Source organism: Flavobacterium sp., assembly GCF_046296355.1.
GTDB lineage: Bacteria > Bacteroidota > Bacteroidia > Flavobacteriales > Flavobacteriaceae > Flavobacterium.
The window spans coordinates 1-57,671 of the sequence record NZ_JBKBLM010000013.1; the positions used below are offsets into that span (position 1 = coordinate 1).

Here is a 57,671-nt window from a genome sequence, read left to right on the forward strand (position 1 = left end):
AGGATGATAGAACCGGCAGCACCATAACCCGAACCGGGATTGGCCTGACCAAAATACAAACCAAGAGCAGATTTGCCTAGTTCAAACAATAAAGCGGTTACCAATGAGCCCACCCAAACGTGTTTCCATTTTATTTTAGCATCGGGAAAGAATTTGAACATTACGGCAAATAACAAGGCCAATACGCCAAGTGATACTAAGAAATTAAAGAGTTGAAGTACTATCAAGAATAGGGTAGAGAAGTAATGGGTGATAAAGTTACTAAATGCTGCAAGTGCCGCAGAGATTACCAGGGATATGATAAGGATAAAAGCCATGGCGATGATAACACCAAAGGAGAACAGTCTTGTTTTGAGGAAACTGAGTATTCCTGATTTGGATACATCGGCTTGAACGTTCCAAATGTTGTTTAAAGATTTTTGAAATTCAACAAAAACACCGGTGGCTCCGACTAAAATAGTAATGATGCCAAGGGTTGTTGCGCCAACAGAGTTTCGGGATTGGGTGGCTTTAGCAATGATGTCTTGAATTTGCAGGGCTGTGTCAGCACCCATAACAGCAGTGAATTGCCCTGTTATTTGTCCGTTTACTGCTTCTTGTCCGAAAAAATAGCCTGCCAGTGTTATGATTACCACTAGTAATCCGGGCAAGGCAAAGATGGCATAATAGGCTATAACGGCACTTTCTTTAAACGGATCTCTGTCCCACCATTGTATTGAAGTGGTTTTGAGAATGGCAAAGAATTTTTTGAAACGAGTGGTCATTTCTTTTTTTAATTGGTGTTGTTTCTTTTTCTGTTAAGGAAGTTTTTAAGCAAATTGCCTGCTAAGATTGAAAAACCACCGGTGTATTTAGAAACCACATTGGCTACCGCAAATTGAACCACGGTTCCCATAATATTTCTAACAGGGTTGTGTGAGTTGCCCATAACGAGTTTCTTAGACAGTATGCCCGTGCTAATGCCAATACTATTGCTTATCATATTGTCTTTGATATCGGGTGCGGTGGTGATATCGTGGAATATTTTTTTAACGATATTGACAGGTTTCAAACTCTCATAAGCTACTTGAAATTGCGTTTTGAGTTGTGCTAATTCGTAATTGTTTTGTGCTTTGACCTCAATGATTAGTTGGTTTAATTCTTCGGTTTCGTTGTTGGTTTTCATAGCATTTTTTCTTTCATCATTTTTTTAACAATCGAATTGCTGATAGGATGTTTTATCCATTGGTAACGATAAAGATGAAGCATTAAAGCCATAAAGGCATAAAACCCACCAATGATTAAAAATCCGTAGAAGGTTTCGCCAAGCATTTTGCCTATCCAGATGGATATTCCGATATTAATAATTACGACCGACAACACAACTGTCATAATAACGGCCAGCCGAGCTAAGAGCGAAGAAACAATATCTGCCGACTTGTCTATGGCATTAAGCTTAAACAACTTGATGGTAGATTTACTGTAATCTTGTGCTCGCTCAAAAAGCGTTTCTATGGGTGTTGCGTCGTCAATCATAATAGTTTTATTTATGATTTATAATTGGATATCGCATTAGCGGCATCTTTTTTTATTTCATCATATTTGGCTTTTCCATTTTCTGCCAATCCTTGTGCTTCTTGTTTGGCACTTTGGAACTTCTCAGAAACTGAATCTGCAAAGTCTTTGTATTTTGACTTAAAATCATCTGCATAGTCATTTCCTTTGTCCATGATTTGCTTGCGTGTCACTGAACCTTTTTCAGGGGCAAACAAAATTCCTAAAATCCCACCAACGGCTACACCAGCCAATACTCCTAATACTACTTTTCCTTTACTCATAACTGTTTTTATTTATATTAATTATTTTTAAAATTTAACTGCATTGTCCCAGAAGGAAATAAATCGCAATAAAGACAACAATGGTACCTATGATTCCGCCACCTATTTTATAGGCACCAAATCCTGCTATTATTGTTTTGAAAAAACTATTCATAGTGTTTGATTTACTTTGTTGTTTTCAAAAACTCTAAATAAGAGTTATTGCTTGACAATGTTATTGTGCAAAGTTCAACTAGTTTGACTATGAATTTGTTACATTTCTCTTGGATAAACTTTTAAGATTCACACCTTTGCATAATGATTTAGGGCAAAAATGTGTTCTATGATTATTTGAGCTCTTCCGAAGCAGCTTCAATATTTACAGCACCAATGGCTACAGCAGAGAGTTTTTCATCTGAAGCTTTCTCTTCCTGAAGTGTTGCGGCCAATAAGACAACTGCTCTGGTTAAATTTAGTGTTTGTCCAAATTGGCGTAGCGTTCCGTAGGTTGCCATTTCGTAATGCTCTACTTTTTGAGCCGCTGCAATTATGCCTGCATCTCGCATTGGACCTTCCTCACATGATTTCATGATGTCGGTTGCTTCCTCTATTAAGCCTAGCATGGCTTTACAGGTTTTGGCTTCCGGTTTTGTACCAATGAGTTCAAATACTTGTCTCAAACGTTCCACATGGTTGTGGGTTTCTTCGAGATGGTTGGTTAATGCTTCAATCAATTCTAAAGAGGAGGCATTTTGAATCATCGTCGGGATGGCTTTGGTAAGCGCTTTTTCTGCCCAATAGATGTCTTTTAATTCATCTATAAACAATTCCATCAGTTGAGATGCTTTCATCGTTCGATTCGTTTGCTTTTCCTTTGTAGTGCTTAAACTGTTTTTCATATTTACTATTGTTTTTACGGTTTTGCTTTTACGGTCTGATTTTTATTTTCAACATCATTTTTCTTAGGATTTTGATGGGCGTCTTTTGCCGATACATTTTTGTTTAAATCCATGTTTGTTCTCCCTTTTGACTGGCTATCGCTTTTTGGATTGCTAGTGTTTTTTTGATTTTTTTCCATCTTAGTTTAAATTTATTTACAACTTATTTGTTGTAGTGTAAAATTGAACATATTAGAAATGAAAGGGTTGTAAAATTTTTATTTAAAATTTTGAAATTCACATGTTTCGCTGAAATGTCTGGTAAATGCCCATGAAAAAACCCTAACAGTCATTACAACCATTGGGGTTTAAATCCTTAGAACCTTAGTGTCTTAGTGCCTCATTCCACCATCTCATTTTGATTCCTAAACACCAACTGACCATCAAAACTATCCAACAAAATAATACTATCCGTTTTGACTTTACCTGCTAAGATTTCCTTAGACAATTGGTTTAAGACTTCGCGTTGGATAACACGTTTTACCGGTCGGGCGCCAAATTGCGGGTCATAACCCTTTTCGGCCAAGTAAGCAATGGCTTCGGGTGTGGCATCCATAGTGATGTTTTGGTGTGCGAGCATTTTGGTTACACTTTGTAACTGTAGCCCAACGATTTGTTTAATGTTGGCTGCTGTCAATGGTGTAAACATCACAATTTCATCGATACGATTGATAAACTCCGGACGAACCGTTTGTTTTAGTAAACCGAGTACTTCATTTTTGGCCGCTTCGGTTGCAGCTTCGATACCGCCTTTTAGGTTCTCAAACTTCTCTTGTATAATAGCGCTTCCCATATTGGAAGTCATGATGATAATGGTGTTTTTAAAGTCGGCCAAACGTCCTTTGTTATCTGTTAATCGACCTTCATCTAATACTTGTAACAAGATATTGAACGTATCAGGATGCGCTTTTTCGATTTCGTCCAATAAGATAACCGAATACGGTTTTCTTCGTACGGCTTCGGTCAATTGTCCGCCTTCGTCATAACCTACGTATCCCGGAGGCGCACCAACTAGTCGGCTCACACTGTGGCGTTCTTGGTACTCACTCATGTCAATACGGGTCATGGCGTTTTCATCATCGAATAAATATTCGGCTAAAGCTTTCGCCAATTCGGTTTTACCGACACCGGTTGTTCCCAGGAATAGGAAAGTCCCAATGGGTTTCTTCATGTCTTGCAATCCGGCACGACTTCTGCGAACAGCATCGCTTATCGCCTCAATCGCTTCTTCTTGACCTACAACTCTGTGGTGCAGTTCATCTTCCAAACGCAAGAGTTTTTCTCTTTCACCTTGGAGCATTTTGGTCACGGGAACGCCGGTCCATTTCGCCACCACCTCGGCTATGTCTTCGCGCGTCACTTCTTCTTTGATTAAGGAAGTTCCGGCTTGGTTTTCGGCCAATTGGGTTTGTAAAGCATCTAAACGTTCTTGCGCATCTTTGATTTTTCCGTAACGGATTTCGGCGACTTTACCATAATCACCGTCGCGCTCGGCACGTTCGGCTTCGAGTTTGAAGTCTTCAATTTCTTGTTTGACGCTTTGAATATTATCCACGACATCTTTCTCCGATTTCCATCGGGTAAAGATTTCGTTGCGTTCTTCTTTTAGGTTGGCCAAGTCTAAGCCAAGACCTTTGAGTTTGGTTTCGTCATTCTCTCTTTTTATCGCTTCAATCTCAATCTCCAACTGCATGATCTTTCTGTCCAATACATCGAGTTCTTCGGGTTTGGAGTTGATTTCCATACGAAGTTTTGAAGCTGACTCGTCCATTAAGTCGATTGCTTTATCGGGCAGAAAACGGTTGGTAATATAGCGTTGGGATAATTCTACCGCCGCAATAATCGCATCGTCTTTGATGCGCACTTTGTGGTGAGTTTCGTATTTCTCTTTGATACCGCGAAGGATGGAAATGGCGCTTTCAGTATCCGGTTCATCAACCATTACTTTTTGGAAACGTCTTTCTAAGGCTTTGTCTTTCTCAAAGTATTTTTGGTACTCATCCAAAGTCGTGGCCCCAATGGCTCTCAGTTCACCACGAGCCAACGCCGGTTTTAAAATATTAGCGGCATCCATTGCACCTTCTCCACCGCCGGCACCAACCAACGTGTGAATTTCGTCAATAAACAAGACAATATCACCTTCGGCTGAGGTTACTTCTTTTACTACGGATTTTAAACGCTCTTCGAATTCACCTTTATATTTGGCACCGGCAATCAGCGCACCCATATCGAGCGAATAAACGATTTTGTCTTTTAGGTTTTCGGGTACGTCGCCATCAACGATTCTATGAGCTAAACCCTCAGCAATAGCGGTTTTTCCAACGCCGGGTTCACCCACAAGCATTGGGTTGTTTTTAGTTCGACGCGTCAAGATTTGCAATACTCTTCGAATCTCTTCATCGCGACCAATTACGGGATCAAGCTTACCGTTTCGGGCGAGTTCGTTGAGGTTTTTAGCGTATTTGTTGAGGGTATTATACGTTTCTTCCGCAGAAGCAGAAGTGACGCGTTCGCCTTTTCTGATTTCGGCTATGGCTGCTTCCAATCCTTTTTCGGTTACGCCTTGGTCTTTTAGGATTTGGGCCACTTTGATCTTCGACTTAAAAATAGCCAATAACAAATGTTCAATAGAAACGTATTCGTCGTTCATTTTCTTGGCAATGATATTCGCCTCAGTCAAAGCGGTATTGGCTTGACGCGACAGCATAATATCGCCACCGGAAACTTTCGGAAAGCTTTGCAAAGTGCTGTCGAGTATCTTTTTGAATAAGTCGACATTGACGTTGAGTTTCTTTAAGATGAAAGGTGTCACATTCTCATCGACTTCGAGGATTCCTTTGATAAGGTGCTCGTTTTCGATTTGCTGGTGACCGAAGCTTTGGGCGATTTGTTGCGCCTGTTGGATAGCTTCTTGGGATTTAATGGTAAAATTGTTTGTGTTCATAATGTAGTGTTCTCCTTTGTGTTGTTGTTTGGGATAAAAGTTTTGAAAACTTCACTTTATTGGCGTCAATTTACATTCCAATAAGTTTAAGCCGACAAAATGGCTGATTTTTTAGTTATCTTTGTGATTGTGGTAGACAGTTTGACGTTATTGATGACGTTATGTCTTGAAGATGAGGGAAAAGGGATAAGAGATAAGTTAAAAGGGATAAATTTATGAGTTTATTTAAGGATATTTTTGGTGGCTCTGAAGAGTCTAAGGCCGAATCCAAAATGGCTTGGCGCGAATTAACCGATTTAGGTCAGCTAAACGAAATTGTAAATGAGTCGACTGAAACTCTGGTAGTGATTTTCAAGCACAGTACCCGTTGTAGTATCAGCCGAATGGCGTTGCGTCAGTTTGAGCAAGAGTTTGATTTAGAGGGAAAAGTGATTCCGTATTACTTAGACTTGTTAGAACATAGGGATATTTCAAACGAGATTGCCAACCGTTTCGGTGTTTACCACCAATCGCCCCAACTGATTGTAATTAAAGATGGTAAAGCCATTTATGATCGTTCACATGAAAGTATTGAGGCCAAGAAGTTAGCTGATTTAGTTTAACTTAACTCAGATTTAAAATAAAAAAGCCGTCTGTAATTTACGGCTTTTTGTTTATCTCCTGAATCGGTTTCGGGTAATGATGTCTTTTAGTTTGGCTTTCAAATCATTCCCTGTATCGTAAACCATTTGCTCATTTGACGGAAACGGCACTGCTCTTCGGTCAAAGTATTGGTAGTAATCTTGCTCACAAGCGCGTTTGTCGCCACGGTATTTGGCGTACATATAACTGAAAGTGAATTCGCTTGCCAAAGGAAAAGTTTGTAATAACTGATTGTTATTAAAATCAATATAATCCACTTTGGCGGTTACTTGACAAGCTTTGAATTGGGAAAACTCATAAATGGTTGCGCGTACGGTTCGCATGTCGTCTATTTTAATAGGATTGCCCAAACTGTCTTTTACAACTTGACCATTGGCATCCAATAGGTTTTTGAGCCCCACTTTAATCAGTTTTTCTTTTTGCAGTTCTTTCTCTTTGATTTGTTCCGGTGAGATGTTGATTTGGCGGAAGTTCACCACTAAGCCATAATCATAAGTTACGCCTTTGATGCGGTTACTGTGGTAAACGGTCCATTTGTCATTTAGTCCCAACGTGCTAAAGTCGAGCAAATCGTTTTCCAAACGTATCGGAATAACCATATTGGTTTCGTTCTTGGTATAAACACTTACGAAATCTGTGCCTTTGGTACGCGCTTCTTCAATGAGTTTGTCGGTGTCTTTGAAACCCGGACTCAAATTTTGCAAATACACCAAGTCATCGTAGGCGCGGCGTACGACCATTTTGTCTTTGTTGGCCAAAAGCGCTTTGGAGTTGTTGTATAAATATTTGGCCAAAGCATTTTTACTGCTTACAATTTGATCAGAGTAATCTTCGAAAGGAAAAATAGCTTCCCGACCTTCTTTTAACAAACGAACCGGCAATAAAGGGCGAATGCGTTCCTGACGCGCATTGAGTTGGACATAAGTTTCATAAATCTTCTCTAAGTTCTGCGGATTGGCGTCTTTAAACCAAGTATCAATGTTGCGCAAATCACGTTCTTTGGCTTTGGCAAAAGCTTCTTCGAGCATGTAAACGTAATCTTGCTTGCCTTTGGCATTTTTGTTTCCGCGCAAACCTTCAACCGCATTTTGAATCGCACCGTCATAATCGCCTGAAGTCAACATGTCTCGGGTTTGTCTAACGCCGCAAGCGGAAACAATCAGGAATAAGGCTAATAAAGAAGTAATTTTTTTCATAGAATGGATTTTGAACGAATACAAATATAAGAGAAATCACTTTGTTTTGAAAGTTGATTTAAGCCCTAAAAGGAATTTACGACAAAGGTTTGATTCGGATGTATTGCCATTGGTCATTCAAACTGCCATCGGGTTTCCAAAAATTATTTGTGGCTACCACCGGCAAATAGAAGTAGCCGTCGTTGCTCCAAAACATATCGGTATTTTCTCCGGCCGGCATCCAATTTTTGAAACCGGCGTTCATTTTTTGGACTATCTTTTTGTTATCGATTATATAGAAATCAAAATCTGCAGTATTTTCATAAATGTTTGCGCCAAGGCAAATAATCTTTTTTTTATCGGCAGAAATATTAGGAAAGTCAACAAAGGTTGAAGTTCTCTCGCCACTTGTTTTGTCGATTAAAGTAAAGTCATAATCTTCCCAATACATGCCGAAAACCACGAAAGCATTAAGCCAATTGATTTGCCCGATGTATTCATAAATACGATGGGTTTCATCTTCTGAGGGAAGATCAGTAAAGGTTACAGTCTTCTTTTGACATGGCAATGTAATGATGCCTTTGGTCTTTTTATGGGCTAAAGTATCCGCTGTGAGAAAAGAAACTGCCTTTTTCTTTTTGTCTTTATAAAGTTTTTGGTCAATCAATTCAATGCTGAAATACTTAGTTAACGATTCATCCTCATTGAAATAAGTGGTACTGTCGTTTTCTGTAAGATAAGTGATGATAGTCAAATCCGACTCTACCAATGCCTTTATGCTATCGTTTTGTGCCTTTGAGCCAAAGCTTAAAAACAAGACGAATAGGAGTAGGTAAGCTTTTGAGTTCATCTTAATAATTTATTGTAGAAAGGCTTTCAAATCTTCATAAGTCTTAATCTTAGTCGATACTTTCTCTTTACCCAATACACTTTCAATTTGGGTTGGAATCGGCAATTTCAAGTCCAATAAAGGTTCAACGACATCCAAGAATTTAATTGGATGAGCAGTTTCCAAAAATACGCCGATGCTTTCCGGTTGTTTTGTCATTTCCTTTTTTAGACCCAAATAACCAACGGCACCGTGAGGTTCGGCGATGTATTGTGTTCGGTTATAAATATCTTTAAGAGCGATTTCCGTTTCGGCATCAGTAAATGAATAAGAAGAGAAGTCTTTTTCGAATTCATTTAAATCATAACGATACAACTCCTGTATGCGAATAAAGTTACTCGGATTCCCCACATCCATTGCATTAGAAATTGTAGCGATAGAAGGTTTTGGTTCGTAGTTTCCGGCTTCTAAAAATCTCGGCACCGTATCATTAGCATTCGTTGAAGCTACAAAGTGGGCGATAGGCAGGCCTAATCTTTTGGCCATAATCCCGGCGCAAATATTCCCAAAGTTACCACTCGGACACGAAAGAATAATCGGTTTGTCGTACTTCTTTAATTGTTTGTAAGCAAAGAAAATATAAAACATTTGCGGCAACCACCTGGCAATGTTAATCGAGTTAGCCGAAGTTAAATTTTTATGGTTTAAAGTATGGTCTAAAAAGGCTTGCTTTACCATATCTTGACAATCGTCAAATACACCATCTACTTCTAAGGCTTTTATGTTTTTTCCAAGTGTAGTCAACTGACGTTCTTGTATTTCACTCACTTTACCGGAAGGATAAAGTATAATAACTTCTACGCCTTTTACTCCTAAAAAACCACTGGCTACAGCACCGCCTGTATCGCCTGAAGTAGCAACTAAGACGGTCACTTTTTTATCATCATTGCGGTTAAAATAACCCAAACATCTCGACATGAATCGGGCACCAACATCCTTAAACGCCATCGTCGGTCCGTGAAATAGCTCCAAAGAAAAAATATCGTTTTCCACCGGAACACAAGGAAAATCAAAGCACAATGTTTCGGCTATGATGCGTTTGAGTTCGGCTTCCGGAATTTCGTCGCCAACGAATTGCTCGATGGCTTCAAAAGCGATTTCTTCTTGCGTAAGGTTTTCTATATTTTGGAAGAAAGAGTGGGGAAGCGGCGTTATGCTTTCCGGAAAGTATAAACCCCTGTCGGGCGCCAAACCAAGCACTACAGCTTGTTCGAAACTAACTCTTGGCGCATTTTTATTTAAACTGAAATACTGCATAATTCGTAATTGCTAATTCCTAATTCATAATTATTTTCACTCCTTTATCATTTACTTTTGAAATGTGAATATCAAAAGCAATTCCGGTATCAAGATAACTATTGCTCATGGCGTAAGCTACTTTCTCGGCAATTTCTTGTCCTTTGCACAAAGCGAATATCGAAGGTCCGGCACCTGAAATTCCGGAACCTAAAGCGCCGTTTTGCAAGGCCGCATTTTTGACCAAATCAAAATTAGGAATTAATTGTTTCCGCGCCGGTTCAATAATCACATCTTGCAAAGAACGACCAATCAGCTCGTAATCTTTGGTATACAATCCGGCAATTAATCCGCCAACGTTTCCCCATTGGGTAATGGCGTCTTTTAGTAAAACGGTCGGAGAAAGCACCGCTCTTGAATCGGAAGTCTTTACTTCGATATGCGGATGCAAGACAACAGCATAAATTTCACTCGGACTTTCAATTTTAATAACATCTAACGGATTGTAACCACGAACTAAAGTAAAGCCACCAAGTACACAAGGTGCTACATTATCGGCATGCTCGCAACCGCTGGCTAAAGCTTCACCTTTCATGGCAAAGTCAACCAATTCGTGACGGGTAAAGGGTTTGCCTAATAATTCATTAATACCGAAAACCGCTCCGGCCGCACTGGCAGAAGAACTTCCAATGCCACTTCCGGCTTTTATCTTTTTGTGAATTTCGATTTCGAAACCAAAGTCCGGATTAGTTGCATTTACAATAGCAAGCGCAGCGACACCGGCCACATTTTTTTCGGTTTCTAAAGGTAAATCGGCACCGGTTATTTTGGTGATGCGAATGCCTTTTTCGGCGGCCTTTCGGATAATCATTTCGTCGCCAATGCCTTCAAGACAAAGTCCTAACACGTCAAATCCGCAATTCAGATTGGCGATGGTGGCAGGGCAGAATATTTTAATTTCGTTCATTTTTTTGAGTTGCTGAGTTAATGAGTAGCTAAGTTTCTGAGTTTTTTTCTTAGTTACTCAGGCACTCAGTTACTCAGTAACTTAGTTAAACATTTCCAATCCTAACCACATCCGCAAAAATCCCCGAGGCCGTAACTGCTGCTCCGGCACCAGCGCCTTTGATTAGTAAAGGTTGGTCGATGTAGCGATCGGTGTAAAATTGGACGATATTGTCTTTTCCTTCGAGGTTGTAAAACGGACTGTCAGAAGGAATAAATTGTAAACCAACGCTGGCTTTTCCGTTTTCGAAAGAGGCTACAAATTTTAAGCGGCTGTCTTTGGCTTTCGCTTCTGCCAAAAGGTTATCAAAGTGGCTTGCATGTTTGGTTAACGATTTAAAAAAGTCTTCGTTATTGGTAGTTTCCATGCATTCTTTTGGTAGAAACGAATTGTTGGTAATGTCTTCCATTTCCATTTCGTAACCGCTTTCGCGAATGAGGATTAATATCTTTCTGGCTACGTCAACACCACTTAAATCAATTTTAGGGTCAGGTTCTGTAAATCCTTGAACGCCTGCTTCTTTCACTACGTCATGAAAGTTATAAGTATCGCTGAAATTATTGAAAATAAAGTTCAAACTTCCGGATAAAACGGCATTGATTCTATTTACTTTATCACCCGAAGCAATCAAGTGTTTTAGGGTGTCAATGATGGGTAAACCGGCACCAACATTCGTTTCAAACAAGAACGGTGCATTGTATTTTCGCGATAGGTTTTTAAGGTTTTTATAATTGTTGTATCCTGAAGAACACGCGATTTTGTTACAAGTAACTACGGCTATATTTTGCCCTAAGAATTGATCATAAATGTTCGCAATATCATAATTGGCTGTAATGTCTACGAAAATACTGTTGCGTAAATTCAATTGTTTAGTACGAGAAATGAAGTCGTTTGGATTGGCAGTTTCGCCCTGACTTAAAGTTTCTTTCCAATCTTTTAAATTGATGCCTTCTTCATCAAAAACCATTTTTCTGGAATTGGATAAAGCAATGACGCGCACATTTATTTTCAAGTTTTCTTTTAGGAATTTCTTTTGTTGGCTGATTTGGTCGATGAACTTTTCGCCTACGTTTCCAACACCCATAACAAACAAATTCAACTGCTTGGTATTGTCTTCAAAGAAGCGTTCGTGTAAAGTATTTAAAGCTTTTTTGACATCTTTTTCATTGATGACTACTGAAATATTTCTTTCGGAAGCACCTTGCGCAATCGCACGAATATTGACATTGTTTTTGCCTAAAGTGCTAAACATTTTGCCGCTGATGCCTTGGTGATTTTTCATGCTTTCACCTACAAGTGCTACTATGCACAAGTCTTTTTCAACAATACACGGATCCACTTTGCCTTGCGCGATTTCCATTTCAAATGCTTTGTCGATGGCGGTTTTGGCTTTATCGGCATCGGCATTTAAAATTCCGACGCAAATAGAGTGTTCCGAAGAAGCTTGGGTAATAAAAATCACATTGATATTTTCGTTAGACAAGACTTCGAATAAACGTTTGGACGAACCTGCAACACCTACCATTCCTGATCCTTCTAATGTCAGCAACGCAATATTGTCAATATGGGTAATTCCTTTAATTGGGTTACTAGACGCTTCCGGAGTGTTAGAAATCAACGTTCCGTAGGCTTCGGGTTCGAAAGTGTTTTTGATAAAAATCGGAATGCTGTCTTTCAACACCGGTTGAATCGTTGGCGGATACAAAACTTTGGCCCCAAAATGCGACAATTCCATTGCCTCTTGATAGGAAATAGTTTCTATCGGTTGGGCTTGCTTAACGCTTTTCGGATTTGCTGTGAACATCCCGTTTACGTCGGTCCAGATTTCTAAAATATCGGCTTTTACTGCTGCTGCAATAATCGCTGCCGTATAATCGGAACCACCGCGACCAAGCGTTGTTGTATTTCCGTCTAATGACGAAGCAATAAAACCGGGAAATAAAGTGACTTGAGTAGTATTGTTTGAGAAATAATCTGCGATTAATTCATTGGTTACCTCAAAATCAACCGCAGCTTTTCCGAAGTTGGAATTGGTTTTAATTACTTCTCGGCTGTCTTTAAAAGCGGAGTTACTGACTTTTTGTTTTAGCGCTACGGCAATAATCTGAGAAGACAACAATTCGCCAAAACCAGCTACGATATCAGCCGTTCTGCTCGATAATTCACCCAAAAGGTAACAACCATCCAATAAAGTTTTTAAATGGTTGATATCATGGTTAATCGTTTCAATAATCTCGCTTTGTTCACTGAGCGAAACCAATTCATCGATGGCGTCTTTGTGTTTTTTCTCGATTTGACTAACGATGTCTTTATAGCCTTTGTCTTTGGCACCGGCAGTTTTTCCGGCTAAAATTAGTAAATCGGTTACGCCGCTAAAGGCCGAAACGACTACGGCAAGCTGGTTTTCTTTGCTTTTGTTGGCGACTATCGCTATGGTTTTCGAAATATTTTCAGCATTGGCTACTGAGGTACCGCCAAATTTTAATACTATCATGACTTTTTAGTTATGAATTATGAATGATGAGTGATTTGCTTTCTTGCGAAAGTACATGTCAAGTGGATTATATGTGAAAATTATACCCCAAACGGGGTTGTAGTTGTTGATGTTGTTGTAGCCAAAGACGCAACCAAAGTTTTGGTTGTAAGAGAGAATTGATATTTGGCTAAGCTTGACATCATGTTTTCCAAATGTATAACTTTTTGAGAATTAAAAAAGGATTCCTTAAATTTTTAAGAATATCGCAATAATTCTTTGTAACCAATAGCTTTTTATTTATATCACTATTCGAAAGCTGATTTTTTTAATAAATTCTCAAAAAATACTCGGCTAAATTGTTGCTTTTTAACAATCGTTTGTGGAATTTTGGGCTTTTAATCCTCACCAAAAATGGAGCATTCGCATTACATCAGTACGGAAGTATTGACTTTAGAGACTTTGCAAGAAATTATTGCCGAACATAAAACGCTAGCCTTATCGGAAGAAGCCAAAATCAACATTCAACAATGTCGTGATTATTTGGACCAAAAAATGGCAGCCAATGAAACCCCCATTTACGGAATCAATACCGGCTTTGGTTCGTTATGTAATGTGAAAATTTCGAATGAGAATTTGTCTCAGCTTCAGGAAAACTTGGTCAAATCGCATGCTTGTGGAACGGGTGAAGAAGTACCTCAGGAAATTGTAAAGATAATGCTGTTGCTTAAAATTCAGAGTTTAAGCTATGGCCATTCGGGTGTGCAATTACAAACTGTAGAGCGTTTGGTAGATTTTTATAATAACGATATTTTACCTGTGATTTATACCCAAGGTTCGCTTGGTGCGAGTGGTGATTTGGCACCATTGGCACATTTGTCTTTACCATTATTAGGCGAAGGCGAAGTGAATTTTGAAGGCCAGAAAGTACACACGTCAGAAGTATTAAAAAAGTTCAATTGGCAACCCATCGTATTGCAATCTAAAGAAGGTTTGGCTTTATTAAACGGCACGCAATTCATGAGCGCTTACGGCAGTTATATCTTATTTAAAGCGATGAAATATTCGTATTTGGCGGATGTGATTTCGGCCATTTCTTTAGAAGGATTTGATGGTCGAATTGAACCGTTTGATGAACTGATTCATTATGTTCGTCCGCACAAAGGGCAAATCGTAACCGCTAAGCGCATGAGAGAACTGTTGGAAGACAGTCAAATCATTACCCAGCCAAAAGCACACGTTCAAGATCCGTATTCTTTCCGTTGTATTCCTCAAGTGCATGGTGCTTCGAAAGACACGATTGATTATGTAAAGAAAGTTTTTAAGACCGAAATCAATTCGGTTACCGATAACCCCAATATTTTTAAAAACGAAGATGTAATTATTTCCGGAGGGAATTTTCACGGACAACCATTGGCTTTGGCTTTAGACTTTTTAGGCTTGGCTTTGGCCGAATTGGGAAGCATTTCAGAAAGAAGAACTTACCAATTGATTTCAGGATTGAGAGGTTTGCCGGCATTTTTGGTGGACAATCCGGGATTGAATTCAGGCTTTATGATTCCGCAATATACTGCGGCGAGTATTGCCAGTCAGAACAAACAATTGGCGACGCCGGCGAGTGTGGATAGTATTGTTTCTTCCAACGGACAAGAAGACCATGTAAGTATGGGTGCCAATGCAGCGACTAAAACGCTTCGCATTATGGATAACTTGGAACGCATTTTGGCGATTGAGTTGATGAATGCTTCTCAGGCGATTGCCTTCAGACAACCATTAAAATCAAGTGAGTTTATTGAAATGTTTTTGAAATCTTACCGCTCAGAAGTGCCTTTGGTAAAAGAAGACAGAATTTTGCATTACGACATTGAAAACTCAGTGGCGTTTTTGAATAGTTTTATGATTGATTTGGAGGATTAAGGCTAGAAGTAACAGTTCGTTTAGGAACTTTTAGCTGCTGTAGTCTTTCTTTTGGGGCTATGTTTTATGATAGTGGTTATCATTTTGAATTCGTTATTAGCTTTAAAACAATGTGCAGTGTTCACCGGGATAATCATGCTTTCTCCCAAATGCAGTTTGCAATGTTTATTGCCGATGGTTACTTCTGCTTCTCCATCGATGATTTGAACATAAGTGTCATATTGGGTTGTTTTTTCACAAAATTTTTCCCCTTCATCAAAAGCAACGGCTGATAATTTTCCGCCAACATTTTTTATAATTGTTTTGCAAACAATAGTGTCGGGGACATACTCTACGACTTCAAGGATGATGTGCGCTTGTGATTTGTGCAATCCTTTGTCATTATTTTCTTTGCAAATTTTGGTGTTTTTTGATGGCATTTTATCTTTTAATCAAAGTTCATTCAATCCTGTAGATTAATGCTTATAACTAAAACGAAATGATTTCTATAATTCCTAGGTGAACGATAGAGTAGTTTTTAAAGAACAGAGTATTTAAACTTCTGTGGTTTTTAAAATAGTTTTCAGATTTGGTTAAAAGAGTAAACTCAATAATCCCAAAATTGCAGGCATCGCTTGTACAAAGAAAATCCTTTTAGAAGCGGTTAGTGCGCCGTAGATTCCGGCCACGAGAACACAACCTAAGAAAAATAACGCTACGTTTTGACTCCAAACAACATCAGTAATTATTAATGACCAAATCAAACCTACAGCCAAAAAGCCGTTGTATAAACCTTGATTGGCCGCCATGACTTTGGTCTTTTCAAATTGGTCTGCCGGAATGGTTTTAAACACTTTTCTTCCGCGAGTTGTCCAAGCAAACATTTCGAGCCAAAGAATGTATATGTGCAGTACTGCAATAAATCCTATGATAATTTTAGAGAGTAAGTTCATACTATTCGTTTTCGTTTAAGATTTTTTCAATCCTTTTATCGGGAACCAACCACATTAGCGCTACTAAAATATAGATAGCACCCGAAACTTCGATGGAATATTTGGTGGCAAAAACAGCAATTACGTATAAAATCACCGATACTTTTCCTTTAAAATCTTTGCCAACCGCTTTGGAAAGAATAGAATCTTTACCGTGGTGTTTTAAAATAACCGTTTGCAATATAAAATAGGCAATCGCATTCATCAACAAAATAATACCATACAACATCATCGGAAAAGGAGCAAAGTGATGCTCGCCAATCCAAGCCGTGGCGAACGGAATTAATGACAGCCAAAACAACAAATGCAAATTGGCCCAAAGGATATTTCCGTTAACATGCTTTACCGTATGCATCATGTGGTGGTGGTTGTTCCAATAAATTCCAACGTAGATAAAACTCAAGATGTAACTCAAAAACTTGTGAAATAAAGGAATCACCGCTTCAAAAGTGGTCTCCGTCGGGACTTTAAACTCCAATACCATAATGGTAATGATGATTGCTAAAACACCATCGCTAAAGGCTTCGAGTCGGTTTTTGTTCATAGTTTGTTTTATTCTTCTGAAATTTCGGAAACATTGTGAATATTAACTTGTTTTTTACTAATGCCTAATGCCTTTTCACTATTGACTTCACCCTTACTTTTAAAATTCTTCTCAATCGCTTTTATCATTTCTCCGGCAATATCTTTATTAGTTGCGCCTTCAATACCTTCAAGTCCCGGAGACGAGTTTACTTCTAATAATAACGGACCTTTAGACGAACGGATAATATCTACACCGGCGACTTTTAAATCCATGGCTTTAGCCGCTTTGATGGCGATTTTCTTTTCTTCCGGTGTGGGTTTAATTACCGAAGCTGTTCCGCCCATGTGAATGTTGGCTCTGAATTCTCCCGGTGCTGCTTCGCGTTGGATGGCTGCAACGACTTTTCCGTCTACCACGAACAAACGCAAGTCTTTACCATCGGCTTCTTTGATGAATTCTTGCACCAAAATATTTGCGTTCAAACTTTTAAACGCATTGATTACGGATTCTGCTGCTTTTTTAGTTTCAGCCAAAACGACTCCTTTTCCTTGTGTTCCTTCGAGCAATTTTACAATTAACGGTGAACCGCCAACCATTTTAATCAAATCATCGGTATCCAAAGGAGAATTCGCAAATCCGGTAGTTGGAATATCAACGCCGTGGTGTAATAATAATTGTAGTGAAAATAATTTGTCTCGCGATTGGGTTATCGCTGCTGCGGAATTTAAACAAAAGACTTTCATCGCTTCAAACTGACGCGTCAAAGCACAACCGTAAAAAGTAATACTCGGCCGAATTCTCGGAATCACTGCGTCGAAATTGTCCAGTACTTTTCCGCCACGATAATGAATTTCGGGATTGTGGGCATCGAGCTTCATATAACATTCCTTGATGTTCAAAAAATGCATTTCGTGACCACGCATCTCGCCGGCTTCCATGATGCGTTTGTTGCTGTACAACTCGGGATTACTGGCCAAAACACCAATGCGCAAACCTGATTTGACCGCAATTGAATTTTGGTATAAATCTTTTAAGTTTTCGGTGGAGGTTTGTCCTAATAAATATTTTTGTTCCGGGTCAACCAATATTCTGCCACTCATCGCTTCACGGCCTAACAACATTCGGAAACCCATGGAATCTCGGTTGGTTAAGGTCATTTCAATTTCCCAAGTATCGGTACCGATGCACAAATTGGTTTTAATCACGTAACGTTGTTCTCGAAAACCACTCGAACTTTTAACAATACGTTTGTCTACCAATCTGGCTTCACAATGAATTACAGTTTTGAGGTTGTTTTGAATAGGGTTAATGTCAAATTTCACCCAGTTTTCTGCATCTTTTACAAATGGAGCGATGTTGATGGCATGAAGCGCCGAAGTTTTAGCACCAGAATCTACACGAGCTTTAATAGCCGGAATTTCCAGTTCGGGAAACGAACACCATTCTTCTGAACCTAATATGATTTTGTTTATTGGCATTTTATAAAAATTTTAAGCCACAAATAACACAAATTCTCACTAATTAGTTGGCGTGAATCTGTGTTATTTGTGGCTTATTATAATTTAACTAACTTATTTTGTTGGCTTTTCGGCTTTTTGAATCGTAACGGTTAACTCTTGAGCTGTTTCGTCTAAATCCATAAAAATCTCATCGCCTGACGCTATTTTCGAAGTGATAATCTCTTCGGCTAAAGCATCTTCTACATATTTTTGAATCGCTCTTTTTAATGGTCGAGCACCAAACTGTTTGTCGAAACCTTTTTCAGCGATAAACGCTTTTGCCGGTGCGGAAAGATTCAGTTTATAACCTAATTCTTCTACGCGAGCAAACAATTTTTTCAATTCGATTTCGATAATCAAATCGATGTCGTGTTTTTCTAACGGGTTGAATACGATTACGTCGTCAATTCTGTTTAAGAATTCAGGCGCAAAAGTTTTTTTCAACGCGTTTTCAATTACACTTTTCGAGTTGTCATCGGCTTGCGCAATTTTGGCAGCGGTTCCGAAACCAACCCCTTGACCGAAGTCTTTCAACTGACGCGCTCCAACATTCGAAGTCATAATGATAATCGTGTTTTTGAAATCGATTTTTCGACCTAAACTATCGGTCAAATAGCCGTCATCCAATACTTGTAACATCATATTGAACACATCAGGATGCGCTTTTTCTATTTCGTCTAAAAGCACTACACAATATGGTTTTCTTCTAACTTTTTCTGTCAATTGCCCGCCTTCTTCATAACCAACGTAGCCCGGAGGCGCACCGATTAATCTGGAAATCGCAAATTTTTCCATGTATTCACTCATGTCGATACGGATTAAAGCATCTTCAGAGTCGAATAATTCTTTGGCCAAAACTTTCGCCAATTGCGTTTTACCAACACCCGTTTGTCCCAAGAAAATAAACGAACCAATCGGACGATTCGGATCTTTTAATCCGGCACGATTACGTTGGATAGAACGGGAGATTTTTAGAACAGCTTCGTTTTGCCCAATTACTTTTCCTTGAATCAATTCAGGTAAATGAGCTAATTTGTTGCTCTCGGTTTGGGCAATACGATTCACAGGAATTCCGGTCATCATAGAAACCACATCGGCTACATTATCCTCAGTCACGCGAATTCTGTTGTTTTTAGAATCTTCTTCCCATTGTTCTTGGGCTATACCTAAGTCTTTTTCTAAGCGTTTTTCGTCATCGCGTAATTTTGCAGCTTCTTCGTATTTCTGTTTTTTAACGACAGAGTTTTTCAAGTCACGCACTTCTTCTAATTGGCGTTCCAAATCCAAAATCTGTTTTGGCACATCAATGTTGGTGATGTGAACACGAGAACCTGCTTCGTCTAAAGCATCAATCGCTTTGTCCGGAAGGAAACGCTCCGACATGTATCGGTTAGTCAATTTAACACAAGCTTCAATCGCTTCGTCGGTGTAAATTACGTTGTGATGGTCTTCGTATTTGTTTTTGATGTTGTTCAAAATGGTAATTGTTTCTTCAACCGAAGTTGGTTCTACGATTACTTTTTGGAAACGTCTTTCTAACGCGCCATCTTTCTCTATATACTGACGGTATTCGTCGAGCGTTGTAGCACCGATACATTGTATTTCGCCACGCGCTAACGCCGGTTTAAACATATTTGACGCATCTAACGAACCTGTAGCACCACCGGCTCCAACAATCGTGTGGATTTCATCAATGAATAAAATGATGTCGTCGTTTTTCTCCAATTCGTTCATTACGGCTTTCATTCTTTCTTCGAATTGTCCGCGGTATTTGGTACCGGCAACAAGCGAAGCCAAATCAAGCGTTACGACTCTTTTATTGAAAAGAATACGCGATACTTTCTTTTGAATGATGCGCAAGGCTAAACCTTCGGCAATGGCAGATTTACCAACACCAGGTTCACCGATAAGTAGCGGATTGTTTTTCTTTCTTCGGCTTAGAATTTGAGACACACGCTCAATTTCTTTTTCGCGACCTACTACAGGATCGAGTTTGCCTTCTTCTGCCAATTCGGTTAAATCACGACCAAAGTTATCCAAAACCGGAGTTTTCGATTTCTTATTGGTCTTGTTCGCCGGATTATTGAAACTACCTTCTTTCAAACTGTCATCTTGTCCTGAATCATCATTGTATGACTCATTTCTTGGCAAGTTGTCTGTAAAATCTTCTTCGTTTGGTGTCATATTCAAATACTGTTCTTTAACTACGTTATAGTCTATTTTAAGACGGTGTAGTAGTTTGGTTGTTGGGTCATTTTCATTTCTTAGGATACACAAAAGCAAATGGGCTGTACTTATTGAAGTGGCCTGAAATACCTTGGCTTCTAAGAAAGTTGTTTTTAGGGCGCGTTCCGCTTGACGGGTCAAGTGTAAGTTCTTTTTTTCGTTGCTGATTTCTACATTAGGGTTGGCCGGACTTAAGATTTCGACCTTTTTTCTCAAATGATCTAAATCTATAGACAGGTTATTTAAAATAGCTATCGCTTTACCATTTCCATCTCTCAGGATACCAAGCATCAAATGTTCTGTACCAATAAAATCATGGCCTAAGCGCAATGCTTCTTCCTTGCTGTAGGTAATCACATCTTTGACTCTTGGTGAAAAATTATCATCCATATAAATATATTATTGGTATTGTAAATTTAGTTATAATGAATGGTTCTAACAAAAATCATTCCGCCTAAAAGTACTGTCAGCTAATTGACAAAAAAAAAGCCAATAATAAAAGCGGTCGTGCTACTATTTTATTAACCAAAAAAAGCGGCTATTTTGTTAATAAAATGTGTTGATTATTATTTTTTAAAACCACAATGTTTTTAGTAAAGACATTTTTTTCTTACTTAATTGTTTTTTTATATCTTAGTTTGATAAAACTAATAGTACAGGAACAAACCGAACCTTTAATCTGTTTTTTTTTGAAAATGTACACTAAAAGTAGACTAGTAGTATTTTTTAATTTTATAATTTTGAAAGAATAATTTTAATAATTAATTTAATTTTTAAAAAAAATGGTAAAAATTAATTGCTTAGTAATTTTAGTATTGTCTATTTCAACGGGTTTGTTTGCACAGGAAAAAGACAGCATTATAAATCCAAAAGGCAAAGTATATTTTGGAATTGAAGTTGGGAATAATATTATTGGTTCTTTTGAGTTTAATGAACCAAAAACATCTTTTCAAGGAGGTTTTTTAGCAGAATATTATTTTGCCAGACATTGGAGTGTTTCCGGTAGACTAAAATATTACAAAATAGGTGCTTCATTTTCAGATGATGTATCTTTCATTGATTTTGCCGGCAAGACTACCTACAATGCTGGAAGATTCAAGGGTGAAGCCATTGCCATACCATTAGATGTAAAATGGGAGGTTAGACTCTATAAAAATTTTGCGGGATTTCTCAAATTAGGATATGCTTTGAGCATAGAAACTAAAAGTGAATACAGTGATTATTCACCAGCTATTACTGAAAACTTCTCTAATTATAATCATAATTTATTTACCGGTTATGGATTGAATTATTTTATCAATGACAAAGATGCCGTGTTTTTTAGTGTTGAATATTTTGTTGATGGCAACAAAGGAAATCAAAACGGATTGCATATTTTTAATGATGGGGGAAAATATTTAACTAATACGCATGTAAATGTTGGTTATAAGAGATGTTTTTTTAGTGAGAGTGAGAAAAACAAACCATTCTTTTAGCAACCATTTCTTGTGAGAACTTATGAATATTTAAAAATTAATAATTAACAAAAAACATTATGGAATGAAGAAAACAATATTAATATTTATGACAACAATACTGCTCATTGCCTGCAGTGACGACAGCAATCCGGGAGATGGTTTACCACCGGAAACGCAAACAGGAGCTAACACTTTTGGGTGTTTGATTGATGGGAAACTTTTAGTGCCACGTAGTGGAAATAATAACATTGTAAATCCGCTTTGGGGTGCGGCATTATGGGGAAGTGGAATGGTAAATCCAAATGCCTATTTTGAACTTGAAATAATAGATTATAAAAGCCAATATACCGCTAGTTTTTTATTACACATGGAAGACGTTTATTTAAATGGTATTGGGGATTATGTTATCGATGAATCAAATGGGATGAATAGTAGTGATGGGCTTGATCATAATTATCTACATTGTATAATTTTTGATAAAAACACTAATTCCTTTCAGAAATATGTGTCGTATGAAAATTCAGGAGCATTTAAAATAAATTATTTAAGTATTAACGAAAACAGGACAATTATTTCGGGCAATTTTAATTGTAAGGTACGAAATATTCAAAATCCAAATGATGAAATAGAAATAACTAGCGGGAGATTTGATATAAATAGTCTCACTATAAGTCAAACCTATTTTCCATAAAAAAAATAAGGTTGCCTCGGCAAAGGCAACCCTATTCAATGATTAACAAAAAATTATTAACCAAAAGCAATCAAATTTATGAAAAAATTATTTTTTCTGGCTTTATGTATGACACTTTCTTTTCATACAAAAGCTCAAGACGACGACGCTGCTGCGCCAAAACAATTAGATTCACTTTTAGTGGATATAGATAAATCGCTTGTTACCAGTGGTATTATCTATGAACGAACTACTCCATTTGCTGACCTTTACAATTTTAACAGTAAAGATTCTTCTAACACTGCTGATTACAGTTATTTCCGACAAAGCATGCTTGAAATGTACCGCGCCAGCAATGGTCAAAAATTCATTTCATTAGATTCACTTACTGTCAACTTAAAAAATGGTTTGTTAACTAATAACGTAGTTGATGTTGGGATATTGAACACTCAGTTCAATATTATAAACTATCATGAAGACAACCCAGCTAATGGGGGATTGTTACTCGATAGTATAGCACGAAAGTTTGTTCAAATCCCGAATCAAGTTCCGTTTTATATGATGCACAATACAGTAGTTTCTCCACTAAAAGATGCTGTTTCGGGTAGTGAAATTGTGTATAGATTTAACAAAAGCTTTTTCTATACCAACGGTTCAAAAGAAATTAAAAACTTAACTGTAGATTTTGGCGAAGGCACAATAAAAAATATTGTTACAAATGGGGTGTTTATTGACCAAGAAATTACTACTGCCTATGCAACTAATGGCACTAAAACTATAAAATGTACTATTCTATACAGCGATGGAACAACGATGGTAACTCGAGGAGAAATTTATTTTAGAAATACCAATTTAAGTCCAAGTGAAACCCTAAGTTGTGGTGCTATTGGTCCGACTGATTACAGACAGGATTTTAACAATCAACTTGCTGCAATTGACAGACAAGGTTATAATGCCTCCGATCCACGCATAAGAGCACAAATGAATTATAGGGTATTTTATAGTGATGGGAATTCAGCAAGATTGATCAAAAAACCACTTATCATCATCGATGGCTTTGATCCCGGTGATACCCGCAGAATTGAAGATTGCGATTGTGAAATGGATGAGTCTTGTGCAAGTAAAAATGAAACCGCCGGTGTTTTTGACCCAATTAAGCATAAATCAATAACAGATATGATGGTTTATTATGATAATGGGGTTCAAAATCCATTGTTAAAAGAACTTCGAGACCTCGGTTACGATGTCATTATTGTAAACTTTCCTAACTATCAAGCCACTAATTTGAACAATGGTCAAAGCGTGGATATAGATGGAGGTGCTTACTATATTGAGACCAATGCCATGGCAATTGTAAAACTAATACAGGACGTAAAAACCCAAGTAGCGAATAATGGCAGTACCAATCAAATAGCGATTATTGCACCAAGTATGGCAGGGCAAATCTCACGCTATGCGTTGAGTTTTATGGAGAAAAAGTTTGAAGAAACTGCCTTGCCGGTGTGGCAGCATAATGTCTATTTATGGGTAAGTGTTGATAGCCCGCATCTTGGGGCTAATATTCCATTGGGTGACCAAGCAGTGTTGGGTCTAGTAAAGTCTAGTAATGCAGCCGCTGAAAATTTTTATAATAAACAGCTTAACTCACCAGCGGCAAAACAACAGTTAATAGAATTTCATGGTAGAAGAGCTATCCCAAATCCTTCTATGAATCCACCATTTTTATATGATTATCACGTTGCTGAACCAAGTCTTCTTAATGCACAAACTACATCACAAGGTATGTCATCTGATAGAGGGAATAATTATTTTAAAATGCATTATGACAATCAAAATGGTAATGGTGTAACAGGTTCAAGTGGATGGCCAATGAGTTTAAGAAAAATTTCAGTTGTAAACGGTTCTTTATCAGGTTCTAAAGAAGTAAATGGATTAAATGGTCAACCAATAATTGGTTCTAATGGTGATGAAATAAAGTTTGCACAAGATGGTGAAAGAGTACTTAATATTAGAGGATTTCAAAGGGTTAGAATTAATTTAGGATTAGGTTCAATCACTTGGTATATACATATTGCTTCTTTAGAAAGTCAATTTATGCCTTCAACAGGTTCAACAGGTAGAGTTTGTAGATTTAAAAAACTGTTAGATGATAAAACTACTATTGCAACAAATTTAAATCCCCGTGGTGTTATGGATAATGTACCCGGTGGATTTTATGGAGCCCAACAACTAATTGCTGATCCAACTCTAGCAACAAATCCTGTTCCTGGTACATCTATTATGAATGATATAAGCATAACAAATTTTTTATTTTCATTAAGTCAAGTGTTAGGAGGAAGTAAATGGTCTTTACGCGAATTCAACCCAATCCATTCCTTTATACCTACTTTTTCTGCCTTAGCACATCTTAACCCAAATCAAAGCTGGGCAAATCCTTTGGAGTATAATCTGGTATGCGCAAATGAAACCCCTTTTGATAGTTATTTTGGTGGTTCAAAAAATACACAGCATACCTCTTTTACTAAAGAAAGTGTAGATTGGTTGCTTGAAGAACTTGCCGGTAATCCTCAATTGCCGGTGTATCCAATTTCGTTAGATGATGTTATTATTGGTTCCGATGAATTATGCATTGGACAAACAAAAACTTATTCTCTAGATAATGGAGATGATTTATGCAGATTACCATCGGGTGCTACCTGGACTACAAGTAATGTTATTGTCAATTCTCAAAACCCTAATAATATCACTGTAACAGGTGTTAGCGATGATGAAGCATCAATAACAGCCACTTTTGGAAATGGTATTCAATCAACAATATACCTTCATGCAGGTGGACCAAGTTTAAATCATTTTACCTGTAATACCGTAGGCGGTCTTGATTTTTGTTCAGGGCAAGTTTATGCTAACGTACCACGAAATAACGTTGACGATAGAATAACTGCTCATTTTGATGGAATGTCAAGCACAGAGGCAGCAGATCAAAGTAATTGGCAATGGGAAGTAATCAACTCAAAAGTTGAAATACGTCACCCAAGTATTCGCAATAATTGTATTTTAAAATTATTAAATTATGGTCCAACCGGCGTAAGAGTTAGAGCTCGAAATAGTGGCTGTGGTTGGGGAAGATGGGAATATTTAACATTTAACATTAGCCCGTCGGCAGAAAGACAAGCAATGTATAAGGTGTTTCCTAATCCATCATCAGACATAGTAACTGTTGATTTAGAAAACCCTGGAGTTATTCCAAACTCAACAGATATTATTACCGGAGAACTTTTTGATTTGATGGGGTATTCAAAAGGTGAAATCAGTATTAATAATAACCAAGCTACTTTCTCTGTTAGTAGTTTGAATACAGGAATTTATGTTCTGAAAATATTCATAAATGGTGTTCCTGAAAGCCATCAGATAGCAGTTCCTTAAAAATTAAAAAAAGGATGATTTTAATTCCGTCTCGTATCCATTAAACGAGACGGTTTTTTTTATTTTTATAATCATAGATTTTGTAAAAATACTCAAAAGTTATGTTTGTTAAAAAACCTCCGTTTTGTTAATAAATCATTGAAATTTGTGGACTAAAAATAGCCACAAAAGCTATAAATATTCTATATTAGCACGTTTTGAATCTAAACTAATTTTTTATTAATAATTTATAAAATATGTCTGACGGAGAAAAGTTAATTCCTATTAACATCGAAGATGAAATGAAATCAGCTTACATCGATTATTCGATGTCTGTAATTGTCTCAAGAGCGCTACCTGACGTGCGTGACGGTTTAAAACCGGTACACCGAAGAGTGTTATATGGAATGTATGATTTAGGCGTTTTTTCAAACAGAGCGCACAAAAAATCCGCAAGAATTGTTGGAGAAGTTTTGGGTAAATATCACCCGCACGGCGATACTTCCGTTTATGATGCCATGGTTCGTATGGCGCAGGAATGGAGTTTGCGTTATTTATTAATTGACGGTCAAGGTAACTTTGGTTCTGTCGATGGCGATAGTCCGGCAGCGATGCGTTACACTGAGGCCAGAATGAAGAAAATGTCTGAGGACATTATGGCAGATATCGACAAAGAAACAGTAGATTTCCAATTGAACTTTGACGATACATTGTATGAGCCAAAAGTAATGCCAACCAGAGTGCCGAATCTATTGATAAACGGAGCTTCGGGAATTGCAGTTGGTATGGCAACCAACATGCCGCCACATAACTTAACTGAAGTGGTTGACGGAACATTAGCCTACATCGATAACAATGATATTGAGATTGACGAATTAATCACCCATATCAAAGCACCGGACTTTCCAACCGGAGGTGTGATTTATGGCTACGAAGGTGTTCGCGAAGCTTTCAAAACCGGACGTGGTCGAATTGTGATTCGTGCCAAAGTGGCTTTTGAGGAGTCGAATGGAAGAGAAGCGATTATCGTTTCCGAAATTCCGTACCAAGTCAACAAGGCAGAAATGATTAAAAAAACTGCCGATTTAATTAACGAAAAGAAAATCGAAGGGATTTCAAATATCCGTGACGAATCGGATAGAAACGGAATGCGCATCGTTTATGAATTGAAACGCGATGCAGTGCCGAATGTGGTTTTGAATACCCTTTACAAATTTACGGCATTACAGTCTTCTTTTAGTGTTAACAACATTGCGTTGGTAAACGGAAGACCGCAAATGTTGAACGTAAAAGATTTGATTCACTATTTCGTAGAACACCGTCATGATGTTGTCGTAAGAAGAACCCAATTCGAATTGCGCAAAGCAGAAGAAAGAGCTCACATCTTAGAAGGTTTAATTATTGCTTCGGATAATATTGATGAAGTAATTGCTTTGATTCGTTCGTCAAAAGACGGTGATGAAGCTCGTACCAAATTGATTGAACGCTTTACCCTTTCTGAAATTCAAGCTCGTGCCATTGTTGAAATGCGTTTGCGTCAATTAACCGGTCTGGAACAAGACAAGTTAAGAGCGGAATACGAAGAAATCATGAAGTTAATTCAACACTTGAAAGATTTATTGGCAAGCAAAGAATTGAGAATGCAATTGATCAAAGACGAATTAATCGAAATCAGAGATAAATATGGTGACGAACGTCGTTCAACTATTGAATACAGTGGAGGCGATGTAAGTATCGAAGATTTAATTGCCGATGAAAATGTGGTAATCACGATTTCTCACGCAGGTTATATCAAACGAACCAATTTATCAGAATACAAAACTCAAAACAGAGGTGGCGTTGGCCAAAAAAGTGCCGGAACTCGCGACCAAGATTTCTTAGAGCATTTATTCGTCGCTACGAATCACCAATATTTATTGTTCTTTACCCAAAAAGGAAAATGTTTCTGGATGCGTGTTTACGAAATTCCGGAAGGAAGTAAAACCAGCAAAGGCCGTGCGATTCAAAACTTAATCAACATCGAAAGCGATGATAAAGTAAAAGCTTTCATTTGTACGCAAGACTTGAAAGACGAAGAGTACATCAACAGTCATTATGTAATCATGGCAACCAAGCAAGGTCAAGTGAAGAAAACGCCATTGGAACAATACTCACGTCCGCGTCAAAATGGTATTAATGCGATTACCATTAGAGAAGATGACGAATTATTAGAAGCTAAATTAACCAACGGAGAAAGCCAAGTTTTAGTGGCTGTTAAATCCGGAAAGTTGGTTCGTTTCGAAGAAGGAAAAACCCGTCCAATGGGAAGAACAGCTTCCGGAGTACGCGGAATTACGTTAGCCGATGACAAAGATGAGGTGATTGGTATGGTTTCTGTTAACAAGGATGATATCAATGATACACAGTTGTTAGTCGTTACCGAAAACGGTTATGGAAAAAGAACAAAATTGGTCGATGAAGACGGAGAAGATGTTTACCGTATCACCAACAGAGGTGGTAAAGGAGTAAAAACCCTAAACATCACTGAAAAAACCGGAGCGTTGATTTCGATTAATGCTGTAACGGATGAAGACGATTTGATGATCATCAACAAATCGGGATTAACCATTCGTATGGAAGTGTCTGATTTGAGAGTAATGGGAAGAGCTACACAAGGGGTTCGTTTGATTAATATCAAAGGAAACGATTCGATTGCAGCGGTCACCAAAGTAATGAAAGAAGACGAAGTAGAAGAAGTAGAAGGAGAAATAGAAGGTAACGATGACATCACTGATGTTACCGATGCAGATGAAACTTCGGAAGACACTACAGAAGAAACTCAAGAATAATTTAAAATAATACCACATGAAAATTAAACACATTGTATTGGCTTCAACAATACTAGTTTCTGTTTCAACTTTCGCTCAAAAAGACGAGCTGAAAGCCTTGAAGAAAATTTATGATAAACAAGTCTATACCGATAAGGATATAGTTGATTTTAAAGGCACTTTAGTAAAAGCTGAGCCGCTTATTGCAAACGCAACAGAATCAGATAAGGTTTATTTAGATTATTATAAATCGACTGTGCCTTTCCTAGAAATGAAACAGGCTTACACAAAACCGGAGAATGCCGGAAACGCCAAACTTGTTTTTAACTATTTTACCATTGAAAATATTGCCAAGTTAACTGCAAGTATGAACAGTGTAAAAGAGTTTGAAAAAACTTCTGGAAAAGCACTTTTGTCAAAAGCTATTGACGATGGCATAGTTCAATTAAAACCATTTTTGGTTAATTATGCCGTTGGTCTTGGAGAAGAGAAAAAGTTTAAAGAAGCCGGTAGTGTATTGTATTCGGCATATCAAATGGATAAAAACGATCCCGATAAATTGTTTTATGCCGCCAGTTTTGCAGTTAATGCCTTAGATTATGATAATGCTTTAGTTTATTACTATGAGTTAAAGAAATTAAATTACACGGGCGAAACTACTATTTTTTGGGCTTACAATAAAGCTTCAAAACAAGAGGAAACTTTCAACACTAAAGTTGAACGAGAATTGTTTATTAAATCCGGGACTCACGAAAAGCCAAGAGATGAAAAAACCACTTCTAAAAGAGGTGAGATTTATAAAAACATCGCTTTGATATTGGTGGAAAAGGGAAAAATAGAGGAGGCAAAAGCTGCTGTGACTGAAGCTCGTAATGCCAATCCTGAGGATTCATCACTTATTTTAACGGAAGCCGATTTGTATTTGAAAGTTAATGATTTCGATACTTACACTAAATTGGTAAATCAAGCCTTAGCTAATGATCCAAATAATGTTGATTTAGTATACAATCTAGGTGTTATTTCTGCTAATGCTAATAAGATTGAAGACGCTGAGAAGTATTATAAAAAAGCGTTAGAAATCAATCCAAACTATTTTAATGCGAATTTAAATTTAGCCGAATTAAAATTGAGAGCAGACGAAAAGTTTGTTAACGAAATGAACAAATTAGGAACTTCTGATAAAGACAATAAACGTTACGAGGTTTTAAAAGCAGAAAGAGAAAAAAACTTTAGAGCGATATTACCTTATTTAGAAAAAGCTTACGAATTAGAACCAAATAACGACGGCGCCAAAAAAACTTTGATGAGTGTTTATAATGCACTTGAAATGACAGAAAAGTACAAAGCCTTGAAAGCAAAAAACTAACTACCGTATCAAAATAAAAAAACCATCCAAATCGGATGGTTTTTTTATGATTTATTATTCTGAATTACAAATGAATCACTTCTCCGTATGCATCAGCTACTGCTTCCATCACCGCTTCACTCATCGTTGGGTGAGGATGTACCGCTTTTAAGATTTCGTGTCCTGTGGTTTCCAGTTTACGCGCTACAACCGCTTCCGCAATCATATCGGTAACACCGGCACCAATCATGTGACAACCTAACCATTCGCCGTATTTGGCATCAAATATCACTTTTACAAATCCATCCGGAGTTCCGGCGGCTTTGGCTTTTCCTGAAGCTGTGAACGGGAATTTCCCAATTTTTAATTCGTATCCTTTTTCTTTGGCTTGTTTTTCAGTCATCCCAACAGAAGCAATCTCAGGTGTTGCATAAGTACAACCCGGAATGTTGCCGTAATCTAAAGGCTCAACATGTAAACCTTTGATTTTTTCCACACAAAGGATTCCTTCTGCTGAAGCTACGTGAGCCAAAGCTTGACCTGGTGTTACATCACCAATAGCGTAGTAACCCGGAACATTGGTTTGGTAAAAATCGTTTACTAAAATTTTATCTTTATCGGTTTTGATACCGGTTTCTTCTAAGCCTATGTTTTCAATGTTGGTTTTGATACCCACAGCCGAAAGCAAAATATCGGCTTCTAAAACTTCTTCGCCTTTAGCGGTTTTTACAAAAGCTTTTACGCCTTTTCCGGTAGTATCAATTCTTTCTACTGAGGAATTAGTCATTACTGTGATGCCCGATTTTTTCAACGAACGCTCAAATTGTTTAGAAATGTCTTCGTCTTCTACCGGAACTACATTCGGCATAAACTCAACAATAGTTACTTCAGTTCCCATTGAATTATAGAAATGAGCAAACTCAACACCAATCGCGCCTGAACCAACCACAATCATTTTCTTAGGCTGAGTTGGTAAAGTCATCGCTTGTCTGTAACCAATTACTTTTACACCATCTTGCGGTAAATTCGGTAATTCTCTTGAACGAGCGCCGGTAGCAATGATAATATGGTCAGCAGTATATTCCGTTACTTTTCCGTCTGCAGCAGTTACGTCAACTTTTTTTCCTGGTTTTACTTTTCCGAAACCATCTATAACGTCGATTTTATTTTTTTTCATCAAGAATTGAACGCCTTTGCTCATGCCGTCAGCTACGCCACGAGAACGGGCGATAACAGCATTGAAATCTTTGTCAAATTCTTTTACGGTCAAACCGTAATCTGAAGCATGTTTTAGGTAATCAAAAACCTGAGCTGATTTTAAAAGTGCTTTCGTTGGAATACAACCCCAATTCAAGCAAATGCCTCCAAGGTTTTCTTTTTCAATTACGGCTACTTTAAAGCCTAATTGTGACGCGCGGATTGCCGTAACATAACCGCCCGGACCACTTCCTAAAACAATAATATCGTATTTCATTTTTCGAGTGTTTATTTGTTATATGTGAAAAATGCAGTCGCTGTCGCTCGTGTCATTCCTGTATAATTTCTATAATTATTTAAGACTGCGAATTTATGGATTTATTTTGAGAATTGTATTCAATTCTTTTTCATTCTTGAGACGTTTATTCATTTCTTCAACTCCTTTTTTATTGAGGTGAATGGCATTGTAAAAATAGTCGGTTCTATTTCGGATGGATTCATAATTAGCGTCAATAAAAGGAATGTCAAGCTTTTGACAAATTGTTTTCGGTCTTTCAAAGGCAATGGAATCATAAGTGATTTGGTAAACCGGTGTTTCAATGGCAATCAAACGAATGTTGTTTTTTCGACACAAATCATTCAATTCTTTCAAAGCTTTGGTAATACTTGGCATGTCTTTCGGCTTAAAAAAATACTTTTTATTGATATCCGAAATCGGGTATTTTATAGTATCCCATTGCTCATCATTCAGCTCAAAACCTTTCGGAAAAGCATCGGATTTATTCAAAGTCACACAATCGATAAACATTTGGTATTTGAACAAAGCATATAGCGGTAAATAGCGTTCGGCCGCATCGAACTGGAAATAATCCATAAAGGGTTGGTCTTCTTCTTTGGGGAAAAATGCAAATCGGGCATAGTCGTTTTTGTTGACCATTTTGGTGTTGTGCTCCAAACTTCCCGCACTGATAAACGGATCAATATTGAGCAACACAAACTTAGGCGCTTTGTTTTTGGCCAAATAATTTTGCAATCTCAAAGTCGATGCCATCAAGTCGGAATGCCCATTCATCCCAATATTAACCGATTTTAAAAGATAATTGTCTTCGAAAAATTGCGGGTCAAAATGCGCCCAACATCTCGAACTTCCCATAAAAACCAAATCGGCATTGACGTTTGAAGTTTGTTCCAAAGTATCATAACCCGTAACCGTTTTACCTTTGATTCTAAAAGAAACAGCGATTTGAATAAGGAATAAGATTCCTATCAAGAGCAACGCAAACAAGGCTGTATTTTTAAAAAACTGTTTCATTTAAAATTGCAGATAAATAAAATCCTGATTCGAAACCGCACTCGAAAAATAATAAATCACAACAATGAGCAAACAATAGCCTAACCAACGGACTATTTTGGGTTGGTTTGTGCCAAAGTATTCCAGCGCATGCTCATTCGTTTTGGCGTTCCATTCCATCATAAACATCAAAAGGATATAGCCTAAAATCGAACCAAAGTAAAGTAAAGAAACCCCATTCAAGATCGGCAATTGCAACAATGATTTAGAACCTAAATGCTTATAAAAATCAAACGCCTCGGTAATACTGGTTGCTTTAAAAATCACGAAAGTCAGCATTACCAAAGTAAAAGTTTTTACCATATTGACTATTTCCTTAAAACCGGTTTGGGCTAACTTTTTCTTCTTGTTCATCGTTCCTTTCAAAATCAGCGGAATGTAATAAATACCGTTAAGAAACCCGAATAGGATATAGGTCCAATTCGCGCCGTGCCAAATTCCGATAAGCGTGAAATTGATAACAATCGCGAGTATTAAACCGTTATTAGCATAATCTCTGAAGTAAATACTCAACGGTGTAAATACATATTCGGTGAGCCAACTCGTTAAAGAAATGTGCCATCTTCTCCAAAAATCGGCTATGTTTTGGGCGAAAAAAGGAAAGTCGAAATTCTTAGTAATCTTAAACCCAAGCAAGCGCGCGACACCAATCGCCATATCGGAATAACCCGAAAAATCGGCATAGATTTGAATGGTGTACAAAAACATCCCAATCACGAGCGAACTCGCCGGAAGGTTTTGATAGTTGGTGAAAACATCGTTGGTAATGACCGCACAATTATTGGCAATCACCACTTTTTTAAACAAACCCCAAAGTATTTGACGCAAGCCATCGACCGCATTGTGATAATTAAATGCTCTTCGGATTTCCAGTTGCGGAATAAAGGTTTTGGCTTTATCAATTGGTCCGGAAAGGATTGAAGGAAAGAACGCGACGTAGTTAAAAAACACCAGCCAATCCTTAGAAGCTTCGGCTTTTCCTTTATCTATATCCAATAAATAACTGATTGTTCTGAATGTGAAAAAGCTTATCCCCAAAGGAACAATCAGTTTCAAAGTATTTAAACCAAGCGAAATCCCAATTGATTGAAAAGCCTCATTGAACGAACTGACAAAAAAGTTATAGTATTTGAAAAATAATAAACCGCCAATGCCTTGTAGTACTCCTATGTAAAGAAAAATGCGCTTGGTTTTCTCATTAACGGCGCTTTCTATTTTGAGTCCCAATGAGTAGTTCAACCCCGAAACGCCAATCAAAAAAGCCAACAAACGCCAATCGGTCCAAGCGTAGAAGAAGTAACTTCCGAGTAATAAAAGTAGGTTCTGGGCTTTTAGATTTCTATTCACCACGAGCCAATAAAGCAGAAAGAATGCCGTAAAAAATATAACGAATGGAATAGAATTAAAAACCATAAGCTTTCTTATTTTAGGGTATCGCCGGCGTTAATCACAAAATCTTTTCCGTTGATTTGGGACGAATCAGTAACCAAAAAAGCAATCGCTACCGCAACTTCTTCCGTTGTCAATAATCGCTTTGCCGGATTGCTTTCAATCATTTGTTCTTTGACGCGTTCGTCGGTTGCCGAAGTCATCGCGGTTTCCATAAAAGCAGGAGAAACCGAGTTGGAAGTAATGTTGAACTTCGCATTTTCATTGGCCCAAACTTGCGTTAGTTTAGCCAAATAAGCTTTGTTCGATGTATAAACTGCCGAACCAACCGGCGGAACATCCACCAAAGCGGAAGTCAAAACCGTGATGATTTTGCCGCTTTTTTTCTTTCGGAAACTGTTGATTGCTGCTTGGGTTAAAGTTACAACCGGTAGGACATTGACTTTAAAATCAGTCAAGAAATCGGTAGTTTCTATTTTATGAAAATGAGTTTTTAAATAATCACCTGAATACGCGTTGTGAACGATTACATCCAAGTCGAGTTCGGTGATTTTTTGGGCCAAAGTTTCAACTGCTTTTTCATCTGCAAAATCACAAGCGATGGCGATTGTATTTTGGAATTCAGCTTCCAATTGTTGGGCTTTCGCCAAAGATTGGCTGAACGTGAAGTAAACCGTATTGTTATCGTCTTTTGCTAAAGTTCGGGTAATGGATTCGCCCAAACCGGATGCGCCACCTGTGAGTAGTATTTTCATAGCAAACCGATTTGAATTTTACCTTTCGCCACGACTTTGGCTTCCGAATTTTTGAAATCAAATTTGAATTCCACAACATTTACCGATTCGTAGAAACCAACAACTTTAGCTTTAAATTCAAGCGAGTCGTTGAGATAAACCGGATTTTTATATTGAATTTCCTGTGAATGAATAATCACATTTTTGGTTGGCAAACCTTCGCCAATAAAATAGGAGAGGAAACCGTTTAAAATATTCCCGTGCATCACTTCGGCTTTGAAACCTTTATCGGCAGCAAATGTCGCGTCGGTATGCAATGGATTTTGGTCTTTAAACAAAGTGATGAACCCATGATAAATTTCATCGGTAACGTTAAAACGCTCGGTAAAGGTGTCCTCAATTTTAAACATTAAATTCCTTTTTCTTGGATGCAAGTAATCATTTCGCCCACATTTTTCCAGCTCTGAATTTCTTTGGAAGTAAACCTGATTTTGAAGTGTTTTTCAATCCCAACCACCAATTGAATATGGTTCAAAGAATCCCAATCGTCAATATCAGTCGCTTGAGTTTCGTAGGTTAAAACAATGTCTTCATTGTCTAATACATCGATAAATACATCGGTTACTTCTTTTAAAATGGTTGGTCTGTCCATGTTTTTATTTTTTCGAAATATAAGTTTTTTTCGGAATATAATCAGTCACTTTTAAGGTCCAAAATTCATTAGCTTGTTCAAAGCCTAAATTAGCATAATGGTTCACGACCATATCGTTTTTAGCCGTCGGAAGGTATTCGCCTTTGAGTGTTTCGAAACCTTTTTGGTTACAAAAATCAACAATCGTGTTCAACACAAAATTCTCCATACTGCGCTTTAGTACACGGCAACTCATAAACCAAGTGTCGATAAAAGCAGTTTGCTCGTTTTCTTTTTTCAAAATAATCACGCAAATCAAACCGTTGTCGCCAAATTTATCTTCTAACGTAAAGGTAAAAGTAAAATGGTTAACCGAAGCGCCAATTTTTTCAATATCCGCATCCGTATAACGAACAGTTCTCAAGTTGAATTGGTTTGAACGCTGTGATAATTGGGCTACTCGCGGTTGGTTGAATTTATTGAAAGGTTCCACTAATGAAACCATATTTAAGCTTTGCAGAAAGTCTTCTTCGTTGGTGAATTTTTTTTGGACTTTCGCTCTTTGGGCTTCAATTTGGTACATTTTGGTGCGCTCCGAATCTTCTTCAGAAAAGGAAACCGTTTCAAACAGATTCAAAGTGTATAAATACTCCAAATATTCTGCCGGATCTTCGGGCATTTCGGGTACAGTGACTTCGGGTAAATATTCGCGAACGATGTTGCGTTCAAACGGATTGTCATCCAAAAAAACCATACTGTCAAATCCGATATTCAGAATGCTTTGGATGTGGCGAATGTTATCGGCTTTGTTTTCCCAATTGGCCACAAAAACCGAAATATCTTCCAGTCTTAAAACCATATCAGGATGTTTTTCAAATGGTTCTTTGGCAACCGATTCGGTATTCTTGCTGCAAACGGCGACAATAATCCCGCGATTTTTTAATTTTTTTATCCAATATTGAAATTCCGAAAACGCTTTGCCAATACCCAAACTTCCGATTTGTATATTTTCAATGCCGTCATCACCAATTATTCCGCCCCAAGTGGTATTGTCTAAATCTAAAATCACACATTTTTTGAACTTGCCGTGGAGTGATTCAATAATGTCTAAAGTACGAGAAGCTACGAATGGTAGGGCATCTAAGCTTAAAACCATTTCGGTGTTGACATAAATCGAGCTTTGAAAGAAGTTGCTTTTCCCAATTTGGTTCTGTATCGAAGACAAGTCACACAAATACAAATTCGGGTCTTTTGTGGCAAACGACATCAACTCAAAGTTTAACTTCCGCAATTGGAACAGGAAAGAAGATTCGGTTTTCAACGCATAATTCCCAAAAACAGCATCGTCAATTTCGGTATAATTGTAATAAATGATTTTGCAATCCAACTGTGAGGTTAGGGTGGAAATCATAAAGTCAACCGACTCTAACTCTTGCAAAGCCAATGAGGAATGAGCTTCCGGTTTTAACTTATTGTATTTGGCTAATAATTTATGCGAAGATTGAAAGATCAAAACCAATTCGGGTTTGAATTCATACAATTCCGATTCACTGTCGCTGATTTGAAGTTCAATCTGATCAAAATCGGCTTCCCAAATTTGGATATCAAAGCCTTTGTCATAGCCCAAACCTCTTATGGCTTGTGTTAAAAACTGAGTGGCAGTATCACCTAAAACCGCCAACTTGATGGTTTTTAGCGTAGAGAAATCCTGTTTCAGGTTTTTTTTCAGCTGTTGGAATGTCTTCATGGTTTATTTAGTCCATTTCGGTGGCAAACTGTGAGTCGTATAAATTTTTATAGTATCCTTTTTCTTTGGTAACCAATTCTTGGTGAGTGCCTTCTTCAACAATTTGGCCTTTATCCATCACAATGATTTTATCCGCATTCATAATCGTTGCCAATCGGTGTGCAATAATGATTGAAGTTCGGCCTTGCGTGATTTTTTCGGTGGCTTTTTGGATTAATTCTTCGCTGTAAGTATCAATAGAAGAAGTCGCTTCATCCAAAATCAAAATACTCGGATTACTAACATAAGCTCTAAGGAAAGCAATCAATTGGCGTTGGCCCGAAGACAACATCACACCGCGTTCTTTCACGTCATAATCATAACCGCCGGGAAGCGTTTTGATGAATTTGTGTACGCCAATTTTCTTAGCAGCTTCAATGACTTCTTCTCGAGAAATATTTGGGTTGTTGAGTGTTATATTGTTGTGAATGGTATCGGCAAAAAGGAAAACATCTTGTAAAACGATGGCAATTTGTTGGCGTAAACTTTCCAATTCGAAATCATTAATGTTTTGGTCATCCACATAAATTGTCCCCGAATTGATTTCGTAAAAACGATTCAATAAGTTGATGATGGTTGATTTTCCGGCACCGGTTGCTCCAACAATAGCAATGGTTTCGCCTGCTTTTACATTGAGATTGATGCCTTTTAAGACTTCTTCTTTGTCGTTGTAACCAAAGCGTACATTTTCAAAACGGATATTGCCTTTGAAGTGATTGGCAATTACTGTTCCGTCTTCCTGCACATCTTTGTCGGTATCTAAAATATCAAAAACGCGATTGGCGGCAATCATGCCCATTTGCATCTCGTTGAATTTATCCGCAATTTGACGCAAAGGGTTGAATAACATTCCGATAAACATCGTGTAAGAAAACAAATCGCCAAACGTGGTGAATTTATCCCCATCTAAAATATGAAAACCACCGTAAAGCACTACAGCGCCTAAGGTTAGCGACGAAATAATATCGGCGATAGGGAAGAAGATGGAGTTGTATAATATGGTTTTTATCCAAGCCTTGTTGTGTTTTTGGTTGATTTCTTTGAATTTTTCGTACTCAATTTGCTCACGGTTAAAAAGCTGTACTATTTTCATACCTGTCACGCGTTCTTGTACAAACGTATTCATATTGGCTACCTGATTTCGCACTTCTTCAAAAGCCACTTGCATTTTTCGCTGGAAGATTCGGGTGACGTAAACCAAAATCGGCATGGCCAAAATTACTATCCAAGTCAGGCGCCAGTTCATATAGAACATAAAAAATAACACCACAATCATTTTTAGTAAATCACTGATAATCATGAATAAACCTTGGCTGAAAATACGGGCGATTTGTTCAATATCAGAAACCGAACGTGTTACCAATTGCCCAACAGGCGCATGGTCAAAATACTTCATTCTGAAGCTCAGCATGTGCTTGAATAATTTGGTACGGATGTCTTTGATGATGTCTTGTCCGAGCCAATTGGCCCAATAGACAAAATAGAATTGGGACAAAGTTTCCAAGAGCAATACAATGCCCATGATGGTGACATAAAACAACAATCCGTGTTCGTCTTTGGGTTTGATGTATTCGTCTACGGTTTGCTTTAACAAATAAGGACGAAGTGCGGCAAATACCGAAAGCGAAACGGCAAACAAAATCACCCCGTAATACCTTGCTTTATAAGGTTTGGTGTATTTTAAAATGCGTTTGAATAAGTTAGTGTCGAATGCTTTTGCCTGCATATTATTTTATATATTCGTAATCAATTTGGGTTAAATATAAACCATGCGCAGGAACCGAAAATCCGGCCTGTCCACGGTCTTTGCTGTCAATTATTTTTTCAAAATCGGTTAAGGTTATTTTGCCCAAACCAATATTAATCATGGTTCCTACGATGGCGCGAACCATATTGCGTAAAAATCGATCGGCAGCTATGGTGAAAACCAATTTATTGCCTTCTTGTTGCCAATGTGCATCAAAAATAACACAATTAAACGTTCTGACGTCGGAATGCGTTTTAGAAAAACATTCAAAATCATTATGCTTAAAAAGAATTTGACACGCTTCGTTCATTTTGTTCAAATCCAAAGGCAATTGGTGCAACCAACTTCCGTCATTTTCAAAAGCATCTTTAAAAGTGTGAATGTGGTATTCATAAGTTCTTTTCTTAGCATCAAAACGAGCGTGTGCTTCATCATGCACTTTTAGAATATTAAAAATGACGATGTCTTTGGGTAGAAAAGAATTGAGTTTGTGTGTTAGGATTTTGGCATCGATTTCGTTTTCATAATCAAAATGGGCGTACATTTTTTTGGCATGAACGCCTGTATCTGTTCGACCTGCGCCAACGATGTCGATTTCTTTTTTTAGGATTAAAGTTAAAGCTTTGTTTAGGGTTTCCTGTACAGAATTGGCATCGGGTTGGTATTGCCAGCCGTGGTAATGGGTTCCTTTATAAGCTAATTCGATAAAATATCTCAATGTTGAAGTGCCAAAATTTATGAGGTGTAAAGGTACAAAGGTTTTTAAATTGGATGTTTAAAGTTTTCATAATTTCATTGATTATATTTGCAACCTCAGAACCTTAGTGCTTCAGCACCTTAGTACCTTTTACCTTGAAAAAAATCCTGTTGCTTTCCGATACCCACAGTCACCTTGATGAAACTATTTTGAAATACGTTCACCAAGCCGATGAAGTGTGGCATGCCGGAGATATTGGTGATTTAAAAGTGACGGATACAATTAAGGCAATCAAACCTTTACGTTGCGTTTACGGCAATATAGACGATGACAAAGCGCGAATGGAATTTCCGTTGAACAATCGGTTTTTTTGCGAAGGCGTTGATGTTTGGATTACGCATATCGGCGGTTATCCCGGAAAATACAATCAAGCGATTCGAGCTGAAATTCAAACCAATCCTCCAAATTTATTTATTTGCGGGCATTCGCATATTTTAAAAGTGCAATTTGATAAGAAACTAAATTTATTGCACATGAATCCCGGTGCTTGTGGTGTTTATGGATTTCACCAGGTGCGAACGATGCTAAGATTCGAGATTGACGGTGAGAAGATTCAGGGATTGGAGATTATTGAAATTGGTAAGAAATAAATTCATATTCAACCACATAGATTCATAGTGAAGGATTTAATTAAATAGTTTTAGAAAATAAATTTCACACATAGTTAGTGATTTCTATTTAAAAGCAAAGATTTCCTGAAATATTGGATTTTAAAATCTATGAATCTATGTGGTTAAAAATAAAAAACCCGTCTGTTTAACGAGACGGGTTTTTCGCAGCACTAAAAAACTAAGTTTATAGGTTTATCGCAATCGATCCACAGATTTTACGAGATCTTCATCCTTTTTGATGGCTTTGTTGGCCAAAACCAAAAGTACGATAGAAAGAATAGGTAAGAACATCCCAACACCTTTCTCAGAAACAATTGCTTCTCCAGATGCCGTTAGTGTTCGATACACAAATAATCCTAATAAAATTAAATTCAATATGATATTCAATCTGCCCATGACAAATTGTTGTTGTCTTTTTGCGTGAGATAAAATGCTTAATAATGATAGCGTGCTGCTCAATCCGAATAGTGCAGTGTAAACAATATCCATCATAAAATAGAATGATTTACCCGATTCGTCTTTCCATAACGGAAACACAAAAGGCAAAACTCCTGTAACGATTAGAGAAGCTATCAAATAATAAGTCTGTATTCTAAACATAGTTTTATAAAAATGTTGGACAAAAATATAGTTTCTTTTTAAAAAATACTATTGCATGGTAAATTTTTATTTGTATTATTGCATAACAAATCCGCAAGTACTTCATCTTCGGACTTTTCTATACCAATATTTTCTACCCACATTTGTAGTATTTTCCAAATCAAAAATTAAATCAAAACAATATTCATGTTTGATATTTCTGCCTTAAAAGAAATGAAGCTTTCTGAGCTTCAAGACATTGCCAAATTGGCAAAAACCATTAAAGTTACCGGTGCCAAAAAAGATACGCTGATTGCGCAAATTTTGGAACACCAAAACAATGCCGTTGCTGAAGAGAAGCCTAAAGTTACTCCGGAAAAAGTCCAGGACAATAAGGGAAAAAGAGTCCGAATTACTCCTGAAACCAAGAAAGCGCCTGAAACCAATCAAAATGATTTGTTCGCCAATGAAGAACCTGTAGCAGCTGTAACCGAAGAAAAACCCGCTTTTGAAAATAAAAATCCTAAGTTCAAAAAACCTTTCGATAAAAAGAAAAACACCAACAATACACCAATAGCTTCATCGCAACCAACAGAAACAGAAGTAGAAGTTACAGAAAAAGCCACTGTTGAAGAGACAGAAGCCAATCCAACTCAAAATAATAACGGCAACCGCGAGCCAAAGCATAAGAACCAGAATCCAAATCAAAATGGTAACGGTAATGCCAACAACAATAATCCAAACTTTAAAGGTAAAAAACATCCTAATTTTCGCGATTCTGACTATGAATTTGACGGAATTATAGAAAGTGAAGGCGTGTTAGAAATGATGCCTGATGGCTACGGTTTCTTGCGCTCTTCGGATTACAACTATTTAGCTTCTCCGGATGATATTTATTTATCGACTTCACAAATCAGATTATTCGGTTTGAAAACCGGTGATACCGTAAAAGGAGTAGTACGTCCGCCAAAAGAAGGAGAAAAATTTTTCCCATTGGTTAGGGTTTTAAAAATCAACGGACATGATCCGCAAGTGGTTAGAGACCGAGTTTCTTTCGAACATTTAACGCCAATTTTCCCAAAAGAAAAATTCAATATAGCCGATAAACAAGCTAGTGTTTCTACGAGAGTAATCGATTTGTTTTCACCAATCGGAAAAGGACAACGCGGAATGATTGTAGCGCAACCCAAAACGGGTAAGACGATGTTGTTAAAAGACATCGCCAATGCCATTGCCGCCAATCATCCTGAAGTTTATTTGATAGTTTTACTAATCGACGAAAGACCTGAAGAGGTTACCGATATGCAACGCAGTGTGCGTGGTGAAGTAATTGCTTCCACTTTTGACAGAGAACCAATGGAACACGTAAAAATCGCCAATATTGTTTTAGAGAAATCAAAACGTTTGGTAGAATGTGGTCACGATGTGGTTATTTTATTAGATTCGATTACGCGTTTGGCCAGAGCTTATAATACGGTTCAACCGGCATCCGGTAAAGTGCTTTCGGGTGGAGTTGATGCGAATGCGTTGCAAAAACCAAAACGTTTCTTTGGAGCTGCTCGTAATGTAGAAAATGGCGGTTCACTGAGTATTATCGCCACAGCTTTAACCGAAACCGGTTCTAAAATGGACGAAGTAATCTTCGAAGAATTTAAAGGAACAGGGAATATGGAGCTACAATTAGACAGAAAAATTGCGAACCGCAGAATTTTCCCGGCTATCGATTTGACTTCGTCAAGCACACGTCGTGATGATTTGTTGTTAGATGAAAAAACACTACAAAGAATGTGGATTCTCCGCAAGTTCTTAGCCGATATGAATCCGGTAGAGGCGATGGATACTATTAATGATAAAATCAAGAAAACCCGAAATAACGATGAGTTCCTGATTTCGATGAATGATTAATCAGTATGGTTTCTCCTAAAAATATATTAATAAGGTCGTTGAATTATTGTTCAATGACCTTATTTTTTTTATTCTTATTCTCTTGTGCGAGTCTGGAGGATACTACTCCTACCTATGGCATTTCGGGTTCGGTTTACAACGATGATAATTTTGGCATTCCCAATATCAAAGTGTATTACACTAACGAGGATTTTGTGGTCACTGATGCTCAAGGAAAATTTCAAATTGATGCGGTAAGTGGAGAAGTCATCTTGACCCCACAAGATCCATCTTATACCTTTACGCCCAATGCCATAACAATAACGGAAGAAAGTAACGGAATTACTTTTTATGGTGAGCCGATTACTGATGAAAACGCTAATTCCACAGCTGTTTATGAATGGTTTTGTCAAATGCAACTGGCTAATGGATTGGTTGAAAGTACTGAAAATGGGAACATCGTTTCTCTTTATGACAATGCCTTAGCTGCTTTAGTTTTTATTGCCAAAGGAGACCGACTTAAAGCAGAAAAGCTCTTTAATTATTTTGATAGCCGTATTTCAATTGAACTTAATGCCGGAACGGGTGGTTTTGCCCAATTCAGAAATGCTGCCGGAATTCCAGATGGTCCCAGATGGATGGGTGATAATTGTTGGCTTTTAATCGCTTTGAACAATTACGAAGCTAAATACAATAGTACTGCTTACAGTAATTTGCAAAATCATTTGGAAACCTGGATTAGATCGCTTCAAAATCCTAACGGTAGTTTGAATGCCGGTTATGATGATAATGGTTTAATTAATAACCAAGTAACTGAAGGAATGATAGATGCTTATAATGCCATTCTGGGTTATGATACTTTCCATCACCAATTGTTAGCTTTTTTGGAACAAGACCGATGGGTAGCATCCAGCCAATTGCTTTTGGCTTATCCTAATAATTACCACCAATTTGCATTAGATAATTTCTCTTGGGGTTATTGTGCCTTTGAGAATTTCCCTAACAGTACTTTGCAAAGTAGTGAAGCACTTTTCCTAACAAGCAAACCAGCTGCGACAACCGGTGAAATTGTTACGGGATTTTGTTTTGATATTGACAGAGATACAGTGTGGTTCGAAGGTACCGGAGAAATGATTGTTGCTTTTCAAAAAGCAGGAATGATTTCGCAAGCTGATTATTATCTAGCGCAAATGGAAAAAGGATTGGTCAATAGTAGTTTGTATTCCAACACTAAAGGAATTCCTTATGTAACTAATTTAGGAACCGGTTATGGATCAGGATTTTTGTGGACTGGTGCTGACATCAAACCTTATGTGTCTTCGAGTGCATGGTATCTTTTTGGCGTTCTTCATTTTGACCCTATGGCAGTGGGCTATCCCAAAAATTGCCCGATTTCTGATCGATTTTGGATTAATTAATAGCGCTTAATTGTAATTCGTAGACGAGTCTTTATAATAGAATTAATTATGGTTCTGTTTAATGAAAATGTCATCTTGTCAGCATAATTTACCCATAACTGACAATTTATTCCCAATCGCCGCTTGGCACAATAGTTGACATTCTCGAAATCGTACAACACAAAGTATTATTCACTCGTAGAGGAATAATCAAAAATAAATTAAAAGGAGAAAATAAAAATGGGAAAAATTATTGGTATCGACTTAGGTACAACCAACTCTTGTGTGGCCGTTATGGAAGGTGGAGAACCAGTTGTAATTGCTAACGCAGAAGGTAAAAGAACAACGCCATCTGTAATTGCTTTTGTAGAAGGTGGAGAAATTAAGGTAGGTGATCCTGCGAAAAGACAAGCGGTGACAAACCCAACAAAAACCATAGCGTCTATTAAACGTTTTATGGGTAACAAGTACACAGAAAGTGCTAAAGAAGCATCGACTGTAGCGTATAAAGTAGTAAAAGGAGACAATGACACACCACGTGTTGACATCGACGGAAGACTTTATACACCACAAGAATTGTCAGCAATGACCCTTCAAAAAATGAAAAAAACAGCTGAAGACTATTTAGGTCATTCGGTTACCGAAGCAGTTATTACTGTTCCGGCATATTTTAACGATGCACAACGTCAGGCTACGAAAGAAGCAGGTGAAATTGCAGGTTTAAAAGTAATGCGTATTATCAATGAGCCAACTGCTGCGGCATTAGCTTACGGATTAGACAAACAAGGTAAAGACCAAAAAATTGCCGTTTACGATTTAGGTGGAGGTACATTTGATATTTCTGTACTTGAATTAGGTGATGGTGTTTTCGAAGTATTGTCTACAAACGGTGATACTCACTTAGGTGGAGATGACTTTGACCAAGTAATCATCGATTGGATGGCTAACGATTTCAATACAGAAGAAGGTATCGATTTGCGTAAAGACCCAATGGCATTACAACGTTTAAAAGAAGCCGCTGAAAAAGCAAAAATCGAGTTGTCTTCTTCGACACAAACAGAAATCAACTTACCATACGTTACCGCTACGGCTACAGGTCCAAAACACTTAGTGAAAACTTTGACTCGTGCTAAATTCGAGCAATTGGCAGAAAGTTTAGTAAAACGTTCAATGGAACCGGTTGTTAAAGCCTTAAAAGATGCGGGTTTAACGACTTCAGATATCGACGAAGTAATCTTGGTTGGTGGTTCTACAAGAATCCCGGTTATCCAAGACCAAGTTGAGAAATTCTTTGGTAAAAAACCATCAAAAGGAGTTAACCCTGATGAAGTAGTAGCAATTGGAGCTGCGATTCAAGGTGGCGTTTTATCCGGTGATGTAAAAGATGTATTGTTGTTAGACGTTACGCCTTTATCTTTAGGAATTGAAACTATGGGGAACGTAATGACTAAATTAATCGAGTCAAATACGACTATTCCAACAAAAAAATCACAAGTATTCTCTACGGCTGCGGACAACCAACCAAGTGTTGAAATCCACGTAATCCAAGGAGAAAGAACGATGGCTGCGGATAATAAAACCATCGGTCGTTTCCACTTAGAAGGCATTCCACCGGCACCAAGAGGTGTTCCGCAAATTGAAGTAACTTTTGACATCGATGCTAATGGTATCATCAAAGTGTCGGCAACTGACAAAGGAACAGGAAAATCTCATGACATTCGTATCGAAGCGTCTTCAGGATTGACTCCGGAAGAAATCGAAAGAATGAAAAAAGATGCTGAATTGAACGCAGAAAGCGACAGACAAGCCAGAGAAAAAGCAGATAAATTAAACGAAGCTGACGGTATGATTTTCCAAACAGAAAGTCAATTGAAAGAATTGGGTGAAAAATTATCTGAAGAGCACAAAACGGCTATCGAATATGCTTTAACCGAATTGAAAATGGCACACCAATCGCAAGATTTAGAAGCTATTCAAAAAGGGTTAGACAATGTGAATGCCGCTTGGAAAACAGCTACTGAAGCCATGTACGCTCAAGGCGATGCCGGTCAGGCTCAAGAGGCTCAACCGCAAGCTGAAGCGCAAGGCGATAACACTCAAGATGTAGAATTCGAAGAAGTGAAATAATTTTCGAATAAAATATTAAAATCAGAAAGTCGGACAATTGTCCGACTTTTTTTATGGTACAGCTTATACGTTATTCTTATTAATGCTTTGCATCTTCATGATGACTAAAGTGTGCGGAAATGTTATTGCTGCCAAAAAGGAAAAGAATAAAGCTTTAAAAATTTCTTGGTCTTTAAATAATACATAAAGAAGTAGAATACCGATTAAGGATAAAATCCAGTAGGCAAAAGCAGATTTAAAATACTGTACAAAATTTTTCAAAGAATACTCTCCATACAAAAAGTATATCTGTTCCTTAATGGAAGGTAAGCTATGCCAAACAACAAAGTAAATTGCGAAAGCCCAAATCAAATTTGCATTTCTGAATATGATACCAAATAAGATTAAATAGACAATATTTACCATTATTTCCTTGCTGAAAATTGGATTTTTTCTGACCAACAGTAATCCGGTTACAAACAGTAATACTCCAATAACAATCAAACAATAAGAGAAGTTTACACTTGTGATTGGAACATTAATTATTTGTCCGATGATTTTTCTAACTTCCTCTTGATGAAAATTGAAAAGCAATGTAAGGATAAAAAGTCCATAGGTCGTTTGAAAAGCAATAACCGTTTTTGACGCCTTTTTTGTATTTAAAATATTCCAATGCTGTTCTCCAAAATGATAAGCACTCACAATTAAAAATAGTATAAGCGCTATTTTGGGCAAAACGTAAAATAAAACAACTCCAAAAAAGACAAAAATGATATAGTAAAGCAATATTTTTTTACCAATAGTTGCAGTTTCTCCTTGGTTGATTTTTGAAATTAATTTCAAATCGTTTGATCCGTGCAGTATTCCAAATAAGAAAATTATTGCAAATCCTATAGTTTGTTGATATTCAATAGAAAAATATGTGGTTATCCATAATCCAAAAAAACTGATTACTATACCGAAATTGTTAGAATTTGTCATTCCAATAGATTTATTTTTTGTTTAAAATTAAATAAAAAAAGTTAAACATAATTATATATTTTGTTTAAAGTTTTTTAACTTTGATTAAACAAATAATTCTAAAACATTTAATTATGACAAATTTATTATTTTCAACTTCGCTTATTGCGAAAATGTTGCCGACAGATTATGTTGGTTTTACTTTCTTTATCGGATGCATGGCCATGATGGCGGCATCTGCATTTTTCTTTTTGTCCCTAAGCCAGTTTGATAAAAAATGGCGTGTTTCAGTTTTAGTTTCAGGTTTAATTACTTTCATTGCCGCAGTTCACTATTTCTACATGAGAGATTATTGGGCTAGTTTCGGTGAATCACCAACATTCTTCCGCTATGTTGACTGGGTTCTAACAGTGCCATTAATGTGTTTAGAGTTTTATTTAATTCTAAAAATCGCAGGAGCAAAACAATCTTTACTTTGGAAAATGATTGTTTATTCGTTGGTGATGTTAGTAACAGGTTACTTCGGAGAAGCTGTAGATCCAACTAATGCTTGGGTTTGGGGATTAGTTTCAGGGATAGCTTACTTTGCTATCGTTTATGAAATCTGGTTAGGTGAAGCTTCTAAATTGGCTAAAGCTGCCGGAGGTGAAGTTCTTGCTTCTCACAAAATTTTATGTTGGTTTGTATTAGTGGGCTGGGCCATTTATCCATTAGGATACATGTTGGGTACAGATGGCTGGTACACTGGTTTGTTAGGTAAAGGAAACGTTGATGTTGCTTACAACATCGCTGATGCCATTAACAAAATCGGATTTGGTTTAGTAATTTACAACCTAGCCGTGAAATCAACAAAAGATTAAATTTTAAGTTAATTGGTTGAAGCCGTCTTGCTGTTACAGTAAGACGGCTTTTTTTTTTAACATTTCCCGTATTGATTATTTTGTATATTCGATTCTTGTTTAAACCAAAAAATTGTATACAATGAAAAGAATCGTTTTATTGGCGTTAATCGCTATGCTGAGTGTCAATGCTTACAGTCAGAAAAAGAAACCCGCAGCGAAGAAACCCACAACAACTGCAGCTTCAGGATTAGCCAAAGTAGATAATTTAGTCGCCGAAGTAAAAAAAGGAAATTTTCAAGTAACAATTAATGAAAACGGCAAAGAAAAAGACGCCATGATTGTTAAAGCGGTTGATGCTAATTTTAAACCAACCAATTGCAAACTGACTTCATTCACCGCAAGTGGCACTAAATTATACTTACTGACTTGGACAGAAATGGTACAAATCAAAACCAATAAAAAAACAGAAGACATTACCAATGTGTATTCGGTGATTTATGAAATTACCAAGAAGAAACAAGTGTTTTCTAATAGCCAAACGACCAATCACATAACGGAAATAGTTTCTTTAGGCGGAACAGCTGCTACAGAAACACAAGAAAAAATCAGAAGAGATGGTTTTGAATTTATCCTCAATCCGGATGGTTCAGTGACTCAGAAGAGTAAGAAGCAGGAAAATAAATGGGTTTACGATGCCACTAAAATGGAGTTTGTAACCAAGAAATAAATAAAAAAACCTCTCGTTTACTGCGAGAGGTTTTTTATTATAAAATAATGAAGTTTTACTCCGTTACCTTAATCTCAAAAGTCTTATTCCAATTTTTACCCGTTACGAATATGGTATTGGTGGTTTTACGAAAAGCAATTCCGTTTAAAACTTCCGCTTCTTTATTGGTTACTTTCGCTCTTAAAGCCGATAAATCCAACACAGCTTCTACTGCTCCGCTTTGTGGATTAATAACCGCAATCAAATCTTTCTGATAGATGTTTCCATATATCTTCCCGTTAATCCATTCTAGTTCGTTTATACTTTTGACTTTTCCATCAATGGTATAGACATTGATAAAATCAACCAACTTTTGTGTTTCCGGATCCATAGTCCAAATCTTTTCTGTTCCGTCCGAATGGTAGATGTTTTTGCCGTCATTGGTCATTCCCCAACCTTCGATTTGTTTGTCGTATTGGAACGATTTTATTTTTTTCATCGTGTTGGCATCGTAAATAAAACCTTCTAGAGTTTTGTAAGTTAATTGATAGATTTTATTATTAAGTACCGTTATGCCTTCACCAAAATATTTCGTATCCAATCCTACTTTTTTAATGGTCTTTCCGGTTCTGTAATCCGTTTTGGCGATGTAGGATAAATAGCTGGTCCCTTCTGGAGAACCGGTACTTTCTATAAGCGTATCATTGTGAAATTCGTAACCTTCAATAAAAGCATTTACGTCATGATCATAAGTATTGACAATAGTGTATTTAAATAATTTTGGTGCCACCGAAGCGGCAACTTCTATACGGGTTTGAGTCGAAATGGTATCGCCTTCAAAATAAATTAAGGCTTTGATTTTTTGGTAGCCCAATTTTTTGCCGCTCAAATCCAAAGTGAATTTACCATTGCCTTTTACAGCGCTGACTCTTTCATTGTTGGCAAAATAAACCACACTGTCGATGGTTTTATTATTGTTGTTTAATAAAGTAAAATCGGCTTTTTCATTAGACTGGTAAATCGACTTTAAGGCATTTTCATCAAAGCTGAAATAGCTTTCTTTGTCACTTTGTTTATCACCACAACTTACTATGTTTAAGGCTAAAAAAGTGGTTATGAATAGGTTATAAACTTTCATTTTTTAGATTTAATTTTTCACTCACAAATATATTTATATTGCTCTTAAATTCTTGCAAAAAAATAAAAAGATTGTATATTTGCACTGGCAAGTCCTACACGACCAGCTCCTGCAAAATCCTCCAGGATGGGAACATAGCAAAGGTATGTGGTTGAGCGGTGCGATGTAGGTCGCTTGCCATTTTTTTCAAAAAGTATCCCGAAGTTTGTCGGGATTTTTTATTTTTATACCCTATGGTTTTAAAATGGCAAATAGTAAAGTTCAATCTCAAAGAAACCTTTGCCATCGCCTATGGAAATTACACTTTCAGAGAAGCCTTGATCGTAACCTTGCAAAGTCATGGTGAAAAAGGCTATGGCGAATGTACTTCAATAGATTATTATGACATTAATTTATCCGACTTTGAAATTATTTTAGCCAAAGTAAAAGCCCAAATTGAAAGTCAAAAAACTAAACATCCCACCGAGTTTTATACTTTCCTCTTGTCTTTGAATTTGCCGAGTTTTCTGCGTTCCGCCTTAGATTGTGCGTATTGGGATTTGTTTGGTAAACTCGAGCAGCAAAGCTTTTTAAAACTCAATCAAATCCATTACAATCAACTTCCGGAATCCTCGATTACCATTAGTGTGGATTCAGTCGAAAAGCAAATTGAGAAAATAGAACAGTCAGCTTGGTCTAAGTTTAAAGTCAAGTACAACCATTTTAGCGAAAGCGATATCAATCAATTACTTCAATTAAATAAAAACATAGCCTTAGATTCTAACGGCAGTTTTACCGCTGAAGAATGCCTTTGGCTCGAGAACAATCAGAAAGTTTCCAAATTCACTTATTTGGAACAACCGATGAAAACAGGAGCGGAGCAGTATTCTGTTTTAAATTCAAATAAATTTGCCAATTGGATGGCGGATGAAGATTGTCAAGATATTTCAGTTCTAAATGATTTAGTCCCACATTATAAAAGTATCAATATCAAACTGGTCAAATGCGGCGGATTAACGCCTGCGCTGGAGATGATTTCAAAAGCCCGCGAATTAAATTTCAAAATCATGATAGGTTGCATGACCGAATCAACAATAGGCATTTCGGCCGGAGCGGTTTTAGCACCATGGTGCGACTACGCCGATTTAGATGGCGCCAATTTAATCGCCAACGACATCGCCAAAGGAAGCCGGATTGTCAATGGAAGAATCTACTTAAGCGAAAATCACGGATTGGGAATTAAGTTGAGCTAAGTTTTTTATCTTTATCGAATCCAACAGTATATTTAATATCTAATATCTGAAATCTAATATTAAATGAGCAAAGTAGTTCTAATCACAGGTGGTTCTTCCGGAATTGGCAAAGCAATAGGCGAATTTTTATTCCACAAAGGCTTTACGGTTTACGGCACGAGTCGCAATCCAGAGAAAATCACCAATTCACTATTTCCCTTAATTGCTTTGGATGTTCGCAATACCGAAAGCATTAAACATTCAGTCGAAAAAGTGATTTCCATTTCCAAACGAATTGACGTGGTCATCAACAACGCCGGCGTTGGGATTACCGGACCATTAGAAGAAATCCCAACTAAAGAAATCAAAAATAATTTTGAAACTAATTTCTTCGGACCCATAGAAGTCATCAAAGCGGTTTTGCCGCAAATGCGCGAACAAAACTCGGGCTTAATAATCAATATCACTTCCATTGCCGGTTATATGGGATTGCCATACCGCAGCGTGTATTCGGCATCTAAAGGCGCTTTAGAGATTATAACCGAAGCCATTAGCATGGAAGTAAAATCATTTGGGATTAACGTGGTAAATGTAGCTCCGGGCGATTTTGCTACGAACATTGCCTCGGGAAGATATCACGCACCGCTAATTGCAGGTTCTGCTTATGAAACCATTTATGGCAATACACTAAAGCAAATGGACGAACACGTGGACAACGGCAGCAATCCCGACGAAATGGCGATGGCGATTTACCAAATCATCAATGATAAGAATCCGAAACTGCATTACAAAGTCGGGGCTTTTATGCAAAAGTTCTCCATAGTTTTAAAACGAATTTTACCGGATAGGGTTTATGAGAGTATATTGATGAAGCATTATAAGCTTTGAGTGGCTGAGTGGCTGAGTAACTGAGTAAAAAAACTCAGCAACTTAGTTACTCAGGCACTCAGTAACTTAAAAAATAATTGTAATTTTGCACCACGAAAACAAAAACACAACTTTTTACACATAAACATTACACTATGAAATTTTTTATTGACACAGCCAACTTAAACGAAATTAGAGAAGCACAAGGACTTGGTGTTCTTGATGGCGTAACCACTAATCCGTCGTTGATGGCTAAAGAAGGAATTACCGGAAAAAACAACATCTTAAAACACTACGTTGACATTTGCAACATTGTTGACGGTGACGTAAGTGCCGAAGTAATCGCAACCGATTATGAAGGTATGGTTAGAGAAGGCGAGGAGTTGGCAGACTTACACGAGCAAATCGTGGTTAAATTGCCAATGACCAAAGATGGTGTAAGAGCTTGTAAATATTTCTCTGATAAAGGCGTTAAAACCAATGTAACTTTGGTATTCTCAGCCGGTCAAGCTTTGTTAGCGGCAAAAGCCGGAGCGACTTATGTATCACCTTTCTTAGGAAGATTAGACGATATTTCTACCGATGGTTTGGCTTTGATCCAAGAGATTCGTGATATTTATGACAACTATGCTTTTGAAACACAAATCTTAGCGGCGTCTATTCGTCACACGATGCACGTGGTTAACTGTGCAAAAATCGGTGCCGATGTAATGACCGGACCATTATCATCTATCACAGGATTGTTAAAACACCCTTTAACTGACTTAGGTTTGGCACAATTCTTAGCCGATTACGCGAAAGGGAACCAGTAGTTAATAGTGTTCAGTGCTCAGTGTTCAGTGAGCAGTTGAACCAAAATAATAAAAAAAGCGTCTCGATAATTCGAGACGCTTTTTTTATACTGACCACTGCCAACTGACCACTACTTCAATTCTTCCTCAAAGTTCAACTCGAATATATTGGTAAACGCATTTTTAACCAATCCGTTGTCACCTAAAATAATGGTTCGGTGAATTTTGGTAATCACCCATTTGGTTTTGATGTCTTCAAAATCAGCGCAACGGTATTCTTTTATACTGTTAAACTTGTACTTGTTCAATAGCGTATTCCACTCGTCTTGAGAATCATTGATGTTGATACCCACAAACTGATAGTCTGGGTGTTTCTTTTGAAAATCTAATATTTTTTTGTGTACGGCTTCTAAATGCGAAACGGCATTGGCGGTCCAAAAGAAAATAACTGTTTTTTTATTGGTAAAACCGGAAGAACTAATCTTGTTTCCATTGCGGTCAATAAGCATTACTTCCGGTAATTGGCTTCCTGCTTTCAACAATTGTATGGCGTCACCAATTTTAGTAATCTCGTTTTTCTGACTCTTATCGGTAGATATTTTGTGGTAAGTGGCCAAAAACGATTGGTTGTTTACCATGTTTTGATCTTCCAGTAAATAGGTGAAAGCGATATTGTTGAGTATGGTGTTTTTCACCTTTTCGTTTTTAATTAACGTATCGGCGATGTTCATTTTGTTGATGTTGGTTTTCAGTGCCAAATCAACTTCCGAAAAATGATTATGGTAATTGATAGAACCCATATTGTTCAACATGTGCGACAAATACATCACAAAAGGCGAATAGTTGGAAAGTGCCACATTATTGCAATCTATATTCTTTCTGAAGTTATAATAATCGGCCGGAATTTTTTCATACACATCGTTTCCGGTTCTCATTTTGTGTACCATCGGATACAATTCTTTTCGGGAATAGTATGGGAAATCCAAAGCGGCTTTGGCATATTCATCAAATTCATCACTCCATTTGATTTCCTCTTTTTTGGCCGTATAAAACTTAGTCGCTACTTGATAAGAAGAATCAATGGCTTTGGTGAACTTGTCGATGTCGTAATCAAAAGTTTCAAAGATTTTGTTTTTGTCTTTCTCATTTTTCAAATATTGCTCCATGAGAAAGTTGTTTTTTAAATCGCCACGACCACAAAAGATAACCGAGTTGTCAAAGTCTCGTGTATTGACACGCACCATCAAACTGTCGTTTTTATCAAAATAAACATATTGGTATTCGGGTTCGTGCTTGAAGGTATATAAACCCGGCGGCAAAGAATCAAACTGTACAAAAAAGCGGTTGTCTTTGTCTAATTTAATCGAATCAATCACCTCATTGTCTTTGCAAAAAAGCACGTATTGGCTATTGGGGTTTACTATTTCCCCACCAAAATAGGCAACATAATCACTCCCTTTAAATTCGTTTTTACACGAACTCAAAAGCGTAAGTAAAGGGATTAGTAAAGCAAAAACTTTTAAATTTCTGTAGCTGTGCATTGAAAAGAAACTAGTAAACAAAAATATTCAGATGATTTGGATTTTACTGTTAAGCATTAGTTAAATAAATCGATACGCCATTGAGGGTAACGGTTGTTTTTACTGTTATAAAACTACTATAATTGGCGATGGTTAAAATTAAAAACCTCACGGTTAAGTGAGGTTTTTTCATGAATGTTTTTGGGCTATTGTTTAATAAATTGTTTGGTTATTCTGGTGCCGCCATCAATGATTTCTATGATGTAATTACCGGGTTTTAGGGAACTGACATCAACAGTATCATTTTCAATTTTGTTGTTGGCCATTACTTGTCCCAACAGATTGTAAATTCTGAAAGTAGCCGGATTTTCTAGATTGGCAATATTCAATACTTCACCCGTAACCGGATTTGGGTATATTTTTATAGCCGGTTTGCTAACGATGGTTTCCTCTTCAAATCTTGCGGTCGCTGTAATAATTACGGTGTAATCTTCTACTTCTCCATAGCTGAATATTTCACAAGGTGTCGGTGATGCATTGTATTTCATCGAAACTCTCATACGGGTTGCGCCTTGAAGTGCTGTTGAAGGAACAGTTATGGTTCCGGTGATTAAGTTTGAACTCGTTTTAAGCTGATTGACCACTTGCTCACCGGCATCTGTAAAATCATTATCCTGATTAAAATCAATCCAAACATTAAAAGCTTCCGTGTAATAAGAATTTGTTTTAATGGGCGTAATGGTAATATTATTGTTGGAATTCAGGGCCAAATTGGTGGATAAACCGGTAAAATTTCCATACCCGTTATTGTTACCCGAAAGATTATTAATAGTGCCCATTTGCACTCGGTTTATATATTCTTTGGCACTACTATTTCCTTTTGAGGTACAATAAGAAGTCACATTAGATAGCGTTGTGATACTAACCGAATTACTTGAAGTTGCATTTCCAACGGCATCTTTTGCTCTAACATAATAGTTGTATGTTGTTGCTGGATTTAGTCCGTTTGCGGTATAAGTTATGGCCGTTGTAGAAGCCATGTATTGACCGTTTTTATAAATATCATAACCCGTAACACCAATATTATCAGTAGCGGCTGTCCAATAAAGATTGGTCGATGTTGCTGTTGTTCCCGAAGCAGTAAGTGTAGTCGATGTTGGCGCAATGATGTCAGCTGACGACAATGTAACGACGTTTACGGTATTGCTTGCAGCAGATCTATTTCCGGCAGCATCTTTGGCAATTACATAAAAGCTGTAATTTGTTGCCGATGCTAAACCGCTAATAGTATAGACTGTATTGGTTGTAGAAGCTTTGTAAACTCCATTTTGATAAAGATCATAACCGGTTACACCCACATTATCTGAAGCCGACCAAGTAAGATTGGTTGATGAAACCGTAGTTCCTGAAGCTGAAAGTGTCGCCATAATCGGTAAAGTAATATCCGCGACGGTAATTCCGCTTGCAATGGTAAAATTAGCATTGGATACATCAAAGAAAATATGGTTGCTTCCTTTAATCATAATCCTATTTGTACTTCCCGCGGTATTCGGAATCACCGCATTTTGTGTTCCATCGTTTGGCGTTGCAGACAAGAGGGTAACGGGAAAAGTTTGTCCTCCGTCAGTCGATAATAAGATATCCACATTGGCACAATTTACGCCGTTAGCGGTAGTTCCTGCCACGTTCCATGTGATGGTTTGTGTGCTTCCTCCGGAATAAGTTACCGCTGTATTGGGTGAGTTCACGGTAAATGGTCCGGCAGTTCCGTTTACCGTAACGATAACATCATCACTATTGTTTGATGGTCCGCCGGCTTTGTTGTCGCGAACCGTCAAGCGGAAGTTTAATGTTCGGGATACATTGGGCAATACTTCCCACGGAATTTCTGTTCCTGCTGTAGTTGTTGATCCACTTAAAATAGTAGCCATTCTTGGAAAATATCTCGTTGGTGAAGTGGTGGGAACATAAGACCTGAAAATCGGGCCGGACGTAGCAGTTGCACTTGGTACAGCGGTAATCGAAGTGCCTAAATCCATTTCTTCCCAATTGTAAGTCAGCATATCATTGTTTGCATCTGAAGCAACACCGTTAAGCACAAATGGCGTTCCTTTTGGAATGGTATAATCTAATCCTGCATTCACCACAGGTACACTATTTCCGGTTGCGGTTAAAATGTAAGCCACTTTGTTTTTTACATTATTGGTCACTTGCTGAATGCTTATCGCATGAAAATAAGGATCAGAATGGCGCTGCACGTCTTTGGTTGTGATGCCGGCATAACTCATGATAGTTGAGCCGCTTCCGGGTTCCATTTGCGCACCGGTTCCTGATTCGGTTACGTGGGAATACGTATGATTAGCACCCAATTGGTGACCCATTTCATGCGCCACATAATCAATGTCAAAGTTGTCGCCCGCAGGAATTCCGCTTGATGGCGAAGTGTAACCTCTTCCTTTGGAACCACTCACGCAAATACAACCGATGCAACCTGCATTTCCGCCGCCACCGCTTCCACCCAGTAAATGGCCGATATCATAATTGGTTTCTCCGATAACCGAAGTCAAAGTCGATTGCAATTGTGTATTCCAACTCGACATACTGGTATAATTAGCATAAGGGTCAGTTGTAGCGTTAGTAAAAATCACATTGTCATTGTTAGCTATAAGCACTAAGCGCAAACCAAAATCTGTTTCAAAAATACCGTTAACCCTTGTCAAAGTGTTGTTCATTCCGGCCAATGCCAATGCTTTGGTTCCGCCAAAATAAGCGGCATATTCTCCGGTACATGATAACGCCAGCCTGAAAGTTCTCAACTTAGCATCATCGGCATTAGGTCTTGCCACTAGGTCTAAATCTGCAATATCGCTTGCAGCTTTGTCAATAATTTTGCATTCCATTCGGCTCAATGAATTGGTGTAATCTGATTTTTGGTAAACCGTATACGTAGTTAAATCGGTGGTCAAAGGTTCTATAAATACCGTTGCTTTTCCTGGATGCAAGGTCATCGATTTGAATCCCAAAGGCGAAAGACTGAAATACACTCGAACACTCGGGTTTTCAACACCAATAGCGACATAGGATTTGATTTCAGGATAATTGGCGGCTAATTCCTCGCTCATAACCGAATTCTCATACACGCTGAAGTTTTCAAAAACGCCTTCTGCATTGGGTAGTGAAATTAATGTCCCGGAGTTACTTGCATTTGTAGTTCTTTTTGGGGAAGTGAACAAGATGTCTTGTAATGCCGTTAAGTTTAAATCATAAAGTTTTTTTTCGGGTAGGCTAGTGTTGTTGGACTTTCGGTTTAGGTCTGTTCCCATATTTACTTTCCATATTGTTTTGCTTTTTTGTGCTAAAGCAATGCAACTGAATGCCAATAAGATAATAGAGAGCCATCTTTTCATAATTACCATTTTTTAGTTTGTTAATGTTTAGGGCGAATGCGTTAATGTATTTGTAAAAATCGTCGAAGAGCATCTTTTAACTTTATAGTTAGATAAAAGACTACATAATAATTTTTGGCAAATAAAAGCTACAGGCAGTTT

47 protein-coding genes, 1 other RNA gene and 1 pseudogene are annotated in these 57,671 nt (G+C 37.6%); 17 read left to right on the forward strand and 32 right to left on the reverse strand.

Features of this window, described 5'->3' with window-relative positions:
- The 7 genes from ACK4HO_RS07010 to clpB all read right to left on the reverse strand — a co-directional run.
- On the reverse strand, positions 1-764 hold a 764-nt coding region (locus tag ACK4HO_RS07010), incomplete at its 3' end, for a YihY/virulence factor BrkB family protein (RefSeq protein WP_409664340.1).
- Between the two features lie 8 nt (positions 765-772).
- Complete coding sequence (locus tag ACK4HO_RS07015) at positions 773-1,165, reverse strand: hypothetical protein (RefSeq protein ID WP_409664342.1); 393 nt, start codon at positions 1,163-1,165, stop codon at positions 773-775.
- Positions 1,162-1,515, reverse strand: coding sequence for a hypothetical protein (locus tag ACK4HO_RS07020; protein WP_409664344.1), 354 nt, complete (start codon positions 1,513-1,515; stop codon positions 1,162-1,164). Before ACK4HO_RS07020 ends, ACK4HO_RS07015 begins: the two co-directional genes overlap by 4 nt.
- A gap of 11 nt (positions 1,516-1,526) precedes the next feature.
- A complete protein-coding gene (locus ACK4HO_RS07025) occupies positions 1,527-1,817 on the reverse strand; it encodes a YtxH domain-containing protein (RefSeq protein ID WP_409664346.1) in 291 nt (96 codons plus the stop codon).
- 326 nt (positions 1,818-2,143) lie between these two features.
- The gene (locus ACK4HO_RS07030) at positions 2,144-2,695 is read right to left on the reverse strand and encodes a ferritin-like domain-containing protein (RefSeq protein WP_409664348.1); all 552 of its coding nucleotides are present in this window, start codon (positions 2,693-2,695) and stop codon (positions 2,144-2,146) included.
- A gap of 14 nt (positions 2,696-2,709) precedes the next feature.
- Entirely contained in the window at positions 2,710-2,874 is a 165-nt protein-coding gene (locus ACK4HO_RS07035) for a hypothetical protein (protein WP_409664350.1), read from the reverse strand.
- 200 nt (positions 2,875-3,074) lie between these two features.
- A complete protein-coding gene (gene clpB, locus ACK4HO_RS07040; RefSeq protein WP_409664352.1) occupies positions 3,075-5,678 on the reverse strand; it encodes an ATP-dependent chaperone ClpB in 2,604 nt (867 codons plus the stop codon).
- A gap of 215 nt (positions 5,679-5,893) precedes the next feature.
- Between clpB and ytxJ the strand changes: the two genes are divergently transcribed.
- Positions 5,894-6,280 (forward strand): bacillithiol system redox-active protein YtxJ, encoded by a 387-nt coding sequence (gene ytxJ, locus ACK4HO_RS07045; RefSeq protein WP_409664354.1) that lies wholly within the window; start codon positions 5,894-5,896, stop codon positions 6,278-6,280.
- 51 nt (positions 6,281-6,331) lie between these two features.
- Here ytxJ and ACK4HO_RS07050 read toward each other — a convergent pair whose 3' ends face one another.
- The 5 genes from ACK4HO_RS07050 to thrA form a co-directional block, all read right to left on the reverse strand.
- A complete protein-coding gene (locus ACK4HO_RS07050; RefSeq protein WP_409664356.1) occupies positions 6,332-7,516 on the reverse strand; it encodes a hypothetical protein in 1,185 nt (394 codons plus the stop codon).
- 76 nt (positions 7,517-7,592) lie between these two features.
- Entirely contained in the window at positions 7,593-8,345 is a 753-nt protein-coding gene (locus tag ACK4HO_RS07055) for a hypothetical protein (protein WP_409664358.1), read from the reverse strand.
- A 9-nt stretch (positions 8,346-8,354) separates the two neighbouring features.
- The gene (gene thrC, locus ACK4HO_RS07060; protein WP_409664359.1) at positions 8,355-9,641 is read right to left on the reverse strand and encodes a threonine synthase; all 1,287 of its coding nucleotides are present in this window, start codon (positions 9,639-9,641) and stop codon (positions 8,355-8,357) included.
- Between the two features lie 19 nt (positions 9,642-9,660).
- Complete coding sequence (locus ACK4HO_RS07065) at positions 9,661-10,587, reverse strand: homoserine kinase (protein ID WP_409664360.1); 927 nt, start codon at positions 10,585-10,587, stop codon at positions 9,661-9,663.
- Between the two features lie 85 nt (positions 10,588-10,672).
- Positions 10,673-13,120 carry a bifunctional aspartate kinase/homoserine dehydrogenase I gene (gene thrA, locus ACK4HO_RS07070; RefSeq protein ID WP_409664362.1) on the reverse strand — a complete coding sequence of 816 codons (2,448 nt, stop codon included), beginning with the start codon at positions 13,118-13,120 and terminating at the stop codon, positions 10,673-10,675.
- 393 nt (positions 13,121-13,513) lie between these two features.
- Between thrA and hutH the strand changes: the two genes are divergently transcribed.
- The gene (gene hutH / locus ACK4HO_RS07075; RefSeq protein WP_409664364.1) at positions 13,514-15,016 is read left to right on the forward strand and encodes a histidine ammonia-lyase; all 1,503 of its coding nucleotides are present in this window, start codon (positions 13,514-13,516) and stop codon (positions 15,014-15,016) included.
- Between the two features lie 20 nt (positions 15,017-15,036).
- On the opposite strand, the gene ACK4HO_RS07080 is transcribed toward hutH, so the two are convergent.
- The 5 genes and pseudogenes from ACK4HO_RS07080 to ACK4HO_RS07100 form a co-directional block, all read right to left on the reverse strand.
- Entirely contained in the window at positions 15,037-15,435 is a 399-nt protein-coding gene (locus tag ACK4HO_RS07080) for a cupin domain-containing protein (protein ID WP_409664365.1), read from the reverse strand.
- A 153-nt stretch (positions 15,436-15,588) separates the two neighbouring features.
- Positions 15,589-15,948 carry a DUF1304 domain-containing protein gene (locus tag ACK4HO_RS07085; protein WP_409664367.1) on the reverse strand — a complete coding sequence of 120 codons (360 nt, stop codon included), beginning with the start codon at positions 15,946-15,948 and terminating at the stop codon, positions 15,589-15,591.
- A 1-nt stretch (position 15,949) separates the two neighbouring features.
- A complete protein-coding gene (locus tag ACK4HO_RS07090) occupies positions 15,950-16,531 on the reverse strand; it encodes a TMEM175 family protein (protein ID WP_409664369.1) in 582 nt (193 codons plus the stop codon).
- 98 nt (positions 16,532-16,629) lie between these two features.
- Positions 16,630-17,991: pseudogene (gene rimK / locus ACK4HO_RS07095) on the reverse strand (30S ribosomal protein S6--L-glutamate ligase); the annotation flags it as partial.
- A gap of 93 nt (positions 17,992-18,084) precedes the next feature.
- The gene (locus tag ACK4HO_RS07100) at positions 18,085-20,628 is read right to left on the reverse strand and encodes an ATP-dependent Clp protease ATP-binding subunit (protein ID WP_409664370.1); all 2,544 of its coding nucleotides are present in this window, start codon (positions 20,626-20,628) and stop codon (positions 18,085-18,087) included.
- A 392-nt stretch (positions 20,629-21,020) separates the two neighbouring features.
- Between ACK4HO_RS07100 and ACK4HO_RS07105 the strand changes: the two genes are divergently transcribed.
- From ACK4HO_RS07105 to ACK4HO_RS07125, 5 genes are all read left to right on the forward strand, one after another.
- Positions 21,021-21,713 (forward strand): outer membrane beta-barrel protein, encoded by a 693-nt coding sequence (locus ACK4HO_RS07105; RefSeq protein WP_409664372.1) that lies wholly within the window; start codon positions 21,021-21,023, stop codon positions 21,711-21,713.
- 64 nt (positions 21,714-21,777) lie between these two features.
- Positions 21,778-22,386: a hypothetical protein gene (locus tag ACK4HO_RS07110; protein WP_409664374.1), complete on the forward strand. Its 609-nt coding sequence runs from the start codon at positions 21,778-21,780 to the stop codon at positions 22,384-22,386.
- Positions 22,387-22,464: 78 nt separating this feature from the next.
- Positions 22,465-25,788 (forward strand): T9SS type A sorting domain-containing protein, encoded by a 3,324-nt coding sequence (locus ACK4HO_RS07115; RefSeq protein ID WP_409664376.1) that lies wholly within the window; start codon positions 22,465-22,467, stop codon positions 25,786-25,788.
- 236 nt (positions 25,789-26,024) lie between these two features.
- A complete protein-coding gene (gene gyrA, locus ACK4HO_RS07120; protein WP_409664377.1) occupies positions 26,025-28,595 on the forward strand; it encodes a DNA gyrase subunit A in 2,571 nt (856 codons plus the stop codon).
- Positions 28,596-28,611: 16 nt separating this feature from the next.
- The gene (locus tag ACK4HO_RS07125; protein ID WP_409664379.1) at positions 28,612-29,940 is read left to right on the forward strand and encodes a tetratricopeptide repeat protein; all 1,329 of its coding nucleotides are present in this window, start codon (positions 28,612-28,614) and stop codon (positions 29,938-29,940) included.
- Between the two features lie 64 nt (positions 29,941-30,004).
- On the opposite strand, the gene lpdA is transcribed toward ACK4HO_RS07125, so the two are convergent.
- The 9 genes from lpdA to truA all read right to left on the reverse strand — a co-directional run bounded on the left by lpdA (position 30,005) and on the right by truA (position 39,472).
- Entirely contained in the window at positions 30,005-31,393 is a 1,389-nt protein-coding gene (gene lpdA, locus ACK4HO_RS07130) for a dihydrolipoyl dehydrogenase (protein ID WP_291131945.1), read from the reverse strand.
- Positions 31,394-31,486: 93 nt separating this feature from the next.
- Positions 31,487-32,428: a hypothetical protein gene (locus ACK4HO_RS07135; protein ID WP_409664381.1), complete on the reverse strand. Its 942-nt coding sequence runs from the start codon at positions 32,426-32,428 to the stop codon at positions 31,487-31,489.
- Positions 32,429-33,880 carry an MBOAT family O-acyltransferase gene (locus ACK4HO_RS07140; RefSeq protein ID WP_409664383.1) on the reverse strand — a complete coding sequence of 484 codons (1,452 nt, stop codon included), beginning with the start codon at positions 33,878-33,880 and terminating at the stop codon, positions 32,429-32,431.
- Positions 33,881-33,888: 8 nt separating this feature from the next.
- Positions 33,889-34,611, reverse strand: a complete 723-nt coding sequence (locus tag ACK4HO_RS07145) for an SDR family NAD(P)-dependent oxidoreductase (protein ID WP_409664384.1) — start codon at positions 34,609-34,611, stop codon at positions 33,889-33,891.
- The gene (locus tag ACK4HO_RS07150; RefSeq protein ID WP_409664386.1) at positions 34,608-35,000 is read right to left on the reverse strand and encodes a MaoC/PaaZ C-terminal domain-containing protein; all 393 of its coding nucleotides are present in this window, start codon (positions 34,998-35,000) and stop codon (positions 34,608-34,610) included. The genes ACK4HO_RS07145 and ACK4HO_RS07150 overlap by 4 nt, the downstream gene beginning before the upstream one ends.
- A complete protein-coding gene (locus ACK4HO_RS07155) occupies positions 35,000-35,242 on the reverse strand; it encodes an acyl carrier protein (protein ID WP_409664387.1) in 243 nt (80 codons plus the stop codon). Before ACK4HO_RS07155 ends, ACK4HO_RS07150 begins: the two co-directional genes overlap by 1 nt.
- Positions 35,243-35,246: 4 nt before the next feature.
- A complete protein-coding gene (locus tag ACK4HO_RS07160) occupies positions 35,247-36,968 on the reverse strand; it encodes an HAD-IIIC family phosphatase (RefSeq protein ID WP_409664389.1) in 1,722 nt (573 codons plus the stop codon).
- 7 nt (positions 36,969-36,975) lie between these two features.
- Entirely contained in the window at positions 36,976-38,733 is a 1,758-nt protein-coding gene (locus tag ACK4HO_RS07165; RefSeq protein WP_409664391.1) for an ABC transporter ATP-binding protein, read from the reverse strand.
- A gap of 1 nt (position 38,734) precedes the next feature.
- Positions 38,735-39,472 carry a tRNA pseudouridine(38-40) synthase TruA gene (gene truA / locus ACK4HO_RS07170; protein ID WP_409664393.1) on the reverse strand — a complete coding sequence of 246 codons (738 nt, stop codon included), beginning with the start codon at positions 39,470-39,472 and terminating at the stop codon, positions 38,735-38,737.
- A gap of 134 nt (positions 39,473-39,606) precedes the next feature.
- On the opposite strand from truA, the gene ACK4HO_RS07175 reads away from it, so the two are divergent.
- The gene (locus ACK4HO_RS07175) at positions 39,607-40,101 is read left to right on the forward strand and encodes a metallophosphoesterase family protein (protein WP_409664395.1); all 495 of its coding nucleotides are present in this window, start codon (positions 39,607-39,609) and stop codon (positions 40,099-40,101) included.
- A 213-nt stretch (positions 40,102-40,314) separates the two neighbouring features.
- On the opposite strand, the gene ACK4HO_RS07180 is transcribed toward ACK4HO_RS07175, so the two are convergent.
- Complete coding sequence (locus ACK4HO_RS07180) at positions 40,315-40,722, reverse strand: DUF4293 family protein (RefSeq protein ID WP_409664397.1); 408 nt, start codon at positions 40,720-40,722, stop codon at positions 40,315-40,317.
- Positions 40,723-40,908: 186 nt separating this feature from the next.
- Here ACK4HO_RS07180 and rho point away from each other — a divergent pair, with 186 nt between their 5' ends.
- The 3 genes from rho to dnaK all read left to right on the forward strand — a co-directional run bounded on the left by rho (position 40,909) and on the right by dnaK (position 46,109).
- The gene (gene rho / locus ACK4HO_RS07185; protein WP_409664399.1) at positions 40,909-42,606 is read left to right on the forward strand and encodes a transcription termination factor Rho; all 1,698 of its coding nucleotides are present in this window, start codon (positions 40,909-40,911) and stop codon (positions 42,604-42,606) included.
- A 53-nt stretch (positions 42,607-42,659) separates the two neighbouring features.
- Positions 42,660-44,003, forward strand: a complete 1,344-nt coding sequence (locus ACK4HO_RS07190; RefSeq protein ID WP_409664401.1) for a carboxypeptidase-like regulatory domain-containing protein — start codon at positions 42,660-42,662, stop codon at positions 44,001-44,003.
- A 219-nt stretch (positions 44,004-44,222) separates the two neighbouring features.
- Entirely contained in the window at positions 44,223-46,109 is a 1,887-nt protein-coding gene (gene dnaK, locus ACK4HO_RS07195; RefSeq protein WP_409664404.1) for a molecular chaperone DnaK, read from the forward strand.
- A 63-nt stretch (positions 46,110-46,172) separates the two neighbouring features.
- Here the strand turns inward: dnaK and ACK4HO_RS07200 are convergent, their stop codons facing one another.
- Positions 46,173-47,069, reverse strand: a complete 897-nt coding sequence (locus ACK4HO_RS07200) for a Brp/Blh family beta-carotene 15,15'-dioxygenase (RefSeq protein WP_409664406.1) — start codon at positions 47,067-47,069, stop codon at positions 46,173-46,175.
- A 113-nt stretch (positions 47,070-47,182) separates the two neighbouring features.
- Here ACK4HO_RS07200 and ACK4HO_RS07205 point away from each other — a divergent pair, with 113 nt between their 5' ends.
- Both ACK4HO_RS07205 and ACK4HO_RS07210 read left to right on the forward strand, forming a co-directional pair.
- Positions 47,183-47,908: a bacteriorhodopsin-like gene (locus ACK4HO_RS07205; protein WP_409664407.1), complete on the forward strand. Its 726-nt coding sequence runs from the start codon at positions 47,183-47,185 to the stop codon at positions 47,906-47,908.
- Positions 47,909-48,029: 121 nt separating this feature from the next.
- Complete coding sequence (locus ACK4HO_RS07210) at positions 48,030-48,617, forward strand: hypothetical protein (RefSeq protein WP_409664409.1); 588 nt, start codon at positions 48,030-48,032, stop codon at positions 48,615-48,617.
- 55 nt (positions 48,618-48,672) lie between these two features.
- On the opposite strand, the gene ACK4HO_RS07215 is transcribed toward ACK4HO_RS07210, so the two are convergent.
- Entirely contained in the window at positions 48,673-49,734 is a 1,062-nt protein-coding gene (locus tag ACK4HO_RS07215; protein ID WP_409664411.1) for a glutaminyl-peptide cyclotransferase, read from the reverse strand.
- Between the two features lie 85 nt (positions 49,735-49,819).
- Between ACK4HO_RS07215 and ffs the strand changes: the two genes are divergently transcribed.
- The 4 genes from ffs to fsa all read left to right on the forward strand — a co-directional run bounded on the left by ffs (position 49,820) and on the right by fsa (position 52,624).
- Positions 49,820-49,917: signal recognition particle sRNA small type (gene ffs, locus ACK4HO_RS07220), an RNA gene on the forward strand.
- 50 nt (positions 49,918-49,967) lie between these two features.
- Complete coding sequence (locus tag ACK4HO_RS07225; RefSeq protein WP_409664412.1) at positions 49,968-50,966, forward strand: enolase C-terminal domain-like protein; 999 nt, start codon at positions 49,968-49,970, stop codon at positions 50,964-50,966.
- 63 nt (positions 50,967-51,029) lie between these two features.
- Positions 51,030-51,833: an SDR family oxidoreductase gene (locus tag ACK4HO_RS07230; RefSeq protein ID WP_409664414.1), complete on the forward strand. Its 804-nt coding sequence runs from the start codon at positions 51,030-51,032 to the stop codon at positions 51,831-51,833.
- Between the two features lie 134 nt (positions 51,834-51,967).
- Positions 51,968-52,624: a fructose-6-phosphate aldolase gene (gene fsa / locus ACK4HO_RS07235; RefSeq protein WP_409664416.1), complete on the forward strand. Its 657-nt coding sequence runs from the start codon at positions 51,968-51,970 to the stop codon at positions 52,622-52,624.
- A gap of 110 nt (positions 52,625-52,734) precedes the next feature.
- Here the strand turns inward: fsa and ACK4HO_RS07240 are convergent, their stop codons facing one another.
- Genes ACK4HO_RS07240 through ACK4HO_RS07250 form a run of 3 tightly spaced genes read right to left on the reverse strand, consistent with a single transcriptional unit; the run spans position 52,735 to position 57,530 of the window.
- Positions 52,735-54,144 carry a TlpA family protein disulfide reductase gene (locus tag ACK4HO_RS07240; protein ID WP_409664418.1) on the reverse strand — a complete coding sequence of 470 codons (1,410 nt, stop codon included), beginning with the start codon at positions 54,142-54,144 and terminating at the stop codon, positions 52,735-52,737.
- Positions 54,145-54,193: 49 nt separating this feature from the next.
- Positions 54,194-54,316: a hypothetical protein gene (locus ACK4HO_RS07245; protein WP_409664419.1), complete on the reverse strand. Its 123-nt coding sequence runs from the start codon at positions 54,314-54,316 to the stop codon at positions 54,194-54,196.
- Between the two features lie 13 nt (positions 54,317-54,329).
- Positions 54,330-57,530, reverse strand: a complete 3,201-nt coding sequence (locus ACK4HO_RS07250) for a reprolysin-like metallopeptidase (protein WP_409664421.1) — start codon at positions 57,528-57,530, stop codon at positions 54,330-54,332.
- Positions 57,531-57,671 lie beyond the last annotated feature (141 nt).

What these genes read in the sequence shown, in the direction of transcription:
- ACK4HO_RS07085 (WP_409664367.1), bottom strand. Translation starts at nt 15,948, where the DNA reads ATGAACTTACTCTCTAAAATTATCATAGGATTTATTGCAGTACTGCAC.
- ACK4HO_RS07210 (WP_409664409.1), top strand. Translation starts at nt 48,030, where the DNA reads ATGAAAAGAATCGTTTTATTGGCGTTAATCGCTATGCTGAGTGTCAAT.
- ytxJ (WP_409664354.1), top strand. Translation starts at nt 5,894, where the DNA reads ATGAGTTTATTTAAGGATATTTTTGGTGGCTCTGAAGAGTCTAAGGCC.
- ACK4HO_RS07055 (WP_409664358.1), bottom strand. Translation starts at nt 8,345, where the DNA reads ATGAACTCAAAAGCTTACCTACTCCTATTCGTCTTGTTTTTAAGCTTT.
- ACK4HO_RS07020 (WP_409664344.1), bottom strand. Translation starts at nt 1,515, where the DNA reads ATGATTGACGACGCAACACCCATAGAAACGCTTTTTGAGCGAGCACAA.
- ACK4HO_RS07030 (WP_409664348.1), bottom strand. Translation starts at nt 2,695, where the DNA reads ATGAAAAACAGTTTAAGCACTACAAAGGAAAAGCAAACGAATCGAACG.
- ACK4HO_RS07125 (WP_409664379.1), top strand. Translation starts at nt 28,612, where the DNA reads ATGAAAATTAAACACATTGTATTGGCTTCAACAATACTAGTTTCTGTT.
- clpB (WP_409664352.1), bottom strand. Translation starts at nt 5,678, where the DNA reads ATGAACACAAACAATTTTACCATTAAATCCCAAGAAGCTATCCAACAG.
- ACK4HO_RS07145 (WP_409664384.1), bottom strand. Translation starts at nt 34,611, where the DNA reads ATGAAAATACTACTCACAGGTGGCGCATCCGGTTTGGGCGAATCCATT.
- ACK4HO_RS07230 (WP_409664414.1), top strand. Translation starts at nt 51,030, where the DNA reads ATGAGCAAAGTAGTTCTAATCACAGGTGGTTCTTCCGGAATTGGCAAA.
- ACK4HO_RS07215 (WP_409664411.1), bottom strand. Translation starts at nt 49,734, where the DNA reads ATGAAAGTTTATAACCTATTCATAACCACTTTTTTAGCCTTAAACATA.
- ACK4HO_RS07015 (WP_409664342.1), bottom strand. Translation starts at nt 1,165, where the DNA reads ATGAAAACCAACAACGAAACCGAAGAATTAAACCAACTAATCATTGAG.
- dnaK (WP_409664404.1), top strand. Translation starts at nt 44,223, where the DNA reads ATGGGAAAAATTATTGGTATCGACTTAGGTACAACCAACTCTTGTGTG.
- ACK4HO_RS07180 (WP_409664397.1), bottom strand. Translation starts at nt 40,722, where the DNA reads ATGTTTAGAATACAGACTTATTATTTGATAGCTTCTCTAATCGTTACA.
- ACK4HO_RS07140 (WP_409664383.1), bottom strand. Translation starts at nt 33,880, where the DNA reads ATGGTTTTTAATTCTATTCCATTCGTTATATTTTTTACGGCATTCTTT.
- ACK4HO_RS07250 (WP_409664421.1), bottom strand. Translation starts at nt 57,530, where the DNA reads ATGAAAAGATGGCTCTCTATTATCTTATTGGCATTCAGTTGCATTGCT.
- ACK4HO_RS07165 (WP_409664391.1), bottom strand. Translation starts at nt 38,733, where the DNA reads ATGCAGGCAAAAGCATTCGACACTAACTTATTCAAACGCATTTTAAAA.
- ACK4HO_RS07240 (WP_409664418.1), bottom strand. Translation starts at nt 54,144, where the DNA reads ATGCACAGCTACAGAAATTTAAAAGTTTTTGCTTTACTAATCCCTTTA.
- ACK4HO_RS07190 (WP_409664401.1), top strand. Translation starts at nt 42,660, where the DNA reads ATGACCTTATTTTTTTTATTCTTATTCTCTTGTGCGAGTCTGGAGGAT.
- ACK4HO_RS07065 (WP_409664360.1), bottom strand. Translation starts at nt 10,587, where the DNA reads ATGAACGAAATTAAAATATTCTGCCCTGCCACCATCGCCAATCTGAAT.
- ACK4HO_RS07225 (WP_409664412.1), top strand. Translation starts at nt 49,968, where the DNA reads ATGGTTTTAAAATGGCAAATAGTAAAGTTCAATCTCAAAGAAACCTTT.
- ACK4HO_RS07160 (WP_409664389.1), bottom strand. Translation starts at nt 36,968, where the DNA reads ATGAAGACATTCCAACAGCTGAAAAAAAACCTGAAACAGGATTTCTCT.
- ACK4HO_RS07100 (WP_409664370.1), bottom strand. Translation starts at nt 20,628, where the DNA reads ATGGATGATAATTTTTCACCAAGAGTCAAAGATGTGATTACCTACAGC.
- gyrA (WP_409664377.1), top strand. Translation starts at nt 26,025, where the DNA reads ATGTCTGACGGAGAAAAGTTAATTCCTATTAACATCGAAGATGAAATG.
- ACK4HO_RS07025 (WP_409664346.1), bottom strand. Translation starts at nt 1,817, where the DNA reads ATGAGTAAAGGAAAAGTAGTATTAGGAGTATTGGCTGGTGTAGCCGTT.
- ACK4HO_RS07135 (WP_409664381.1), bottom strand. Translation starts at nt 32,428, where the DNA reads ATGAAACAGTTTTTTAAAAATACAGCCTTGTTTGCGTTGCTCTTGATA.
- ACK4HO_RS07080 (WP_409664365.1), bottom strand. Translation starts at nt 15,435, where the DNA reads ATGCCATCAAAAAACACCAAAATTTGCAAAGAAAATAATGACAAAGGA.
- ACK4HO_RS07150 (WP_409664386.1), bottom strand. Translation starts at nt 35,000, where the DNA reads ATGTTTAAAATTGAGGACACCTTTACCGAGCGTTTTAACGTTACCGAT.
- ACK4HO_RS07050 (WP_409664356.1), bottom strand. Translation starts at nt 7,516, where the DNA reads ATGAAAAAAATTACTTCTTTATTAGCCTTATTCCTGATTGTTTCCGCT.
- thrC (WP_409664359.1), bottom strand. Translation starts at nt 9,641, where the DNA reads ATGCAGTATTTCAGTTTAAATAAAAATGCGCCAAGAGTTAGTTTCGAA.
- fsa (WP_409664416.1), top strand. Translation starts at nt 51,968, where the DNA reads ATGAAATTTTTTATTGACACAGCCAACTTAAACGAAATTAGAGAAGCA.
- ACK4HO_RS07110 (WP_409664374.1), top strand. Translation starts at nt 21,778, where the DNA reads ATGAAGAAAACAATATTAATATTTATGACAACAATACTGCTCATTGCC.
- ACK4HO_RS07155 (WP_409664387.1), bottom strand. Translation starts at nt 35,242, where the DNA reads ATGGACAGACCAACCATTTTAAAAGAAGTAACCGATGTATTTATCGAT.
- ACK4HO_RS07035 (WP_409664350.1), bottom strand. Translation starts at nt 2,874, where the DNA reads ATGGAAAAAAATCAAAAAAACACTAGCAATCCAAAAAGCGATAGCCAG.
- rho (WP_409664399.1), top strand. Translation starts at nt 40,909, where the DNA reads ATGTTTGATATTTCTGCCTTAAAAGAAATGAAGCTTTCTGAGCTTCAA.
- hutH (WP_409664364.1), top strand. Translation starts at nt 13,514, where the DNA reads ATGGAGCATTCGCATTACATCAGTACGGAAGTATTGACTTTAGAGACT.
- ACK4HO_RS07090 (WP_409664369.1), bottom strand. Translation starts at nt 16,531, where the DNA reads ATGAACAAAAACCGACTCGAAGCCTTTAGCGATGGTGTTTTAGCAATC.
- lpdA (WP_291131945.1), bottom strand. Translation starts at nt 31,393, where the DNA reads ATGAAATACGATATTATTGTTTTAGGAAGTGGTCCGGGCGGTTATGTT.
- ACK4HO_RS07245 (WP_409664419.1), bottom strand. Translation starts at nt 54,316, where the DNA reads ATGAAAAAACCTCACTTAACCGTGAGGTTTTTAATTTTAACCATCGCC.
- ACK4HO_RS07105 (WP_409664372.1), top strand. Translation starts at nt 21,021, where the DNA reads ATGGTAAAAATTAATTGCTTAGTAATTTTAGTATTGTCTATTTCAACG.
- ACK4HO_RS07200 (WP_409664406.1), bottom strand. Translation starts at nt 47,069, where the DNA reads ATGACAAATTCTAACAATTTCGGTATAGTAATCAGTTTTTTTGGATTA.
- ACK4HO_RS07205 (WP_409664407.1), top strand. Translation starts at nt 47,183, where the DNA reads ATGACAAATTTATTATTTTCAACTTCGCTTATTGCGAAAATGTTGCCG.
- ACK4HO_RS07115 (WP_409664376.1), top strand. Translation starts at nt 22,465, where the DNA reads ATGAAAAAATTATTTTTTCTGGCTTTATGTATGACACTTTCTTTTCAT.
- thrA (WP_409664362.1), bottom strand. Translation starts at nt 13,120, where the DNA reads ATGATAGTATTAAAATTTGGCGGTACCTCAGTAGCCAATGCTGAAAAT.